Genomic DNA, 49546 nt, shown 5'->3' with positions numbered 1-49546 from the left:
GCGCGCCGGGCGCTCGCCGACCGGCTCCGGGCGCCCCGGCCCGGCGAGCCTGTCCCCGGCGAGCCCGTCCCCGGCGGGACCGTCGCCCTCCAGGCGGCCCACGATCGCCGCAGGGCCGCCCGCGGCCCTCCGGCCGCCCCCCGGGAAACCCGGACCGTCCGAGGGGCGCGCGTGGCCGATCAGCGCCTCCTGGATGCGCCGCATCAGCAGCCCGCGCGCCTCGTCGGGGTCGTCGACGCCGACCAGGTCCACGTAGGTGATCGTCGACAGCAGCCCGTCGATGGGGCAGTCCTCGATCCGGACGGTGACGAGCTTGCGGGCCGGGTCGTCCGGGTCGGCCCGCAGCGCCGCCATCCACTCCAGCCGGCCGTACCGCGAGCGCAGGTAGTTGCGCGACAGGACCGCCACCACGGCCTTGGCCTCCGACAGCCCCCGGTCCATGAAGTCGATGAAGTTCGTGCCGGGCACGAAGTCCCACGCCTGCATCATCGTCCGGTGCCCGGCCGCCTCCAGCTGCCAGGCGATCCAGGACGCCCACCGCTCGTCCGCGGGGGAGTAGCTGATGAAGAAGTCGGTGGGACGCTCCTGCCGTGGACGGCCGCCGGGGGGAGTCATGCCGCCAGTATCGCGCCTGGGAAGGCGATCTCGAGCGCATCGGCCCGGTGAGCCGCCGGCGCACCGGCCGGGTTATGGGATCATGGCGCGCGTGTCGCCCCCGATCGAGACCGTCCGCCGCGCGGCCCGCTCGCTGGGCGTTCTCGACTGGATCCGCATCGGCGTCCTCGCGCTCGGCCTCGTCTTCGTCGCGACCGGTGCGCTGCCCGCCGAGACCGCGCGCTCCAGCGTCGGGCGCATCGCGCCGCTGCTGCTGTTCCTGTTCGCGATCATCGTGCTCGCGGAGCTGACCAAGGAGGCCGGCGTCTTCGACGCCATCGCCCAGCGGGTGGCGCGCGCCGGGCGCGGCCGCTACGCCGCCCTGTTCCTGCTGTGCGTGGCGTTCGCGTCGGTCAACACCATCTTCCTCAACCTCGACACGACGGCGGTACTGCTCACGCCCGTCATGCTGGCGCTCGCGGCGCGCGCGCGGATCGCGGCTCTGCCGCTCGCCATGACGACCGTGTGGCTCGCCAACACCGCCAGCCTGCTGCTGCCGGTCTCCAACCTGACGAACCTGCTCGCCTCCGACCGCGTGGCCCTGGAGACCCCCGCGTTCGCCGCGCGGATGTGGCTGCCGCAGGCGGCGGTCCTGGCCGTCACCATGGCGCTGCTGTGGGTGTTCTACTGGCGGCGCCGCATGCGCGGAGAGGACGCCTACGACCCGCCGGAACCCGTCCCCGTGCGCGACCGGGTGCTGTTCTCCGCGACCGGCGTCGCGTGCCTGCTGTTCATCGGCGCGATCCTGGCGGGCGTCCACACCGGGATCCAGCTCGGCATAGCGACCACGGTGGCCGCCGCGGTGGCCGTCGCGGCGTTCGCCGTGCGGGACCGCTCGGCGCTGCGCCCGGCGCTGATCCCGTGGCAGCTGATGGTGTTCGTCACCGGGCTGTTCCTGGTCGTCCCCACGCTGGAGCGCTACGGCCTCGACGACGCGATGCGCGCGCTCGTCGGCACCGACGACGGCGCCTCGGGAGCGTTCCGCGCCGCCTTCTCGGGGGCGGGGCTGTCGAACGTCCTGAACAACCTGCCCGCCTACGTCGCGGGCGAGTCCGCCGTGCCCGCGGCCAACAAGGACCAGCTGCTCTCGCTGCTCGCCGGCACGAACGTGGGGCCCGTCATCACCCCGTGGGGGTCGCTCGCCACGCTCCTGTGGTTCGAGTGGTGCCGCCGCTGGGACGTCCGGGTCCCGATGCGCAAGTTCGTCCTGACCGGGGCGGCCCTCGCGGTCCTGGGCTGCGCCGCCGCGGTCGGGACGCTGCTGCTCACCCGCTGACGCGCCCCAGTGAGGTTCAGGGGGAGGGCAGGCTCAGGGGGAGGGGCTGCTCAAGGGGAGGGGACGCTCCAGGCGGCCGTCTCCAGCAGGCGGTCGAGCAGCTCCGGACGCGCCGCGACGAAGCTCAGCTCCGACGGCGGCCGGTCGATGCCCAGCTCGTACGGCGCCCCGTCCAGGCGGCGCAGCTCCGCGCCCGCCTCCGCCGCCAGCAGCGCCCCCGCCGGAAGGTCCACGATCTCCGGCAGGTAGCCGACGAACCCGTCGATGTCGCCGCGCGCCAGCATCGCCCACCCCACCAGCGGCGCCCACAGCTGCAGCATCCGCGCGCACCCGGCTTCCACTCGCGAGCGCAGCCCGAACGCCTCGGCGTCGCCCGGGCCCACCTGGTGGCCCTGCGTCCACGCCAGCACCGGATTGCGCTCCCGCCCCGGACGCGGGCGCTCCGGCAGCGTGAGCGGCGCCCCGTCGGGGCCCTGCGCGCCCCCGCCGTTCAGCGCGGACCAGGTGCGCCCCGTCACCGGGTCATGGACGACGCCCAACACCGGCTCCGCGCGCGCACACAGCGCCAGGCCGACCGCGTACACCGGCATCCCGATGGCGACGTTGTTGGTGCCGTCCAGCGGATCGACGAGCCACACCATCTCCTCGCCTGGGGCGCCGTCCAGGATCCCGGACTCCTCCGCGATGATGCGGTGCCCCGGATACGACGCGCGCAGCCGCTCCAGGATCAGCGACTCGGCGGCCGTGTCCAGCTCCGTCACCACGTCCCCGGCCGTGCCCTTCGGGCGGGCCTCCACCGGCCCGTCCACCCGCGACCGCAGCAGCGTCCCCGCCGCCTCCGCCGCCTCGACCGCCACCCGGCGGGCCTCCGAGAGATCGACCGGGAGGGCCGGTGACGGGGTGCCGGTTCTCATCGGGGCCTCTCCAGTCGTTGACGGGCCCGCCTACCGGCGGGCCGAGCGGTGCCGGCGCCCGTACGGGCCGGAGGACGGCGGTTCGTCGGGCAGGGGCGCGACCCCGGCGGGACCGGGATGCGCGGTCGCGATCCGGTGCGCCGAGCGCCGCAGCGCCCGCACCGTGTCGCCGGGATCGGACCGGGAGCGCCGCACCCGGTGCGTCGGGACGTCCAGCGGACCGAGCGACAGGTCCCCGCCGCCGGGCGTCTGCCGCCCCAGCGCCACCGTCGCCGCGTCCAGGCCGTCCTCGATCAGCGTGCTGTGGAACACCCCCGCGGGCAGCGTGTACGACTCCCCGGTGCGGTGCGTCGTCGAAGGGCCCGGACGGTAGCGGACGGCGCGGCCCGTCGCCCGCAGCTCGTCCACGTCGCCGCTGCTCACCACCTCGAACACCTGACCGGCGCTCTCCGCCGCCGCGGCGCCGCCCGGAGCCGCGCCCGGCTCTTCGAGGACGTCCATCCGGACGTTCCGCACCGTCCCGTACAGGACGAAGCTGAGCAGGTCCCAGCTGTGGCAGTGCACCGGCGACGTCGTCGACGGGGCGGGCCGCACCTCCGGCGTCCAGATGTGCAGGCACACGCCGAGATCGCCGCTGCGCTCCACCGGCAGGCACAGGAAGCCCAGGGGGTGGCGCACCGCCGCGACCGGCGAGCGGCCCGCGACGACGTCCTCCAGGACCCGCTCCGCCCACGCCGGCAGCGTCCGCGCGGCCCGGCCGGCGCGGATCTCCCCGCGGATCTCCTCGTACCTCATCCCGGCCCGCCACGTCCTGCCCGCGGCCCGGTCATTCGTACGGGTCCTTCGCGCGCAGCGCCTTCCGGATGATCTCGATGACGTCCCGGTCGGTGTAGGAGTGCGCCAGCTCGATCCCGATCACCTCGAAGAGCTTGCGGACCTCCTCGACGGTCGGCTCGTCGTCCAGCGGCGCCAGCCGCGCCTGCTCCACCGGCACCCGGCGCGCCTGGTCCAGGCTCGTCTGCAGCTCGGCGCTCACCCAGCTGTAGTAGAACTTGTCGTTGTCGACCACCAGCGCCTCGCCGCGCGGGTCGTCGCGGGTCACCACCAGCCGCGACGACGCCAGGTCGTAGCGCAGCGTCGTCATCGTCCGCGCCAGGCCGATGTCGATGTCGAGCATCCCGAAGCGCTGCTTGTGCCAGCACGCCGCCAGGAGCGTCGCGTACGCCTCCTTGCGGGTGCGCTCCAGCGTCCACTTCTCGCCCGTCGCGTCCGGCGAGTCCGACACCGAGCGCCGGTGCCGCGCGTACGCCTCGCAGACCTCCACGTTCGTGGGGTCGAGGATCTCCAGCCGGAACAGCAGCGTGCGCCGGTCCCTGCGGGCGGCCGCCACGCACTCGGGCAGCGTCTTGGCGCGGATGTAGGTCCCGGTGCCGCCCTTGAAGAACCACCGGTCGGTGTCGCGGCGCGCCTCCTCCAGCACCTGCGCGACCTGCCCGCCGCCGATCACCCGCACGACCGCCGTCTCGTCCAGCGCCCGCTTGGTGCCCGCCAGCACGCTCTCGAACTCCTCGATGTGCGCCAGCCGGCCGCTCAGCTCGTCGAGCGTGGACGCGGACGCGCGCAGCGTGTCGCGGACCTCGGCCTCCACCGGGATGCGGCGGCCCCGGTCGCGCAGCACCGAGGTGGCCAGCAGCGCGATCACCGCCAGGATGGCGCTGTTGGTGATCTCCGCCTCGTGCGGCAGGTTCACCCCGAGCCCGAGCACCGCGACGGTGATCGCCAGCAGCAGCGCGATGAAGGCGTCGGCGTTCTTCCCGAGCCAGTTGGCGAAGCGGGTCATGGTGTGCGACATCCCCGTCCTAGTCGGCGCCGTCATCGTAACCACAGCACGGGGACGGCGGGAAAGCCCTGCGGGCGGGGCGTCGCGGGCACCGCCGGGCCACACCCCCGTCACCGGGACCCCCGCCTGCGCCGCCACCTGGGCGAAGACCGGTCGAACCGGCTCCGCCCCGCGGAGCCGGTTCGGGTCCCCTGGCCTGCCTATAGGCTCGTCGCATGCACCTGCGGGGCTGGTGGTCGGCGGCGTGGCCGACGCGGCGTTCACGCGCGCTGGACGTCACCCTGGCCGTGTCCTTCGCGGTTCTGGACGGCCTCTTCCTCTGGTTCTCCCCTCAACATTTCTGGCTGCCGCACACCGTCACGTCGGCGTGCAGCGTCGTCCTCGGCCTCTGCATCGTCGTGCGGCGCAGGCACCCCGTCGCGCTGGCCGTCTTCGCGATGGTGTTCAGCGCCGTCACCGGGGGCGGCGCGTTCGTCGTCCTGGTGATCCTCTACTCGCTGGCGGCCTACGCGGCGTCCCGCCGGATCGTCCTCGGGGTCGCGGCCCTGAACTACGCCGTCGGCCTCGCCTTCCCCCCGCCCACGTCGAGCAACGACAGCTTCCTCGCGCAGGCGATCTTCGGCATCACGTTCACCGGTGTCCCCGTCCTGCTGGGGCTCTACATGGGCGCGCGCAAGCAGCTCCTGGCCTCGCTCCAGGAACGCACGGCACGCCTGGAACGCGAGCAGCACCTCCTGGCGGAGCGCGCGCGGGGCGAGGAGCGCACCCGCATCGCCCGCGAGATGCACGACGTGGTCGCCAACCGGATCAGCGTCATGGTCGTCCACGCCGGCGCCCTCAAGGCCGTCGCCGCCCGCGACCCCGGGCGGGCCGCCGAGACCGCCGCCGTCATCGGCGACATGGGCCGGCAGGCCCTGGAGGAGCTGCGGCACGTGATCGGCGTCCTGCGGCAGGGCGAGGAGGCCCTCCCGCAGGAGGCGGTCACCCTGGAGCACGTGCGGGAGCTGATCGGCCAGTCCGGCGCGGCGGGTCTGCGGGTCGCCCTGTCCGTCCGCGGCGCGGAACGTCCCATGCCCAGCGCGGTGGGACGGACGCTCTACCGGCTCGTCCAGGAGGCCCTGACCAACGTGCACAAGCACGCCGGCGCCGCCGACACCCGCGTCGAGCTCGGCCTGCTCCCCGAGGCGATCGAGGTGGAGATCGCCAACGACCCGCCCACCGCGCCGCCCGCGCACGACCTGCCGAGCGGCGGGCACGGCCTGGTCGGCCTGCGGGAGCGGGTCACCGCCCTCGGCGGCAGCTTCGAGGCCGGGCCGCGCGGCGGCGGCTACGCCGTCAAGGCCCGCCTCCCGCTGCCCGCCTCCTGATCGTTTCACGGGGCTGACCTGCGGAAATATCGTGGGGTCCGCGATTGTCGTACCTGCTGCATAGAGTGGGCGGCAAGCGAAGGAAAGACCAGGGGGAGAGGCGATCATGCGGCCGATCACGGACCTGCGGCGCCGCGTGGCGCCGTTCGAGGTCGTCACCGAGATGACGCCGTCGGGCGACCAGCCGCAGGCCATCGCCGGGCTGACCGAGCGCGTCGAGCGCGGCGACAAGGACTCGGTGCTGCTCGGCGCCACCGGCACCGGCAAGACCGCCACCATCGCGTGGCTGGTCGAGAAGCTCCAGCGGCCCGTCCTGGTCATGCAGCCGAACAAGACGCTGGCCGCGCAGTTCGCCAACGAGCTGCGCGAGATGATGCCCGGCAACGCCGTCGAGTACTTCGTCTCGTACTACGACTACTACCAGCCCGAGGCGTACATCCCGCAGACCGACACCTACATCGAGAAGGACTCCTCGATCAACGACGAGGTCGACCGGCTGCGGCACTCGGCGACCAACTCGCTGCTCACCCGCCGCGACACCATCGTCGTCGCGTCGGTGTCGTGCATCTACGGCCTCGGCACCCCGCAGGAGTACGTCGACCGGATGGTCCGGCTCCGCGTCGGCCAGGAGATCGACCGCGACGACCTGCTCCGCCAGCTCGTCGGCATGCAGTACAGCCGCAACGACCTCGCGTTCACCCGCGGCACGTTCCGGGTCCGCGGCGACACCATCGAGATCATCCCGCAGTACGAGGAGCTCGCCGTCCGGATCGAGATGTTCGGCGACGAGATCGAGAAGCTCGCCACCCTGCACCCGCTCACCGGCGAGGTCATCACCGAGGACGAGGAGCTGTACGTCTTCCCCGCCTCGCACTACGTCGCCGGCCCGGAGCGCATGGAGCGCGCCATCCGCGACATCGAGGCCGAGCTCGAGGTGACCCTCGCCGACATGGAGCGGCAGGGCAAGATGCTGGAGGCGCAGCGGCTGCGCATGCGCACCACCTACGACATCGAGATGATGCGCCAGGTCGGCACCTGCTCCGGCATCGAGAACTACTCCCGGCACATCGACGGCCGCGGCCCCGGCACCGCCCCCAACACCCTCCTCGACTACTTCCCCGAGGACTTCCTCCTCGTCATCGACGAGTCGCACCAGACCGTCCCGCAGATCGGCGCGATGTACGAGGGCGACGCCTCCCGCAAGCGGATGCTGGTCGAGCACGGGTTCCGGCTCCCGTCCGCGATGGACAACCGGCCGCTGAAGTGGGAGGAGTTCCTCGACCGCATCGGCCAGACCGTCTACCTGTCGGCGACGCCCGGCCCCTACGAGATGAACCGGGTCAAGGGCGACGTCGTCGAGCAGGTCATCCGCCCCACCGGCCTGATCGACCCGGAGATCGTCGTGAAGCCGACCAAGGGGCAGATCGACGACCTCGTCCACGAGATCCGGCTCCGCACCGAGCGCGACGAGCGGGTCCTCGTCACCACCCTGACCAAGAAGATGGCCGAGGACCTCACCGACTACCTCCTCGAACTCGGCGTCCAGGTCCGCTACCTGCACAGCGAGGTCGACACGCTGCGCCGCATCGAGCTGCTGCGCGAGCTGCGCGCCGGCGAGTTCGACGTGCTGGTCGGCATCAACCTGCTGCGCGAGGGCCTCGACCTGCCCGAGGTGTCGCTGGTGTCGATCCTGGACGCCGACAAGGAGGGCTTCCTGCGCTCGGAGACCTCCCTCATCCAGACGATCGGCCGCGCCGCCCGCAACGTCTCCGGCCAGGTCCACATGTACGCCGACACCGTCACCCCGTCGATGGAGCGCGCGATCGACGAGACGAACCGGCGCCGCGCCAAGCAGCAGGCCTACAACGAGGAGCACGGCATCGAGCCGACGGCGCTGCGCAAGCGGATCGCCGACATCCTCGACTCCCTCGCCCGCGAGGACGCCGACACCGAGACGCTCATCGGCGGCGCCGGCCGCCAGCAGAGCCGCGGCAAGGCGCCCGTCCCCGGCCTCGCGTCCCGCACCAAGGAGGTGGGCCGGCACGCCGCCGACCTGGTCGGCGACCGGCCCCGCGAGGAGCTGGAGGGCCTCATCGAGCAGATGACCGAGCAGATGCACCAGGCGGCCGCCGACCTGCAGTTCGAGCTCGCCGCCCGGCTCCGCGACGAGATCAAGGAGCTCAAGCGCGAGCTCCGCGAGATGAAGGAGGCCGGCGTCCGATAGCCGGCGTCCGGTGCCGGGTGGCCCGCGGCCGAGGCCCAGTGGCTCGCGGCCGGCGTCCGGTGGGCCGCGGCCAGTCTCAGGTGGCCCGCGCGGGCCGCGTCGCGGGAAAACGGCTGGCGATCATCGGCGGCCGCGCGGACGATCGGGGCATGCGCAGAACCGGACCCGAGGGACGCCGCATCGCCTGGGAGACCGCGGGAAGCGGCCCGCCCCTCGTGCTCCTGCACGGATCCTTCGGCCACCGCGGCGTCTGGCGCTCCGGCGGCCACGTCGACGCGCTGGCGGGGGAGTACCGGCTCGTCCTCATCGACGCGATCGGCTACGGCGAGAGCGACGCGCCGCTCGACCCGGACGCCTACCGCGTCGAGCGGCAGGCGGACGACGTCGCCGCCGTGCTGGACGCCGAGGGCATCGGCCGGACGGCCTTCTGGGGCGCCTCGATGGGCGGCATCGTCGGACTCCACCTGCTGGCCCGCCGCCCGGAACGGCTCACCTGCCTGATCGCCGGAGGCGCCCACGCCGGCGAGGTCGGGTTCGCCCGGGCGGAGGTCGAGCAGGAGGCCGCGCTGTGCCGCGAGAAGGGCGCCGCGCCGTTCGTCGAGGCGGCGGAGAGGCAGGGCTTCCTGCCCGGCTGGATGCGCGACGCGATGCTCGCGGTCGACCCGGAGGTGCTGGCCGCGCAGACCCTCGGGGCCTCCGGCCGGCCCGGCGTCGACGGCGCCGTGGCGGCGGCGGGCGTGCCGGTGCTGCTGCTCACCGGGGACCGCGATCGCCGGTTGCCGGGGATCCGCCGCACCGCCGAGGCCGTTCCGGACGCCTCGCTGGTGGAGCTTCCCGGCTGCTCCCATATGGACGCTTTCCTGCGCCTCGACCTCACCCTGCCTGTGGTCCGGCCGTTCCTGCGGCGGTACGCGGAGGCGTGAGGCGCTACCGCGCGGGCGCGGCGCGGGCCATCTCGAACTGAAGCTCGTCCTTGCCGGGGCGGCCGGGCTTCGCGGGGCCCGTCCTGGCGAAGCCGTGCCGGGCGTAGAGGCGCTCCGCGCGATGGTTCCCCTCGAAGACCCAGAGCCTCAGCTCGGCGAAGCCCCGTTCGGCGGTCCAGTCCAGGGCGGCGCGGACCAGGAGGTCGCCGACGCCCTGGCCGCGCGCGGACGGCGCCACCCACATGCCGACGAGCTCGGCCGCCGCGCCCTCGTCGGGAACGACGGCGGCCAGGCCGGCCGGGCCGTCGCCGTTCTCGGCGAGGAAGGTGTTGCGGGCGGCGAGCCGGTCCTGCCACACGCTCGGCGCGAACGCCTCCTCGCGGGCGAGCGACGACCAGAAGGCGTCAGGTGACTCGGCCAGGGACGCCAGCCGGACCGACCGGTACAGGGCCCAGTCGCCGACCTCCAGCAGCCGCACCGTCGCCATGCGGGACACGGTCGCATCTGCCCCGAGCCGCCGGCAACCCGTTTCCGGCGGCGACGCGTGTCCGATGGCGACCCGTGTCCGAAGGCGACGCGTTTCGGGGGGACGCGTTTCGGGGCGACGCGTGTCCGGTGAAAAAGGGGAGGCCGTGCGCCCGCGCGGCGTCCTAGGCTCGCGGGATGGAGTACGACGTCCGACCCGCCCGGCCCGGGGACCTGGCCGGGCTGCCGTCCATCGAGGACTCCGGCGACCGCCTGTTCCGGCCGCTCGGGATCGTGTTCCCGCCCGGGCCGACCATCGCCGAGCAGATGATCGCGAATGGCGCCGAGTTCCTCGTGGCCGGGGACCCGCCGGTCGGGTTCGCGACCGTCGAGGAGGTGGACGGCGCGACGCATCTGGAGCAGATCTCCGTCCACGCGGACCTCGCCGGCCGGGGGATCGGCACCCGCCTGCTGCGCGCGGTGGTGGACGGCGCGGCCCGGCGGGGCTCCCCGGGAGTGAGCCTCCTGACGTTCCGGGACGTCCCGTGGAACGGCCCCTGGTACGCCCGGCACGGCTTCGCCGAACTCCCCGAGGAGCGCTGGGGACCGGGCATCCGCGCCTACTGGGACGCGGAGATCGCGGCCGGCCTGCACGACCTCGTGCCGCGCGTCGTGATGTGGCTCCCGCTGCCCGCGCCCGGCACCGGATGAGGCGCGGCCGCACGTATGGTGGTTCTCCGGGAACGCGCGACGCCCCGCCCGCGTCCCATTACAAGATCTACAACGTAAAGGCGGACGGTCGGGGGCGCCCGGCGTCCCGGTTGCGCGAGGAGGACGATTGACCCCCGGGTCCTGGCCGCGTCGGCTGCGGGAGCGCCTGGGCGAGCGCGGGCTCGCCGGCCTCGTCCTGGTGGGGCTGCTGGCCCTCGCGGTGGTTCCGCTGGTGGCGATGCCGGCCGCGCGGTGCAAGGCGTTCGGGAGCGGGTGCCACCGGCCGAAGCCGCCGGTCCGCGCCGATCCGGTCGTCGCGAAGGAGCACCAGGTCACGCCGGTCGAGGCGGCCACGCGCGGCGCGTACGTCGCGCTCGGCGACTCGTACTCGGCGGGCGTCGGGGCCGAGGCGACGGTCGCCGACAACAACCCGCTCAACCGGTGCCGCCGCACGTCCAAGGCGTACTACCACGAGGTCTCGACGGCGTTCCGGTTCGCCAAGGGGTCCTCGTTCTGGGCGTGCTCGGGCGCCACGACGGCCGACGTCCTCAAGGGGCGGTACGGCGAGCCCCCGCAGCTCGGCCGCGTCGACGCCGGCACCAGCCTGGTGACGATCAGCATCGGCGGCAACGACGTCGGGTTCTCCAAGGTGCTGGGCGGCTGCGTGGTGCACCTGCCGTGGAGCCACAGCTGCACCGGCCAGGGCGCGGACATCGCCGCCCGGATGGCGAAGCTCCGCGGGAACCTGCCCGCCCTGCTGGAGAAGATCACCGACCGGGCGCCGTCCGCGCGGGTGATCGTGATGGGGTACCCGAAGGCGTTCTCCGAGATCACGGGGGTCGGCGGGGACAACATCACGGTCTCGGACCAGCGCTGGCTGAACGCCCGCGCCTACGACCTCGGGCAGATCGTCCGGCAGTCGGTCGCCGAGGCGGACGCGCGGGTCGTGGCGCGGCACGGCCGGGGGAGCGTGGAGTTCGTCGACGCCTACAGCGCGTTCGCCGGCCACGAGGCGGGCAGCGCGGTGCCCTACATGAACGGCCTGGCGCTGAACCTGTCGGCGCTGGAGGCCGAGCCGCGCAGCTTCCACCCGACGGCCGCCGGGCAGCACGCGCTCGCGCAGCTGTTCCTCGCGCAGATCCAGAAGGGCCCGGGCCGCCCGCTGTCCTGAAACGGCCACGATGCGACGTACGTCCCGGTTCTGACGTGCGGTGACGCCCCTCCGGCATGCCCGCGGGAGGGGCGTGCCGTGCGCCGGAGCGCCGGTCCGACTTTCAGAAAGACACTGCTGTCTGTTTAGCTGTGCGGTGTCCGGTCGCCCGACTCCTGGAAGAGAGCCACGATGCCCGAGCTCCTGCGCAGGACCCTCGCCGCCGCCCTCGCCGCCGCGGGCCTGTCCGTGCCCGCGCTCCCCGCGCACGCCGACTCGCCGGTGCCGCTCGGCGGCGGCTCCGGGATCGTCCAGCAGGTCAAGCAGGTCTCCGGCGGCGGCTACAGCTTCGAGCTGTGCACGCTGACCGCCATCGGCCACGACGCCGACGGGAACCTGGTGGGCCTGACCAACGCGCATTGCTTCATCGACGCCGACGGCAACAAGCTCGTGGGCGACACGGTCTACGCCAACACCACCCCCGCTGGGACGCCCGGCTCGCCCGCCCCGGCCACCTTCGACTTCGACGCGACCATGGCGATCGGCCCGATCGGCAAGGTCACCTACGTCAGCGAGCCGAACAACTACGCCTCCGGGGGGCCGCGGGGCCTGGACTACGCGGTCATCAAGCTCGACCCGGCCAAGGTCGCCCCGGCCGCCGCCGTCGGCGCCCCCAACGGCTCGACGACGATCGACTCCGTCGGCCAGGTCCCCGCGTCCGGCACCCGGATGTGCAAGCAGGGGCACACCACCGGCCTCACCTGCGGCGCCACGCTCGGCGCCGACGCCCCCTGGTACTGGACGCTGATCTGGACGTGGGCCGGCGACTCCGGGGCCCCCGTCGTCAACGGGACGGCCCTGACCGGCTCGGCGTGGGGCGCCCAGCACTTCACGCCCATCACGAGCATCCTCGACGACATGAACGCGCACGGCGGCGTGGGGGCGGGCTTCCGCGTCGGCTGACGGCCTCCGGTTCCAGGCGCCTCCCTGCGGCCGCGGGGAGGCGCCGCCGTTTCGGCTCACGTCCCTTCGCGGGGGAGGGCGCGCTCGACGGCGAGGGCCACGAGGTCCTTCAGGTCGTGCTCGGCGAGGACGCCCGGCAGCGTCAGGCTCTCGACGATCAGCCAGTTCAGCGCGAAGTAGAGCAGGCGCACGGTGTCGGCGTCGCCGGGCAGGCCCGCCTCCACGTGATAGGCGATGTTGGCGTCCAGGTCCCGGCGCACCCGCTCGGTGAGGACGGTGCGCAGCTCGGGCCGCCGCGTCGCCTCCAGGCGCAGCTCGAGCAGGGCCAGGTAGCCGGTGCGGAACTCGGAGATCCGGCCGACCGCGTCCTGGAGCAGCCCGGTGACCTTGGCGGCGTCACGCGGGCCCTGCAGGCCGCCCGCCATGGTCGCGGCGTCCGGCTGGAGCCGCTCGTAGATGCGTCCGCCGGCCTGGGTGAACAGGTCGTCCCGCTTGGCGAAGTAGTTCGACGCGGTCCCGACGGGCACGCCGGCCTCCGCGTCCACGGCGCGGAACGTCAGCCCGCGCGCCCCGTCCCGGGCCAGGACCTCGATCGCGGCGTCCACCAGCGCCGCGCGCCGCTCCTCGTTCCTCCGCATTGACACCACTCCATCCGTAGTACTAAGTTCAAACCACTTCAAACAGAGTACTACGAACGGAGTTCGATTTATGCGCAAGCTCGTCTACTACGTCGGCGTCAGCATCGACGGCTACATCGCCGGTCCCGGCGGGGAGGTCGACTTCTACCCCCTCGGCGACGACACGACGGACTGGATCAAGGACAACCTCCCCGAGACGCTGCCGACGCACGTCCGCCCCCACCTCGGCGTGGACGCGGACGCCCCCCGACGGCGGTTCGACACCCTCGTCATGGGGCTCCGCACCTACCAGCCGGCGCTCGACATCGGCGTCACCAGCCCGTACGCGCACATGCGCCAGTACGTGGCGTCCACCACCCTGCCCGCGATCGAGGACCCCGCCGTGGAACTCGTCCGCGAGCCCCTCGGCCTCGTCCGCGCCCTCAAGGCCGAGGACGGCGACAGGGACGTCTGGCTCTGCGGCGGCGGCAGGCTCGCCGCCGCGCTCCTCCCGGAGATCGACGAGATGATCGTCAAGAGCTACCCGGTCGTCGCGGGCGACGGCATCCCGGCGTTCTCCGGCCGGTTCGACCCGACCCTGTTCACCCCCGACCGCCGCGAGACCCTCCCCAGCGGCACGCAGATCACTTGGTTCTCCCGCAAGGGGTAACCGCTTCGAAGCTGGTGCCCCGTCGTTCAGTTGAAGCAGGTCGGTAAGGGGCTCGAAGATTCTCGGCTTCTGGGTGATGACCGGGATGCCGCCGGCCTTCGTATCACCTACTCGATCCGGAATCTGCTGCTAATGCTGCCATCGGAGGGCATCGTGGATCGAGCACCGTGATCATGAGGACAGACTTAGCCCTGCTCGCCGGGTGAATGGTAGGAACTCATCCCCCTTCGGGTTGGGTTGGTCGATAATCGAAAGGTGATGCGGTGGTTAGACGCCCTGCGAGTGATCGCAGGCAGCTTCCTGATCCTGGGGCTGGCGCTGGGTGTCACGGCGTGGACATCCGCGGCGGTGCTCACCGAGGGGGAGGCCTTCAACCGGAACGTCGGGATCGCCAACATCCTGGGGGCGTGCTTCGGGGCCCTCGGGCTCGCGGGGCTGGTGTTCGGCTGGCTGACCAGGACGGTCGTCCTCCCTTACGCCGTGATCGAGGAGGAGCGGGCCAAGCTTGCCGCCAAGGTGAAGAAACAAGAGATCCTCAACCGGAAGCTCATCCTGGGGCCGCAACGGGCGATCCCGGCCCGGCCCCCGCTGTCGAACGGGTCGGCGGTGGAGACCAGGTCGTGGCGTGATCTCATCAGTTTCCGGCGTTCGCAGAAAAAGCCGCATGACCTCTCGAGTATCGGCGAATTCTATGAGGAGTTGAATGCGCAGCGGCTCTTGATTACGGGGGCGCCGGGCGCCGGCAAGACAGTGCTTCTCATTGAACTTGCCCTGCAGTTGCTCGAGCGAAATATGGGTGAGGGTGCCCCGGTTCCCGTTCGGATGAGCATGGCGGGATGGCAGGCCGAAAGTGTTTCAGCTAAAGATTGGATCGCCGACAGGGTGGTTCGAGACTACTCGATAGCGCCTCGGATCGCGCGCAAGCTCATAGAACGGGAGGCAATCCTCCCGCTGCTGGACGGGCTGGACGAAATGGAACGCGATCCTGAGCACTCGGCCTCGGCAAAACGTGCAGTTGAGCGACTGAACGACTACCACTCCGAGATGCGGCGCTCGGTCATAACCTGTCGTGACGAGGATTTCAGCGACCTGCGCAAGGTCAGTCTCGAATTTCCGGGAACGGTTTCGATTCAGGTGCTGCCGCTGGACGTCGAACGTATCGAGGAGTACGTCCACGCAACCGTTCCCGAAGGTGAGTTGCTCGCTGCTTGGCAGGAAAAGATCGTTTATATGCGGCGCCATCCTAACGGTGCACTTGCACGAGTCCTCAGTGCCCCCCTGTGGCTGTTCCTGGCCACGCGAGGCCGCCAAGGGCTCGACATCCTTGACGAATCTGCTCCAGTCGCGAAAACCAAAGGTCGGTTGCTCGACAGATTCCTTGCAGAAGCAGTGGAGCGAAGCGGAAGATATTCCGAGTTCGATGTCCGGCGGTGGCTGCAGGAATTGGCTCGGCTCCTCCATCGCCAGGCTCTCGCGGAAGGCTCGGGCACCGACATCGTCTCGTACCGGATCTGGCGAGCGATCGGGCGGGTCTCGACAGCGCTGGGCCTGTGCGCAGGGATCGTCGTCACCATGGGAAATCGACTTGGAGACTCCAGTCCACTTGCGCTGGTGCTAGGGGTTCTCGATGGCCTCGTAGAGTCGAGCGTGCTAGTCGTTCTTTGTCTCCCGTCGACTGTGGGACCGCGGATCAACTCATTTTTTGCTGCGCACGCCGGAACCAAGCCGCCGTTTTTCGAGTCCCTCAGGAATATGTTCCGGTCGTATTCGGTGACTTGGGCGCCTTATCGCGGCGCTCTGCTGATCACCATGCTCCTCATGGCGGCGATGACCGTGGTGGGGGCGTTGGCCCAGGGGTCTGACTGGAGTTGGGCCATTCGGCGCGCTTTTGAGAGGGTTATCACCATCCCACTTCTCGTGGTCATCGCACGGTACATCATGCGGGACCTGCGGGAGAGCTTCGAGGCGAAGCTCGAGCACTATTCTCATTCGAGGGCAAGGATTGCTCTTCGGACCTGGAGTCCGGTACTCTTGCTGATTCCTGCAACCTTTTTCTTGGCAATCTCGGGTTCGGAAGGAGAGGCAGCCAGTATTGAACATGTCAGCCCCTTCTTCCATGACCCCGAAAATTGGCTCTTCATAGTGACCATGTTCTTCGTGTTGAGTGCTGTCTTCTTGTGCAATGTGTATGCGCTCGCCTACGAGGCGGCTCGGCGCCGGCTCCCCTTTCGCTTTGTGCGCTTCCTCGACTGGGGGGCCGAGGTCGGTCTCCTCCGCTTGTCTGGGACGGCCTACCAGTTCCGTCACATCGAGCTTCAGCGGCTGCTGTTCCCCGGCGATCGCCAGGAAACAGGGCGCGCGCCTGCCGGTGGGTCCTAGCGCCTGTCCGATAGATCTCGGTGCTCTCTTGCGGATGATCTGGCGGCTGGGTTGGTGGTGCGACGGCATGGGGTGACCGATCCGGCCTGGCGGCACCTGCCCGAGCGGTACGGCAACCGGAAGGCCGTGCACGAGCGGTACCGGCGGTGTGCCGCCGACGGCACCTTCGATGCGATCTTGACCCACGCGCAAGTGCACGATGACTCGGTCGGCCGCATCGGCTGGACCGTGAGCGTCGATTCCACCATCGTGCATGCTCACCGGCACGCCGCCTAGCCTGCAAGGGGGAAATGGACGGGACGACCCAGGCGCCTGCGGCTGCCGGGCAGCCACGCGAGGGGGGCCACTGGAGAGGTCTCTGCGGACGAGGAGATCAGGGTGTACACGGTCGAGCAGGCAGGGGAAGCTCTGCAAATCGGTCGCGACAAGGTGTTCATGTTGCTTCGGAGCGGTGGTCTGCGCAGTATGAAGATCGGGCTTCTGCGCCGGGATCACTCGATAACCCGCCGACTTCATCGCCTCGGCCGCAGAATGATGCGCACCGAACGTGATATTTGCGCCATGAGGCCATGCCGAGTCGGCGACCGCGTCTCCGATCACTCATCAGGATCTGTGACTTCGGGACGGCCTACTACCGTTGCCTCAGCCAGCCCTTCCTCCGTGAGCGGGCGGCGGGTACTCCGATCCTCATGGCTCCCGGGCAACTGCTGAGGCAGGCCAGCGACCATCGGGCATCACTTCCTGCCGCCTCAGAAGCCGGTTTCGGGAGCCGGCGTCTTCGGCCTTCCATCGACACGCCGTGACTCAGGCAGACCGTTTGTGCAGGTGAAGGCCCCTGCTCGACTCACAGCGACGGAGATCGACTTCGCTGAATTGCCTCTCCCGCAAGGGGTAGGACGGGATCGGGGGGTGGTGCCGATGACCGTCACAGTGGCCCTCGCAGGGGACACGATGCTCGGACGCGGAGTGGGGGAGGAGGTCGCCGTGTCCGGCCCGCACGGCCTGTTCGCCAGGGACGTGCGGGAGGTCTTCCACGAGGCCGATCTCGCCCTGCTGAACCTCGAATGCTGCGTGTCCACCCGAGGGCGGCCGTGGGACGCGCCGGGCAAGCCGTTCCACTTCCGCGCGCCCCCGGACGCCGTCGAGGCGCTCCTCGACCTCGGCGTCGACTGCGTGACCCTCGCCAACAACCACGCCCTCGACTTCGGCCCGGACGCCCTGGCCGACACCCTCGCGCACCTCGAAGCCGCGGGCGTGCGCAGCGTCGGCGCGGGGCCGGGCGTCCACGAGGCGCGCGCGCCGGTGATCCTGGAGGCGGGCGGCCTCCGCATCGCCGTCGCCGGCTTCACCGACCACCCCGCCGACTTCGCCGCCGGACCCGGCCGCCCCGGCGTCGCGCTCGCCGATCTCGAGCACGGCGTCCCCGCCTGGCTCCGCGACGAGATCGGCGCGCTCGCCCGGACGAACGACGCCGTGCTGGTCATGCCGCACTGGGGCCCCAACATGACCGGCGAACCGCTCCGCTACGTCCGCCGGGCCGCGAAGGACCTGGTGGACGCGGGCGCGTCGCTCGTCGCGGGAAGCTCCGCGCACGTCTTCCACGGCGTCGCCTGGCCGGTCCTGTTCGACATGGGCGACTTCATCGACGACTACGTGGTGTCCGACCTGCTGCGCAACGATCTGGGCCTGCTGTTTCTCGTCACCTTCGGGCCGGACGGGCCGTCCCGCGCCGAGGCCGTCCCGCTGCGCCTGGACTTCGCCCGCACCCGCCTCGCCGGCCCCGCCGACCGCGCCTGGATCTTCGAGCGGTTCACCGCCGCCTGCGCCGAGTTCGGCACCGCCGTCACCGTGGAGGACGACCGGCTCGTCGTCGCCGCGCCGTCCTAGAGCGGGTCGCCCAGCGGCCCGTACTCGTCCGCCAGCGCCTCGGCCCAGTGCGCGGCCCAGTCCGGCCGGGTGCCGTCGGCGTCGGTGAACCCGTACTCCTCGTACAGCCCCCAGGTGGCCAGCGCGCGGCCCGACTTGTCCATGATGTCCGGGTCGGCGGCCAGCGCCGCGACGGCCCGCCCCAGATAGGCGGGACTCTCGGAGTAGGCGAAGTGCGGGTCCTTCGCCGCGGCGTCCCGCCAGGTGCCCTCCGTGACGCCGAAATGGTCCAGGACGGCCTCCGACCGCAGGAAACCGGGCGTGACCGCCACCGCCGCGACCCCGTGCGGCCGCAGCTCGGCGGCCTGCGCGAACGCCAGCCGGATCACCGCGGACTTCGCCAGGTCGTAGAAGAACGAGCCCCGGTACCGGGCGGTGTTCCCGTCCGTCACCTCCACCACCAGGCCCCGCCCGCGCGCCACCATCAGCGGAAGCGCGAACCGGCTCGTGATCACGTGGGTCTCCACGGCCTGCCGCAGCAGCCGCAGGCCCGTGCCGAGGTCCTGCTCCCACAGCGGACGCTCCCAGTCGGTCAGCGGGTCGCCGCCCCACACCGAGTCGACCAGCACATCGAGCCGCCCGTCCCGCTCCGCCGCGATCCGCTCGACCAGCGCGCGGACCTGATCCGGGTCGGCGTGGTCGGTGCGGACGGGCACGCCCGTCCCGCCCGCCTCGGTGACCAGGTCCGCGGTCTCCTCGATGGTCTCCCGCCGCCCGAGACCGGACCCGCCGGACGCGCTGCTGCGGCCGGAGACGTACACCGTCGCGCCGGCGGCGCCGAGCTGGACGGCGATGCCCCGACCGCCGCCCCGCGTGCCCCCGGCGACCAGCGCGACCTTGCCGGTCAGCGGACGATCGTCCATGACCCCTCCTTCATGCCAGATGCGGTGCGAGAGCGCCGTCCAGTTCGCGTTCGAGCCGCTCGGCCAGCGTTCCCCGCCGGTCCAGGGCCCAGCAGAGCCCGGCCCCCGCGATGACGGTCTGGAGCGACGCGGCGAGCGCCTCGGCGTCCGTCTCCTCCCGCAGCACGCCGTCCGCCACCGCCTCGCCGAGCAGCATCGCGATGACCCGCCCGTTCGCCTCGTGGACGGCGAGCGCGTGCGCGTGGAACTCCGGATCCGTCAGGTCCATGCAGAGGAACGCCAGATGGTTGGCGTACTGCTCCGGAGTGGACATCGCCGACCACGACCGCCGCACGAACGCCCGCAAGGTCGCCAGCGCCGGCTCGCGCCCCGCCTGGCCGTCCCGCTGGTCGCCCTGCCCGGCCCGTACGCGCTCGTGCAGCGTCTCCGCGTCCCGCGCCGCCTGCTCGGCCAGCGCCAGCAGCAGCCCGCGCTTGGACCCGAACCGCTGGACGAGCGTGCCCGGCACAAGGCCCACCTCGTCGGCCACCGCCGCGAGCGTCAGCTTCGCCGGACCGACGCGGCCGATCACCTCGACCGCCGCCCGCAGGATCACCGCGTCGTCCACACCCCGCGGCCGCCCCGCCATCGCACCTCCATTAATAAATGACTGTGCATTTATTAAAGCACGTGGGCTGTGCCTTGCGCGAGTCGGGCCTGGCGCGGGTGTGGCTGCGGAGGAGGCTGCTGTGTGGTCTGACCTGGTGTTTCTCTGGAGGCCGTGACCGTGGGGAGCGGGAGTGGGGCTGTAAGGGTGAGGCAGTGGGGGTGGGACGGCCGAGGGAGAGGAACGATGAGCGTGGCGGGAGGTGCGCTGTTGCGGGTGAGGCGGGGCCGTGGTGGTGAAGGGCTGGCTCGGGAGCGCGCAGAAGGAGTTCGTAGGGGAGAGCTTGTAGCGCTCACGCACGAGGCACACGATCGACCGCTGCGACAGGGCGCCGTAGAGGCCGACGCAGAACAGGGCGGCGGCGAGCGGCAGGAACGCCTGGAGGAGAGTCGGTGGTTGTAGGGGCTGGGTGGGCGTGCGGCGAGTATTCGGCGTGGTGGGTGGAGTGATGTTCGGGCGTAGGGCGAGCGGCAGCAGCAGTCCGTTCAGGGGCCTTGGCGTTTGGTGGGACGGAAGTGCGTGCCCGGCGCGGTGTGGGGCGAGCGAGGAGTGCTCGGGGGCGTGAGGGTGTGGTGGGGATGTGTTCAGAGGGTCCCTGGGCTGAACAGCGGCGCATGGGGTGAACGGCGGCGCTATGGGGGTGTGCAGCGAGGTGGGTGTTCGGGAGATCGGCGTGAGGGGTGTTCGGGTGGTGGGGTGGCGCTTGCGTACGGGGCCGCCCCTCCAAAGTCAAGGGCGCCTTCGGCGTCGCTTCGCGATGGACTTCGTCCACCCTTGACTTTGGAGCCTCTGCGGCCCCTAGGCAGGTGTTGGGGGCAGGCTCCGCCTGCCCCGCCCCCGGGCCGCGCCACCCCACCACCCCCCTCCGTAAGGGACGAAGGGAACCCAAGGGCGACACCGCAACACCTGATCGGAAACGAGCCGCCCCCGATTTGGTGTGTTGCCGGGGCGCTGGCATTGCGGGCCGTGGGGTGCTGGCGTGCTGCATTCGACAGGCGGCCTTGGCTATTGCATTGGCGTATCGCGCTGTCGTGTCGGCATGGCCCTGTCATGGGGGCAGGTTGGCTTGCCCGTCGTGGGGTGGCTGCGGGTGGACCGCCGCAGGGCGTGGGCCGGGGTGGATAGGTGTGATGCGGGGGGCGGGGCGGCTATGCGGTCCGGGGCGGTGTTGGGCGGTGCTGCTGGGCGGTGCGTAATTGGCCGGGTGACTGGTGGCGGTCTCCGCAAAGGGCTGTCTGGTGGAGCGCCCGCAACTGGTTTGAGGCGGTCGCCTGCCGTGTGGCCATGCCGGGGCCGCCCGTCATCGGTGGGGATGCGGGCGGACCGGCACAGGGCACGGCCGTGTGCAGTGTTGCGGTGGTGGGTGATTATGCGGCCCAGTCGAGCGCGGTGCTGTCGGGTGGGCCGATGCTGCCTGGTGGTCCGGCCCCGGTTGCGGATCCTCTGGCGTCGGCTGGTGGCAGTAGCCGGTAGACGTATCGCCCGTCCTGATCTTTGGTGATCTGGATCTGGTCGGGGTTGGTGTGTTTGAAGCGGTTGTGCCATCCGCAGGTGAGTGCGAGTTGGTCGATGTCGGTGGGCGACCGCCCAAGCGCCCATCCGTGGACATGGTCGACCTCGCACAGCGTCCCTGGCACTTCGCAGCCCCGCACTGCGCAGGAGGAGTAGAGCGTCTCCAGCACCTGCCGCTGCGCTGCGGAGGCGAACCGTTCCCGGTGGCCCAGGTAGAGCGGGGTGTTTCCGCGTCCGAGGAGGAGGGGTGAGACCCCAGCCGAGAGGGCGATGCGGCGGGCTTGGACGGCGGGGATCGGGGTCCCGTCGGTGAGACGGGCCGGGGCGTTGCCTCCGGTCAGCGTCTCCAGGTCGCAGATCACGGTGACCTTGGACGCCTTGTGCCCGCCTGAGAGCACGCTCGACAAGGCGGCTGCGGTGCGTTCGGAGAGGTCACGACGGTCGTCCGGCCCGGCCGGCTTGGCCAGCGGAGCCAGGCTGCCGTCCCAGATGGCGGCGTCCTCGGGGTTCAGCCAGCCCTTGACGTACCGGCCGCCGTCCAGCGAACGCGTGGTCGTGATCCACGACTTGTCGTAGCCGCGCTTGGTGTCCTCGTCGGGGGCGTCTTCGGTGTCGTCGCGCTCGGCGATGAGGTCGCGGATGCGACGCCCGAACGCGGCGACCTTCCCGGCCGAGAAGCCTTCGTCGACGAAGCCGAGGAGGATTGTCTCGGCTTCGGCGCAGTCGGTGTCGTCCAGGCGGGCGACCGAGTCGGCGACGGTGGCGGCGTATCCGTGGGACAGGTCCCCGGTGGCGAGGCGTTCGGTCACCTGCGGGAGGCGGTGGCGCTGCCGCGCCAGCACCAGACGCTCTTTCGCCCGGTTATCGCGCATGCCCAGTCGAGATCGCAGCCACGCTTGGGTGGAGGGATATCCCCGCCGGGCCTGTTCCCCGGCGGCGTCGACTCGGCCGATGAATCCGGCGAGGGCACTTTCCTGCAGATCGGATGCGGCCACCAGGGTTTCGGTGAGTTCTAGGCACGCGGCCGCTGATTCGGGGGCTTCACGCGATGCGAGTTCAGTGGCGATGGTTGAGAGCGCGTTCACCAGTTCCATGGTGGACGCGGCCTCAAGTTCGACCGTCACTGATTGCATACGTAAATAGTACCCTGTGTGACCGACATTCGAGGCCGTTCAAGGCCGTTCGGGCCACATTCTTCCCGGTATTTTTTTGGAACGGGGAAAGGCCGCTGAGTGCCTCGCGTCCATTGTCGATCTTCGGACCTCACGAAGGGGGTCTCACCCCTTGGTACCTTACGGAGGGGGGTGGTGGGGTGGCGCGGCCCGGGGGCGGGGCAGGCGGAGCCTGCCCCCAACACCTGCCTAGGGGCCGCAGAGGCTCCAAAGTCAAGGGTGGACGAAGTCCATCGCGAAGCGACGCCGAAGGCGCCCTTGACTTTGGAGGGGCGGCCCCGTACGCAAGCGCCACCCCACCACCCGAACACCCCTATCGCCGATTCTCCCGGACTTGAAATTCTCGGATTCCTTATCTCAGAGCTAACGCTGAACCCTGCGCCCTCGAACTTTGTGATCATTCGACTTTCTGGCATGCCCTCGCACAGCGTTTGGCTGTCCGGTGCCGTATGGCGGACGCTGCTCGTTAGCAATCGCCCCGGATGGTCGGCGTGAAACCGCTGCGTTCGACCCGTTCACGGCGGTCACGGAGCGCGGCGTCGACGTTGAGAACTCCGCTGATTCTCGTGTCACCGTTTGGCGGCGTGTCCGGCGGCCGCCGGCTGCGGTCGCCGTCGACGCGGAGTCGGCTGAGGCGTGCTGCCAGGCCCGGGCGGTCCACACCTACCTGCACCAGTGTCTGCATGCGGAGATCGGGCCTCGCGTCGGAACTTCTGTGGGTCCTGATCGGCGCTGACACAAGTGAGCACTGCCGCTAGGGCCGGGCTGCGGTGGCCAAATGGCCAGGTGGCCAGGCGGCCGGGTGGTTGGTTGTCGGCAGGGCGTAGTGGCGTGCTGCTGGTGGTCGTCGTGGCGGAGCGTGGGGGTCAAGGCCCCCACGCGCCTTGCCAGGGCAGAAGGTGCTTGCCGCCGCAGAGGCCGGAGCAACTGCCGGACCGGCCGCGCAGGGCGGGGCGGTCAGTCGGCGGAGGTGATGGCGTTGAGGCGGTCGACCGCGTCGGCGAACTCCTCGACCATGTCGTAGACGACCTGGCGGGCGGGTTTGACGGTGTTCATCAGGCCGACGCACTGGCCGACGAAGTAGTTCGCGAGCGCGCGGGCGCCGGGGTTGCCGGACTCGGCAACCTTCGTGATCTGCCGCATGGCGCCCTCGGCGACGATCATCTGCAGCGGCATCCCGAGCGCCCCGGGGCTCTCGGGGCCCTCCCACTCGTCGGTCCAGGCGGACCGGAGTTGGCGGGCGGGCTTGCCGGTGCGGGACCGCGACCGGATGGTGTCGCGGGACGTGGCGGCGAGCATCTTCTCCTTGACGGCGGGCGCCGTCTCGGCCTCCTCGGTGGTGAGCCAGACGGAGCCGCACCAGACGCCGGACGCGCCGAGGGCGAGCGCGGCGGCCATCTGGCGGCCGGTGGCGATGCCGCCGGCGGCGAGGACGGGCACCGGGGCGACGGTGTCGACGACCTCGGGGACGAGCACCATCGTGGAGATCTCGCCGGTGTGCCCGCCGGCCTCGCCGCCCTGCGCGATGACGAGGTCGACGCCGGCGGCGACCTGGCGGCGGGCGTGCTCGGCGGTCCCGACGAGCGCGGCGACGGGGATCCCGGCGGCCTTGGCCTTCTCCACCATGATCGGGGGCGGGGTGCCGAGGGCGCTGGCGATGAGGCGGATGGGGTGGGCGAGGGACACGTCGATCAGCTCGGTGGCGCCCTCCTTGGTGACCGAGGTGCCGCCGCGCGCGTTGGAGCGCTTGGCCTTCTCGAAGTCGGGCAGCGGGACGTCGTACTTGGCGAACAGGCCGATGAGGAAGTCCCAGTGCTCCTGCGGGACCGCGGCGAGCATGGTGTCGAGGCCGCCCTCGCCGCGTCCGGCGCGCTCGGCGGATTCGTCGATCTTGGCGGGGACGAGCACGTCGACGCCGTAGGGGCGGCCGCCGACGTGGTCGTCGATCCAGCGCAGCTCCTCTTCCAGCCGGTCGGGGGTGTAGGCGACGGCGCCGAGGACGCCGAAGCCGCCGGCGTTGGTGACGGCGGCGACGACGTCGCGGCAGTGGCTGAAGGCGAACAGCGGGAACTCGATCCCGAACGTGGCGCAGACCTCGGTGTTCATGCCCCCGACGCTAATGGACCGAACGCCATTCGGTCCAGGGTCCGGCTGGTCAGCGGGCGGGGCGGAACAGCACGTACGACTCGCCCTCGTCCGGGTGCTCGAACTCCGCGCGCAGCGGCAGCCCCTCGTGCAGGTCGCCGCCGGAGACACCGTCCAGCCGGGCGTACATCCACGGGCCCTCGGCCAGCTCGACGAGCGCGAGGTAGGCGGGGGGCGGGGCGGTGCCGTCCTCGGCGGGCCGGCCGTGGGTGACGGTCCAGGTCACAAGGGTCGCCGCGCCGCTCGCGTCGGCCCAGGCCGGCTCCTCCTCGCCGCACTCGGGGCAGCCGGAGGCGTCCGGCGCGTACCAGCGGTCGCACGCCTCGCAGCGCCTGATGACGAGCCTTCCGGCGGCGGTGCCGTCGAAGAACGGGTCGGTGCGCCCGTCGCGCCGCAGAACGCCGATCTCCATCGGTCAGGCTCCCTTCGGGTGCGGGCTGACGATCAGGGTGGAGTGGTGGTCGAGGATGCCGCCGTTGCCGCTGACGAGGACGACGTCGTTGGACGGCGCCTGCCGCTCCCCGCCGTCGCCGCGCGCCTGGATGACCGCCTCCGACAGCGGGGTGAACCCCCACATGTAGTACGCCGACAGCTGCCCGCCGCCGGTGTTGGTGGGCAGCGACCCGCCGGGGCCGAGCGCGCCGGACGCGGCGAACGCGCCGCCCTCGCCCTTGGCGCAGAACCCGTAGTCCTCCAGGGACACGAGGACGGTGTAGGTGTAGCAGTCGTACAGCTCGCACACGTCCACGTCGGACGGGGTGATGCCGGCCATCTTCATCGCGGTGGCGCCGGAGGAGGCGGCGCCGGTGGTCAGCCCGAAGTCGCTGCCGCGCTCCTTGCGGTGCCCGGGGTGGCCCTGGCCCCATCCCCACAGGTGGACGGGCGGGCGGGCGAGGTCGCGGGCGCGGTCGGCGCTCGTGACGATCACCGCGATCGCGCCGTTGGAGACCAGGCAGCAGTCCAGCAGGTGCAGGGGTTCCGACACCCACCGCGACGCCTGGTGGTCGGCGAGGGTGATCGGTTCGCGCATCTGGGCGAGGGGGTTGCGCGTCGCCCATTCGCGCGTCGAGACGGCGATGGCGCCGAGCTGCTCGCTCGTCGTCCCGTACCGGGACATGTGCCGCTGCGCCGCCAGCGCGTAGAAGGAGTTGACGCTGCGCAGCCCGAGGGCCGCCGTCATGCCGCCGTACCCGTACCATTCGCGGGCGCTGCGGTCGTAGGCGGAGCCCGCCGACTGCTTCGGCTTCAGCGGCGCGTCGGCGAACACGCACGCGACCGTGGTCGCGGCGCCGCTCATGACGGACATCGCCGCGTGCGCCACCATCGCCCCGGCGGTCGCGCCGAAGGCGTTCATCTGGGTCAGCAGCCGCAGGTCCCGCAGGCCGAGCGTGTCGGCGAGCTCGATCCCGGGCGAGCCGCCCATGCCGTGGCTGACCAGCAGCCCGTCCAGGTCGGCCAGGCCGAGGCCGGCGTCGGCGGCGGCGAGCCGCACCGCGTCGGCGGCCAGCCGGCGCGGGCTGCGCCCATACACCCTGCCGAGCTCCGTCATTCCCAGCCCGGCGATCGCAGCGCTCATTCGTCGCATCCCTCCCCGCATCGTCACCGCCACGGTACCGAACAGCATTCGGTACGCGGGCGGGCGGGTCGGCGGCGGACGGTCAGTCCCCGGCGGACCGCGCGCGGAACGCGCCCCGGTAGGCCAGCGGCGAGGCGCCGACCCGGCGGGCGAAGTGCGCGCGCAAGGTCACCGGCGACCCGAACCCCGCCTCGGCGGCCACCCGCTCGACCGGCAGGTCGGTGTCCTCCAGCAGCTGCTGGGCGCGCCGCACCCGCGCGTGCGACAGCCACCGCTGCGGGGTCGTCCCGGCCTGCTCCCGGAACCGCCGGGTCAGCGTCCGGACGCTGCAGGACGCCTGCCGCGCGATCTCGTCCAGCGCCAGCGGGCGGTGCAGGTTCGCCTCCAGCCAGGCGAGCGTCGGCTGCAGCGCCGCCCCGCCGTCAGGCGGCTCGTCGTGCCGGATGAACTGCGCCTGCCCGCCGTCGCGCTGCGGCGGCATGACGATCCGCCGGGCCGTCCGCGCCGCCGCCGCCGAGCCGTGGTCGCGGCGGACGATGTGCAGGCACAGGTCCACGCCCGCCGCGACGCCCGCCGACGTGAGCACCTGCCCGTTGTCGACGTACAGGACGGACGGGTCCACCTCTACATCCGGATACCGCCGCGCCAGAGCGCGCGCGTAGTACCAGTGCGTCGTCGCGCGGTGGCCGTCCAAGAGGCCCGCCGCGGCCAGGACGAACGCGCCGACGCAGATGGACGCGACCCGGGCGCCCCGCGCCGCCGCCGACCGCAGCGCGTCCAGGACCTCGCCGGGCGGGTCGTCCGCGACGCCCTCGTGGCCGGGGACGACGATCGTGTCCGCGGTGGCCAGCGCGTCCAGGCCGTACGGGGCGTCCACGCGCATCCGGCCGAGCGCGGGGGAGGTGCGCGCGCCGCCCGGCGGCGTGCAGACCCGGACGTCGTAGAGCGGGTCGCCGCCCGCCGTGGTCGTCGTCCCGAACACCTGGCCCGGCGTCGCCAGGTCGAACGCCACGACGCCGTCCAGCGCGAGCACGGCGACGACATGCGGTTCAGCGGCCATGGCCAGAACGTAGCGCACATCGGCGGTCCGGACACTGGCCGGGGCGCCGGGCGGCATCGGACGATCGGTGCCGTACCCGAGCACCGTGTCCAAGGAGCCTTCGTGTCCGACCGTTTCACCGAGTTCTCGCTGCCCGACACCGACCTGACCCGCGCGGCGTACGACCTGGTCTTCGCCGCCGGGCCGGCGGCCCTCGCGCACCACTGCGCCCGCACCTACCTGTTCGCCCGCGCCATCGGGGAGGCGAGGGACCTGCGGCCCGGCGCCGACTACGACGACGAGACGCTGTTCCTGGCGTGCGTCCTGCACGACGTCGGCCTGACCGAGCAGGGCGACGGCGGCCGGCGCTTCGAGGTGGACGGCGCCGACCTCGCCGCCGGGTTCCTCGCCGGGCACGGGTACGACGGCGAGCGGACCCGCGTCGTGTGGGAGGCCATCGCCCTGCACACCAGCCGGGGCATCGCCGATCGCATGCGCGCGGAGATCGCCCTCACCCACGCCGGGACCAGCGCCGACGTCGCCGGCGTGGGCGCGGACCGGATCCCCGGCGGCGTCGCCGAGCGGGCGCACGCCGCGTTCCCCCGGCTGGAGCCGGGCTGCGGGCTCGCCGAGATCATCGTCGGGCAGATCGCCGCGAACCCGGCCAAGGCCCCGATCGGCTCGCTCCCGTACGAGCTGGCCCGCCAGTTCGGCATCGCCATCCCGCAACCGCGCTGGACGGACCTCACCGCGGCGGCCTGGTCCGGCGTCGCCTGACCCTCACCGGGTCCACCGCCCCCGAAACCCGGAGTCGGCGATCGCGGCCCGGCGCGCGGCCGCGCGCCCGGCCGCGCGCCGGGCCGGGATCGAAACGGACCCGGCTACGCTGGCGGGCGATGGCCGCCGTTCCCCCCGAGAACATGCTCGCCCGCGTCCTCGCGTACGACCATGACGCGGACCCGACCAGCGCGCGCGTCCTCGACGCCGCGCTGGAGCAGTTCGCCGAGTTCGGGCTGCGCCGCGCCTCCATGGAGGACGTCGCGCGCCGCGCCGGGGTCGCCCGGATCACCGTCTACCGCCGGTTCGCGTCCAAGAACGCGCTGGTCGAGGCGGTGCTGCTGCGGGAGGTGCGGCGTTTCCTCGAGGTGTTCACCGCCGCCATGGAGGGCCTGCAGGACGTCTCCGACCGGGTCGCGGAGGGGTTCGTGGTGACGCTGCGGCACGCCCGCGGGCACGGGCTGTTCCAGCGGCTGATGGCGACGGAGCCGGACGCGCTGCTGCCGTTCCTGACCGTCGACAGCGGCCCGTTCCTCGCGGCGGCGCGGACGTTCCTGGCCGGGGTGCTGCGCGCCGCGGACGGCGTCGCGCCGGACGTCGCGGAGGACGCCGACGTCACCGCCGAGACGCTGATCCGGGTGATGCTGTCGTTCGTGCTGGCCCCGGACGGCTGCGTCCCGCTGGACGACGACGACCGCGCGCGCCGCTACGCCCGCCGCCACCTCGCCCCGATGATCACCCGCCGGCCGCCCGCCGCGCCCTGACGGTGCCCCGACGGCGTCCGGACGGTGCCCCGACGGCGTCCCGGCGGCGTCCCGGCGGCGTCCTGAAACGGGGATCGCCCGCGTCCCCGGGGCGACGGGGACGCGGGCGATGTCGAACGAGACGAGACTAGTCCCTGTCCGGGCTCCCGCTGAGGAGATCGGCGCCGCTCACGACGCCAGCACCGCCTGCAGGAAGTCGCGGGTGCGCTGCTCGGCGGGCTCGCCGAAGATCCGGTCCGGCGGGCCCTCCTCGACGATCTGGCCCTGGTCGAACATCAGCACCCGGTCGGAGATGTCCTTGGCGAAGGCCATCTCGTGCGTGACGCACAGCATCGTCAGGTCGCTCTCGCGGGCGATGTCGCGCAGCAGGTCCTGCACGCCGACGACCAGCTCCGGGTCCAGCGCGGAGGTCACCTCGTCCAGCAGCAGCACCTTCGGCTGCATGGCCAGCGCCCGCGCGATCGCGACCCGCTGCTGCTGCCCGCCGGACAGCTGCGAGGGGTGCGCGTTCTCCTTGTCGGACAGCCCGACCATGTCCAGCAGGCCGCGGGCCCGCTCGACCGCCTCGTCCTTGGACGCCCCGAGCACCCGCACCGGCCCCTCGGTGAGGTTGCGCAGCACGTTCATGTTCGGGAACAGGTTGAACTGCTGGAACACCATGCCGACCTGCTTGCGCATCTCGTGCAGGTGCTTCTGGTTGGCCGGGACGCGGCGCCCGCCCTTGTCCATGTGCCAGAGCGTGTCGTCGCCGATCCAGATCAGCCCGTCGTCGAGCTTCTCCAGCGTCATCAGCAGCCGCAGGATCGTCGTCTTGCCCGATCCGCTCGGCCCGATCAGCGTCACCCGCTCGCCGGGCTCGACGGCGAAGTCCAGCTCGCGCAGCACGGTGTTGGAGCCGAACCGCTTGACGACCTTCTCGAAGCGGATGCCGGGCGCGTCGCCCCGCGGCAGCGCGGCCGCCGCGCCGCCGCCGTCCTCCTTGCGGACGCCCTGCTTCCCGACGGAGACGCCCGGGGACTCCTCTTCGGGCGTGGGGGCTTCCGGTGTGGTGTCAGTTGGTGGCATAACGCCTCTCCAGGCGGCGGACGAGTATCGAGGAAATGACGCTGACGATGACGAACAGCAGGCCCACCAGCGTGACCGGCTCCAGGAACCGCAGGCTCCGCGAGCCCACCTGGTACGCCGACATCAGCAGCTCCGTCACGTTGATCGCCAGCAGCAGCGGCGAGTCCTTGAACATCGCGATCAGGTAGTTGCCCAGCGTCGGGATCACCCGTCGGATCGCCTGCGGCAGGATCACGTCCAGCCACACCCGCGACCGCGGCAGGTTCAGCGCGGTGCACGCCTCCCACTGCCCGCGCGGGATGTCGGAGATCCCCGCCCGGTACACCTCGGCGGTGTAGGTCGAGTAGTGGATCCCCAGCGTGATGATCCCGGCGGTGAGCGACCCGATCGTCAGGCCCCACGACGGCAGCACGTAGTACACGAAGTACAGCTGCGGGATCAGCGGCGTCGACCGGATGAACTCGGTGACCCACCGCACGGTCTGGGCGACGACGACGTTCGGGGTGCGGCGCAGCATCGCCCACACCAGGCCGAGGAGCACCGCGATGACGTAGCCGGCGAGCGTCGCGATGACGGTGTAGCGCAGCCCGTCCAGCAGGTCGGGGATGATGTCGCCGGTGTAGTTCCAGTCCCAGTTCATCAGCCGGCCACCCCCGCTCCGGGGGCGCCCGCCGCGACCGTCCCGAGGTCGGGCTCACGGGAGGAGCGGCGGCCGAGCATCCGGTCCACCCGCCGTTCCGCGTAGCGCACGAACAGCTGCAGCACCTGCGCGATGACGAAGTACAGCACCAGCGCGACGGTGAACGACCAGACGGTCTGCCCCGTGCTGCCCTGCACGTTCTTGGAGACGTGCGTGATGTCGACGAGGCCGACGAGCGAGACGATGGCGGTGCCCTTCATCAGCTCGATGAGCAGGTTGCCGAACGGCGGCAGCATCAGCGCGAACGCCTGCGGCAGCAGGACGCGCCGCATCCGCTGCGCGGGCGTGAAGTTCAGCGCGACGGTCGCCTCGTACTGCGCCTTGGGGACGGCCTTGATCGAGCCGCGCACCACCTCGGCGCCGTACGCGCCGACGTTCATGCCGAGCGCGAGGACCGCCGCGAACAGGGTGGTGAACCGGAGGCCGATGAGGGGCAGCGCGTAGAAGAACCAGTAGAGCAGCACCAGCGTCGCGGTGCCGCGGAAGAACTCCACGTACACCCGGTTCAGCGCGCGGACCCACCCGCTGCGGGCGGTGCCCGCGAGCCCGAAGAGCAGCGCGAGGACCAGCGCGAGCACACCGCCGAAGACGGTGAGCCGGAAGGTCAGCCACGCGCCCTCCAGCCACTGGTGATAGCTGTCGAGGACCTGCGACACAGGTCAGCCCTGGCAGAACTTGGCGGCGGTGTCGTCCGGGCTCGGCATCTCCGCCTGGGTGAACCCGAACGGCTGCAGGATCGGCAGCAGCTGGTTGCTCTTCTCCAGCGCCGCGAGCTGGGTGTTCCAGGCGTTCAGCAGGTCGGAGTCGGCCTTGCGGAACACGAACGCGCCGGCGCCGAGCTGCTCCTTGCCGTCGATGACGGGCGTGAACGCGTCCGTCACCTCGTACTTGCCGTCCTGGTGCTTGGACAGCAGGTCTGCCAGCGAGATGCGGGTCAGCCAGATGCAGTCGATGCGCCCGGACTTCAGGCCCTCGTAGGCGCTGGCCTGGTCCTGGAACGTCTTGATGTCGCTCTTCTTGACGCCGCTCTTCTCGGCGTAGCCCTGCTCGACCGCGCCGGTCAGCACGCCGACCCGGACGCCGGCCTTCGCCGGGTCGTTCTGGTTCTTCAGGTTCTTCGGGTTGCCCTTCGGCACCATGAAGGCGCTCTTGGCGACGTACTCGGGGTTGGCGAACGCGGCGGACGCGCACCGCTCGGGGGTGATGAACATGCCGGCGGCGATCGCGTCGAACCGCTTGGCGTTGAGGCCGCCGATCAGGCCGCCGAAGTCGACCTGGACGCCCTCGACCTTGTCGATGCCGAGCTTCTTGAAGATGGCGCGGGCCAGCTCCGGCGCCTCGCCGGTCAGCTTGCCGTCCTTGTCGGTGTAGCCGTAGGGGGCCTCGTTGGCGAACCCGACGGTGATCTTTCCGGCCTTCTTGGCCTTGTCGAGGGTGCCGCCGCCGGAGACCTCCTTGTCCGGATCCGTCGTGGAGCAGCCCGCCGCGGCCAGGGGGACGGCGGCGGACAGCAGAACGGCGGTGCGGAGGAAGTCGCGTCTCGAGGAAGTCATCGTTGAACTCCTGCAGGGGAGGGGGTGGACCCGCGCCCGCGGGGGGCCGTGGAGAGCCCCCCGCGGGCGCGGGACCTGTCGTCGGGGATATCCAGTTGGGAGCGGGGGTGCGCGGGTCAGTCGCGGACGGGGGTGAAGTCGCGCGCCCCGATGAACGGCGGGCGCGGTGCCGGAGCGGAGAACGGCTCGACGCACGTGTTCTCGACGCTGTTGAAGACGATGAACACGTTGGAGCGCGGGAACGGGGTGATGTTCCCGTTCGAGCCGTGCATGCAGTTGCAGTCGAACATGGTGGCCGAGCCCGCGGGCCCGGTGAACAGCTCGATCCCGTGCTTGTCGGCCAGGATCGACAGGCTGTTCGGGTCGGGGGTGCCGATCTCCTGCCCGCGCAGCGACTCCTTGTAGTGGTCGGACGGGGTCTCCCCGACACAGGCCACGAAGGTCTTGTGCGAACCGGGCATGATCATTAGCCCGCCATTGTGCACGAAATTCTCCGTGAGCGCGATGGAAATGCTCACCGCGCGCATCCTCGGCATGCCGTCCTCGGCGTGCCAGGTCTCGAAGTCGGAGTGCCAGTAGAAGTCCTTGCCGGTGAACCCCGGCTTGTAGTTCACCCGGCTCTGGTGCACGTACACGTCGGAGCCGAGGATCTGCCGGGCCCGGCCGACCACGCGCGGGTCGCGGACGAGCTGCGCGAACACCTCGCTGATCTTGTGGACCTCGAAGATGGAGCGGACCTCGTCGGAGCCGCGCTCGGTGACCGTGCGCTCGTCGGCCAGGATGGCGGGGTCGGAGGCGAGCCGGCGCAGCTCGGCGCGGTAGTCCTCGACCTCCTCCGGCGCGAGCAGCTGCTCGACGGACAGGAAGCCGTCGCGGTCGAAGGAGTCGAGGGTGGCGGCGTCGACGGGGCCGTCGCCGGGCCCGCCGTAGACGACCGGGTCCTGCCGGTACAGCAGCGCCGCCTCGGCGGCCTTACGGGTGGGGTAGGCGTCGTCGATCGACGGGTGCGACTCGATGATGCTCATGCGTCCTCCTCGGTGAGCAGCGGATAGACCCCGTTCTCGTCGTGGACCTCCCGACCGGTGCAGGGGGGATTGAAGACGCACACGGTCCGGACGTCCGTGTGGGCGCGAAGGGTGTGGTGCTCGTGCCCGTCGAGCAGGTACATCACGCCCGGCTTGATCTCGTGCTTCTCGCCCGTCTCGTCGTTGGTGAGCTCGCCCTCACCCTCGACGCAGTAGACGGCCTCGATGTGGTTCGCGTACCACATCCTGGTCTCGGTGCCCGCGTACAGGATCGTCTCGTGCAGCGAGAACCCCACGCCCTCCTTGGCCAGCACGAAGCGGCGGCTGCACCAGGTCGGCGCCTGCACGTCGCGCTCGGTGCCGATGATCTCGTCAAGGGAGCGAACGATCATGGATTCCTCTTTTCCGGTGTGTTACGGGGCGGCGGTGCGGCCCGGCGGCCGGGTCAGACCGACACCTTGGTGCGGACGGCGTTGACCGACTCGGCGATGATCTCCAGGCCGTGGGCCAGCTCGGTCTCGGTCGTGGTGAGCGGCGGCAGCAGCTTGACGACCTCGCCCTCGGGGCCGGAGGTCTCCATGAGCAGCCCGCGGGAGAACGCCTCGGCGCACACCTGCGGCGCGGTCTCCGGGTCCTTCATCACCAGGCCCCACGCGAGGCCGCGGCCGCGGACGGTGTCGATCGCGCCGGCGTGCGCGAGCGCGATCTCCTCCAGCGCCGTCTGGACCTGCTGGCCCTTGGCGAGCGTCTGCTTCTCCATGCCCTCGCCGGTCCAGTAGTCCTCCAGCGCGGCGATGGCGGTGACGAACGCCGGGTTGAAGCCGCGGAAGGTGCCGTTGTGCTCGCCGGGCTCCCACACGTCCAGCTCGCGCTTCATGAGGGTGACCGCGAACGGCAGCCCGTAGCCGCTGAGCGACTTGGACAGGCAGACGATGTCCGGGGTGATCCCGGCCTCCTCGAAGCTGAAGAACGGGCCGGTGCGGCCGCAGCCCATCTGCACGTCGTCGACGATCAGCAGGATGTCCTGGCGGTGGCACAGGTCCTGCAGGCCGCGCAGCCACTCGGCGGTGGCGACGTTGATGCCGCCCTCGCCCTGCACCGTCTCGACGATCACGGCGGCGGGCTTGTCCAGGCCGCTGCCGCTGTCGTCGAGCATCGTCTCGAACAGCAGGAAGTCGGGCGTGCGGCCGTCGAGGTAGTTGTCGTACGGCATCGCGACGCCGTGCCCGAGCGGCACGCCGGCGCCGGTGCGCTTCATCGAGTTGCCGGTGACCGCGAGCGCGCCGAGCGTCATGCCGTGGAAGGCGTTGGTGAAGCTGACGACGGTCTCGCGTCCGGTGAACTTGCGGGCCAGTTTCAGCGCCGCCTCGACCGAGTTGTTGCCCGCCGGGCCGGGGAACTGGACCTTGTAGTCGAGGCCCCGCGGCTCGAGGACGTACTCGTTGAATCGTTCCAGGAAGTCGCGCTTCGCCGTGGTGTACATGTCGAGGCTGTGCACAATGGCGTCGCTCGCGAGATAGTCCATCAGGCGGCGTTTCAGCTGAGGGTTGTTGTGTCCGTAGTTGAGGGTTCCCGCGCCGGCGAAGAAATCGAGGTAGCTGCGACCGTTCTCGTCGGTGATGTGGGAGCCCTGTGCGGTGCTGAACACCGTGGGCCAGCCCCGGCAGTAGCCGCGGACTTCCGATTCCATACGGGCGAAGACGTCCATGATCTGCCTCCGGCAGGTCGGGGGTGGGAGCGGTTCGGGCGAGACGCCGGTGCCGGGCGGCACCGGCCGGATGCGGTACGGGTCGGGAACGGACTCGGAGCGGGTCCGGCCGGCGGCGGTTCCGCCGGCCGCGGGTCAGGTCGCGGGGCCGAACGGGCCGATCCGGAAGAGCACCTCGGGCTCGTGTCCGCCGCCGGGGAAGTGCTCGGCGCCGAACAGCGGCTCGCGGGTCAGGTCGCAGCCGCGGGCCCGGGCGAACGAGGCGAACATCGCCTCCGACGCTGTGTTGTCCGGAGTCACGGTGGCCTCCATGAAGCGGTGGCCGCGTGCCGACAGCCGGTCGCCGAGGCGGTCCAGCATGCGGCGTGCCAATCCCTGCCCCCGATGGGCGTCGTCAACCGCCACTTGCCACACGAAGAAGGTGTCGGGGCGGGACGGCCGGACGTAGCCGGTGACGAAACCGCAGACTCCGCCGCCGTCGCGGGCCACCACGGAGGTGTCGGCGAAGTCGCGGCACCAGAGGGCGTAGCTGTAGGGCGAATTGACGTCCAGGACCTTGGAGTCCCGGGCGATCCGCCACAGTGCGGGGCCGTCGGTGAGGCTCGGCTCCTGGAGTTGCACGTCCTCGCTCGTCTCGTCCGTTTCGGGGCGTCGGGTCGGTGATTCCAGGGGTTGCGGTGCCATGTCCAGGCAACTTACCGAATCTCGCCGAGTGATCGTTCCGTAATGTTATCGTCAGGATGTTTAGCCTGGCGGGCAGCGGGTATGGCAGTTCGCTTGCCAAATTCGGAGTAATTTCGGCCGACCGTTCTCGGAGCGGTGGCGCGCCATTCCCTGCGATACGCAGGAGGTACTGGCGACTTCGCGGACGGGCGCGCGGAGCGCCTTCCTGAACGCAACCTTAATGTTCCGCGCCCGCCTGCCGCGCGTTTTTGTGTATCGGTTGTGTGAGGTAAGTCACTCAGATTCAATGACAACGGGAGGGGTGCGGTCGGCGTCACTGCGCATCGCGGGAGGTCGAGCCGCCGCGCGGGGCCGTGGGGCGGATGTGGGCCAAGACGTTGAGGCGGGCCCTGTGAGCCCCGGGTCCGTCACCTTCAAGCGGGTGACCGCCTTGCCGCCGGGTAAGGCAGGGTTGGCGGACCGGTAAGGATTAGAGCGGTCCGGAGGCATTTCGGACACGGCCGGGACCCGGCGCGAGCGCGGGATCCCGACCGTGTTCCGGTCGTGCCGTGGACGCGATCGACGTGCGTCCGAAACGGCGGCTCAGCCGGCCTGCGCGAAACGGTCGGTCGCTTCGACGAGCCGGTGCAGGATCCCCGGCTCGCTGTAGGCGTGCCCCGCGTCGTCCACGATGTGGAACTCCGCCTCCGGCCACGCGCGGTGCAGGTCCCACGCCGTCGCCGCGGGCGTGCACACGTCGTAGCGGCCCTGCACGATCACGGCAGGGATGTGCCGGATCCGGTCCACACCCCTGATCAGCTGCTCGTCCTCGAAGAACCCCTCGTTCATGAAGTAGTGGTTCTCGATCCGCGCGAACGCGACCGCGTAGTCCGGCTCCCCGAACCCCTCCGCCATCTCCGGGTCCGGGCGCAGCGTCAGCGTCGAGCCCTCCCACGTCGCCCACGCCTTCGCCGCCGCGACCCGCACGTCCCGGTCGGGGGAGTTGAGCCGCTCGTGGAAGGCGGAGATGAGGTCCTCCCGCTCGTCCTCCGGGATCGGCTCGACGTACTTCTCCCACAGGTCGGGGAAGATGAGCGACGCGCCCTCCTGGTAGAACCAGTACAGCTCGAACGGCCGCAGCGTGAAGATGCCGCGCAGCACCAGCTCGGTCACCCGCTCCGGATGCGTCTGCGCGTACGCCAGCGCCAGCGCGCTGCCCCAGCTCCCGCCGAACACCAGCCACCGCTCGATGCCGAGGTGCTCGCGCAGCCGCTCCATGTCGGCGACGAGATGCCAGGTCGTGTTCGCCTCCAGGGAGACGTCCGGGTCCTTGGCGTGCGGCAGGCTCCGGCCGCAGTTGCGCTGGTCGAACAGCACGATCCGGTACCGCTCCGGGTCGAACTGCCGGCGGTGCGCGGGACTGCACCCGCCGCCCGGCCCGCCGTGCAGCATCACCGCCGGCTTCCCGTCCGGGTTCCCGCAGACCTCCCAGTGGATCCGGTTGCCGTCGCCGACGTCGAGCAGCCCGGAGTCGTAGGGCTCGATCGGCGGATACAGGGTGCGAAGCTCCATGCCGCGGATCATCCCACCCGGCGGCCGGGTCCGCGCTTTCCCGCGCGGCGCGGTGTGACCCGTGGCACCGTTGTGGGGGCGGCAGGGGGCCCGCACCGGGTGTGACCAGGCGTGCGGCCCCCGTCCGCACCGAGAGCCGAGCACGAAACTAAACCCCAAACTGGGCAAACGTTCCGCTGGTCGGCACTAGAGTGCCTTCAGTGAGCGGAGCGACGAGCCCAAGGGCGAGGAGTGACGCGAGCGCCATGTCCATGACAGCCCCCGCGGAACACGGCCCCCGGACGGAGCCGTCGGCGAGGAGACGTGAGCGAAGTGACGAGCCGCGAGGCGAGGAACGCAGCGACCCGAGGGGGCGTCCCGGCGCCCCGCTCGAACGTCTCCGGACCACGAGGCGAGGAGACCAGTGAGTGAGCTGAACGGATCGGGTGGTTCGCGCGGAGTCCCGGACGCGGGTTCTCCCTGGCCCGCGATGGGGCGTGACCCGGGCCGCGGGTCCGACGTGCCCGTGCCTGCCGCCCAGCAGCCGATCCAGATGGCCAAGCCCCAGCAGCCCGGCCAGGGCGCGGACGCCGGACGCCCCGAGGGCGAGCAGCCCGAGGCCCAGCCCTGGGACATCGTCGAGCGGCTGCGCCAGATGGCCGACCTCATCGGCGACGCGCTCGCCGCCGGCGAGCGCAAGGTCAGCGAGGCGCAGAGCGAGACCGCCTCGCAGGTGGCGGCGATCCAGGCGGAGAAGGAGTCGGCGCAGCGCGACGCCGCGGCCGCCTGGGGCGAGGTGCAGCGCGCGCGGGGCCAGGCCGAGCAGGCCGACCGCCGCGCCGTCGACGCCGAGCGCCGCGTCACCGAGGCGCAGAACGAGGCCGCCTCGCAGGTGGCGGCGATCCAGGCGGAGAAGGAGTCGGCGCAGCGCGACGCGGCCGCCGCCTGGGGCGAGGTGCAGCGCGCGCGGGGCCAGGCCGAGCAGGCCGACCGCCGCGCCGTCGAGGCCGAGCGCAAGGTGGCCGAGGCCGAGCGGCGCGCCGGCGAGGTGCAGAACGAGGCCGTCACCCAGATCGCCGCCCTGCAACAGGAGAAGGAGGCCGCGCAGCGCGACGCCGCGGCCGCCTGGAACCAGGCGCAGCAGGGCCGCGCCCAGGCCGACCAGGCGCGCGGGCAGGCCGAGCAGGCCCGGGTGCAGGCCGACCAGGCGCGCGCGCAGGCCGAGCAGGCCCGTGCCCAGATGGAGCAGGCGCAGGCCCAGGCCGAGCAGGCCGAGCGCCGCGTCGCCGAGGCCGAGGCCACCGTCCGGCAGGCGATCCAGCAGCGCGACGCGATGAGCGAGGCCCGCGACGACGCGCTGCGCGCCGTCGAGGACGCCGTCGGCGGCCGCCGCTCCGCCGAGGCCGAGCGCGACCGGGTCGCCGAGCAGGCCTCAGAGCTGTCGCGCGCCCTGGAGGCCGCGCACAGCGAGCTGTCGGCGCTGCGCTCCAAGGTGACCGACGCGGAGATGACCGCGCAGAACCTGCAGCACGCCGTCGTCGCCGCCGGCAAGGAGGCCGACGAGACGCGCCGCCGCGCGCAGGAGTCCGAGCGCCGCGCCCAGGAGAACGAGCGCCGCGCGCAGGAGGCGGAGCGGCGCGCGCAGGACGCCGAGCGCCGCGCGCAGGAGGCGATCACCCGCGCCGAGGCCGCCGAGGCCGAGCGCCAGCAGGCCCTGGACACCGCCGCGCAGTCGCTGGAGGCCGCCAAGAAGGCCGAACGCGAGCGCGACGCCAGCGCCAAGGCCCGCGAGGCCGCCGACCGCACCCGGGAGGCCGCGGTGCAGTCGCAGGCGCGCGCCGAGTCGGAGCTGACCCTCGCCCGGGGCCGCGCCGACCAGGCCGGCCGGGAACGCGACAAGGCGGTCGCCGGGATGCGGCAGATGGCCGCCGAGCGCGACGCGGTCGCCGAGAAGCTCGCCGAGCGCGACCAGTGGGTCGACCAGCTCGCCCAGGCCGTCACCGAGCAGCGCGCGCAGATCGCCGAGCTGTCCCAGGAGCGCGACGCCGCCCGGCAGGCCGCCGACCAGGCCCGATCCCTGATCGACGAGCTGACCCGCCAGCTGCGCACGATCATGCCCACCGCGGCGACCCCGCGGCTGTGAGAATCCCCCCGGCCCGCGGGCCGGGGGGCGCGGGCCGCCCGCCCCACACCCTCTGACCAGGGGGAGCGGGGCACGCCCGGGATGGCGCACCCGTGCCCGGCTGTTATCCTGGTGGCCCGTGGACAGTGCGGTACCGAGCACGTCGGATCGCCGCCTCGCAACGACCACGGGAGCGCCTTCTTGCCTTCGGCAGCCACTGGTAGATCACGTCCTACCAAGCACCTCTTCGTCACCGGCGGTGTCGCCTCCAGCCTCGGCAAGGGACTGACGGCCTCCAGCCTGGGGCGGCTTCTCACCCTTCGCGGGCTGCGGGTCACCATGCAGAAGCTGGACCCCTACCTCAACGTCGACCCCGGCACCATGAACCCGTTCCAGCACGGCGAGGTGTTCGTCACCGACGACGGCGCCGAGACCGACCTGGACATCGGCCACTACGAGCGGTTCCTGGACACCGAGCTGCACGGGTCCGCGAACGTCACCACCGGCCAGGTCTACTCCAACGTGATCGCCAAGGAGCGGCGCGGGGAGTACCTCGGCGACACCGTGCAGGTGATCCCGCACATCACCAACGAGATCAAGGACCGCATCCGCGGGATGGCGGACGACACCGAGGTCGACATCGTCATCACCGAGGTCGGCGGGACCGTCGGCGACATCGAGTCGCTGCCGTTCCTGGAGTCGGTGCGGCAGATCCGGCACGAGATCGGCCGCGACAACTGCTTCTTCCTGCACGTGTCGCTGCTGCCCTACATCGGCCCGTCCGGCGAGCTGAAGACCAAGCCGACGCAGCACTCGGTCGCCGCGCTGCGCTCCATCGGCATCCAGCCCGACGCGATCGTGTGCCGGTCGGACCGGCCGATCACCGACGGGCTCAAGCACAAGATCAGCCTGATGTGCGACGTGGACCGCGAGGCCGTGGTGTCCGCGGTCGACGCCGCGTCCATCTACGACATCCCGAAGGTGCTGCACGCCGAGGGCCTCGACGCCTACGTGGTGCGCCGGCTCGGGCTGCCGTTCCGGGACGTCGACTGGGGCGCCTGGGACCGGCTGCTGCGGCGCGTCCACAAGCCCGCCCGCGAGGTCACGATCGCGCTGGTCGGCAAGTACATCGACCTGCCCGACGCCTACCTGTCGGTGACGGAGGCGCTGCGGCACGGCGGGTTCGGCAACGACGCCAAGGTGCACATCCGCTGGGTGAAGAGCGACGACTGCGCGACCCCCGAGGGCGCCAAGCGGGAGCTGGACGGCGTCGACGGCGTGCTGATCCCCGGCGGGTTCGGCGTCCGAGGCATCGAGGGCAAGCTCGGCGCGATCCGGCACGCCCGCGAGAACCGCGTCCCGCTGCTCGGCATCTGCCTCGGCCTGCAGTGCATGGTGATCGAGGCGGCGCGGACGCTCGCCGGGCTCGCCGACGCCGGCAGCGCCGAGTTCGACGCCACCACCGCGCACCCGGTGGTCGCGACCATGGCCGACCAGGTCGACGTGGTCGCCGGCGAGCGCGACATGGGCGGCACGATGCGGCTCGGCCTCTACCCGGCCGACCTCGCCGACGGGTCGGTGGTGCGGGAGCTGTACGGGGAGGCGAAGGTCTCCGAGCGGCACCGGCACCGCTACGAGGTCAACAACGCCTACCGCGACCGGCTGGAGGAGGCGGGGCTGCGGTTCTCCGGGCTGTCGCCCGACGGCCGGCTCGTCGAGTACGTCGAGCTGCCCCGCGAGGCCCATCCGTTCTTCGTCGGCACCCAGGCGCACCCGGAGTTCCGGTCCCGGCCGACCCGCCCGCACCCGCTGTTCACCGGCCTGGTCTCCGCGGCGATCGACTACGCCGACGCGCGCGCCGCGGACGCGTCGTGACCGCCGGCCCGGGGACCGGCCCCGAGCTCGGCCCGGACGACGTCCGCGACCGGCCGGAGCGCTGGAAGGTCGTCGAGGAGTCCACCGCGTTCGCGGGGCGGGTGTTCAACGTCCGCCGCGACCGCGTCGAGATGCCGAGCGGCCCCGGCGGCGGCACCGAGATCGTCGGCCGCGACGTCATCGAGCACCTCGGCTCCGTCGGCGTCCTCGCCCTCGACGACCGCGACCGGGTGCTGCTGCTGCGCCAGTACCGGCACCCCGTCGAGCGGCTGCTCTGGGAGGCGCCCGCCGGGCTCCGCGACGTCGCGGGGGAGCCGCTGCGCAAGCTCGCGGAGCGGGAGCTGCTGGAGGAGGCCGGGTACCGGGCCGCGCGCTGGGACACCCTCGTCGACGTGTTCCCCTCGTCGGGCATGTCGGACGAGCGGAGCCGGATCTTCCTCGCCCGCGACCTCACGCAGGTGCCCGCCGAGCAGATCGACTTCGAGCGGGTGCACGAGGAGGCCGACATGCCGGTGGTGTGGGTGCCGCTGGACGAGGCCGTCCGCAAGGTCCTCGCGGGCGACGTGCACAACATGATCGCGTGCGTCGGGATCCTCGCCGCGCACGCCTCGCGCGCCTCCGGCTACCGCGACCTGCGCCCCGCCGACGCCCCGGAGGACTGACACCGGCCCCGGCGACCGCGACGCGGAACGCCCCGCCTCCCGATGCGGGACGGCGGGGCGTTCCGCGTCCTTCGCGTTCGGTGGGGGCGGCGCGGCCGGGTCGGGACGGCGCCGGTGCGAAACGCGACACGGCCGCGCCGCAGACCCCTGCGCGGCGCGGCGGGAGGGGGCATGATGGGCACGTCGCGACCCGCCTCGAGCGACCCGACCGAGCCGACCCCGACCGAGCCGACCGACCGTCAGAAGAGGTGCCGCACTGTCCCCGAGCACGACCCGCCGGTCCGCCGAGCGGCCCCCCGCACCGGACGCCGGCCCCGAACCGGGCACCGGCTCCGCGCTCGAGTCGGCGGTGCGCACCTACCTGGGGCACCTGGCCGTCGAGCGCGGCCTCGCCGCCAACACCCTGTCGTCCTACCGCCGCGACCTGCGCCGCTACGTCCGGGTGCAGGAGGGCCGTGGCCGCGCCTCCGTCGCCGACATCACCGAGGACGACGTCCGCGCGTTCCTGATGGGCCTGCGGGAGGGCGACGAGGAGCATCCGCCGCTGTCGGCCGGGTCGGCGGCGCGCGCGCTCGTCGCCGTCAGGGGGCTGCACCGGTTCGCGCTGCGCGAGGGCCTCGCGTCCGACGACCCCGCGCACGACGTCAAACCGCCGACGCCGCCGCGGCGGCTCCCCAAGGCCATCACGCTGGAGGAGGTCGAGCGGCTGCTCGCCGCGGCCGCCGGACCGTCCGACGGCGACGCCGGCACCGCCCGCGGCCTGCGCGACCGCGCGCTGCTGGAGCTGCTGTACGGGTCCGGCGCCCGGATCTCCGAGGCGGTCGGCCTGGACGTCGACGACCTCGACCTCGCCGACGGGTTCGCCCGCGTCGCCGGCAAGGGGGGCAAGGCCCGGATCGTCCCGATCGGCGACTACGCGGTGCGGGCCGTCGACGCCTACCTCGTCCGCGCGCGCCCCGAGCTCGCCGGCGCCGGACGCGGCGGCCCCGCGCTGTTCCTGAACGCCCGCGGCGGGCGGCTGTCGCGGCAGGGCGCGTGGATGGTGCTGCGCGCCGCCGCCGACCGGGCGCGGCTGTCGCAGGTGTCGCCGCACACGCTGCGGCACTCGTTCGCCACCCACCTGCTGGACGGCGGCGCCGACGTGCGCGTCGTCCAGGAATTGCTCGGACACGCCTCCGTGACGACCACGCAGGTCTACACTCTGGTGACGGTCCAGCTGCTGCGCGAGGTGTACGCCACATCGCATCCGCGTGCCCGGAGCTGAGCGTCCAGCCGCGCGCACCGCGCAGGCCGGGACGCACGGCCGTGCCCGCCGCGACAAATGTCGACACTCGGCGCGCGTCGGCTTGAGACGCAGGGGACGGGGCCCTAGAGTCCCCGTTCTGGACGGCATTCCCGGCCGCCGGGGAGGGATCTGGTGACCAGCACGAACGGCGGGCATGGAGTCCTCTCCTCCGCCACCATAGAGACCGATCCGAGTCGGGCCCTCGGCCCGACTCAGCGACCCGTGCCCGTCTTTCCGGAGCCGGAGCCGCTGGCGGAGCACGGACCCGCCCGCATCGTCGCCATCTGCAACCAGAAGGGCGGCGTCGGCAAGACCACCACGACGATCAACCTGGGCGCCGCGCTCGCCGAGTACGGCCGCCGGGTGCTGCTCGTCGACTTCGACCCGCAGGGCGCCCTGTCGGTCGGCCTCGGCAAGGGCGACCCGCGCCAGCTCGACATGACGATCCACAACCTGCTGCTCGAACGCGACACCGAGTGGGAGGACGTCGTCCTGGAGACCGGCGTCGACGGCATGGACCTGCTGCCGAGCAACATCGACCTGTCCGGCGCCGAGGTCCAGCTCGTCCACGAGGTGGGCCGCGAGTACATCCTGCAGGGCGCGCTGAAGTCCGCGGTCCCGCACTACGACTACATCCTGATCGACTGCCAGCCGTCGCTCGGCCTGCTGACCGTGAACGCGCTGGCCGCCAGCGAGGGCGTGCTGATCCCGCTGGAGTGCGAGTACTTCGCGATGCGCGGCGTCGCGCTGCTGATGGAGACCATCGACAAGGTGCAGGGCCGGATCAACCCGGGCCTGGTGATCGACGGCGTGCTCGGCACCATGTACGACTCGCGGACCCTGCACACCCGCGAGGTCCTCGGCCGCATCGTCGAGGCCTTCGGCGACAAGGTCTTCCACACGGTCATCAACCGCACGGTACGGTTTCCTGACGCGACCGTCGCCGGGGAGCCGATCACGTACTTCGACCCGAACTCGATGGGCGCGAACGCATACCGGGGTCTGGCGCGGGAGGTGCTCGGAAGGTGGGCTCACGTCGGGTAAGGCTGCCCGGTGTCGATGAGATCTTCCGGCCCACCGCGCCGCCGCCCGGCCCCGCTCCCGGCCCGCCAGGCGGCCCGCCCGCACCCGGGCGCGCCCGGCCGGAGCACGCCGTCCCCGAGTACGCCGTCCCGGACCACACCGCTCCGGAACGCGCCGGGGCGGAGCGCGCGGTGCCGGGCACCGGCCCGTCCCGGCTCGCGGTGCCGGACGCCGGGCGCCGCCCCACCGGACGCCAGCGCCACGACTCCAAGATCACCGTGTACATCTCGTCCGACGAGCTGCTCGCGCTGGAGCAGCTGCGGCTGCGGCTGCGCGCCGACCACGCCCTGCCCGTCGACCGGGGCCGGCTGGTCCGCGAGGCCGTCGCGGCGATGATCGGCGACTTCGACGCGCACGGCGAGCACAGCACGCTCGTCCGGCGCCTGCGCGACATGTCCTGACCGCCATCCCCGCAACGGTAGGGATCAGCATGGCCCAGCCCCCCGGCGAGCCGCCCGAGCCGTTCCGGCCCCCGCCGCCCATCTACGCCCCGCCGCCCTCGGGCGAGGGCCCGCCGCCCCCGCCGTACGCGCCGACGCCGCCGGCCGGCATGCCCCCACCGGCCGGGATGCCCCCCGCCGGACCGCCTCCGCCCGGAGCGGCGCCGACCGCCTACCCGCTGCCCGGCGCCGGCGCGCAGTACCCGCCGCCCGCCCGGCCCTCGCGCCGGACGCCGCTGATCATCGGGGGCGTCGCCGCGCTCGTCCTCGTCCTCGTGGTCGCCGGTGTGGCCGTCTTCCTGGCGACCAGCGGCGGCGACGGCTACGCCGGCGGCCCGACCGACCTCCGGCAGCCGATGATGCTCCAGCAGGTCGCGGCGGTCACCCAGGCGCCCTGCGCGGCCGGGACGCTGCCGGAGGCGTCCGGGACGTCCTGCTACCGGCTCGCGGGCGGCGGCATGACCGTCCGCCGCGTCGAGCGCATGAAGGTCGAGCCGCCGTCCGGCGGGTCCACGTCCTGGACCATCCAGATCGGCCTCACCAAGGCGGACGCGCGGGCCTTCGCCGGCCTCACCGGGACGGCGGCGCAGCAGCAGCCCGGGACGCCCGGGCAGCAGATCGCGATGGTCGTCGGCGGGCGGGTGCTGTCGGCGCCGGCGGTCACCGACGGCCCCATCACGGGCGGCTCGGTGCAGATCACCGGCTCCTTCACCCGCGTCCAGGCCGAGGACCTCGTCGCCCGGATCGCCGGGCGCCGCCCCTCCTGACGGGCGCCCCGCCCGCGCCCCGCCGCCGGGCGCCCGCACCCCGCCGGGCATGGGACGATGTGGCCGGTGAGCATGTTGCCGGGGAGCACGGGACGAGCGGCGTCCTCCGCTACCGTGAGCGACGTGGACGAGACGGCGCCGGAGCAGAGCGAGGGCGAAGGCCAGCGCGAGGGCGAGGAGCACGGCGAGGGGCAGGGCTTCCGCGTCCACCTCGACAACTTCGACGGCCCGTTCGACCTGCTCCTCGGGCTGATCTCCAAGCACAAGCTCGACATCACCGAGGTGTCCCTGCACAAGGTCACCGACGACTTCATCGCCCACATCCGCTCCTACGGCAAGGACTGGGACCTCGACCAGGCCAGCCACTTCCTGCTCGTCGCCGCGACCCTGCTGGACCTGAAGGCGGCGCGGCTGCTGCCGTCCGGCGAGGTCGACGACGAGGAGGACCTGGCCCTGCTGGAGGCCCGCGACCTGCTGTTCGCCCGGCTGCTGCAGTACCGCGCGTACAAGGAGGCCGCGCAGGTGCTCGCCGCCCGGATGGCCGACGCGGGCAGGCGGTTCCCGCGCGTGGTGCCGATGGAGCCGAAGTTCGCCAACCTGCTGCCGGAGGTGCTGCTCGGCCTCGGCCCGGAGGAGTTCGCCCGGCTCGCGGCCAAGGCGCTCGCCCCGAAGGCGCCGCCCTCGGTGTCGGTCGAGCACATGTACCAGCCGAAGGCGAGCGTCAAGGAGCAGGCCGCGATCGTCGTGGAGAAGCTGCGGCGGCTCCGCAAGACCACGTTCCGCGTCCTGGCGTCCGATGCCGACGGCACCTACGAGGTCGTCGCGCGGTTCCTGGCGCTGCTGGAGCTGTACCGGGAGCGGGCCGTCACGTTCGAGCAGCTCGAACCGCTCGGTGAGCTGCACGTCACGTGGACCGGCACCGACGAGGGCGACGTGGCGGTCGGCGACGACTACGAGGGCTCCCGCGAGGCCCGGGACGCGGCCGACAAGGACGGGAAGGACGAGGACGACGATGACTGAGGGACCCGGCCCGGACACGCCGGAGGAGCGCCCCCCGCAGGACGCGCCCGACGAGCCCCAGGCCGAGGCGCCGCAGGCGGAGGCCCCGCCCGAGGCTCCGGACGCGGACGCGCCGGATGAGGCTCCGGATGAGGCTCCGGAGGAGGCGTCCGGCGCCGGCGGCGAGGGGCAGCCGGGCCTGCGCGCCTCGATCGAGGCGATCCTGCTGGTGGTGGACGAGCCGGTCGCCGAGATCACCCTGGCGCAGCTGCTGGAGCGGCCGCGCGGCGAGGTCGCCGCGACGCTGCGGGAGCTGGCCGCGGAATACACCGAGCAGGGCCGCGGGTTCGACCTCAGGGAGGTCGCCGGCGGCTGGCGGTTCTACACCCGGGACGTCTGCGCCCCGGTGGTGGAGCGGTTCGTCACCGACGGCCAGCAGGCCCGGCTGACGCAGGCCGCGCTGGAGACCCTCGCGGTCGTCGCCTACCGGCAGCCGGTGAGCCGGGCGCGGGTGTCGGCGGTCCGCGGCGTCAACAGCGACGGCGTGATGCGGACGCTCACGCTGCGCGGCCTGATCGAGAACGCCGGCCAGGAACCGGAGACCGGCGCGCACCTGTACCGCACCACCGGGTACTTCCTGGAGCGGCTGGGGCTGCGCGACCTCGGCGAACTGCCGGAGCTGGCCCCCTTCCTCCCCGACGACCTGCCAGAAGACATAGTTGAGGAAACGTGACTGACAACGAGGGCGTGCGGCTGCAGAAGGTGCTGGCCGAGGCCGGGATCGGCAGCCGCCGCCACTGCGAGGAGCTGATCGGCGAGGGCCGCGTGACCGTCGACGGCAAGCGGGTGTTCCGGTTCGGCGAGCGGGTCGACCCGCAGCGGGCCGTGATCCACGTGGACGGCAAGCGGGTCGAGACGCGCGCCGAGATGCGGTACTACATGGTCAACAAGCCGCGCGGCGTCGTCAGCACGATGTCGGACGAGCGGGGCCGCAAGTCCCTGGAGGACTACGTGGACGTGCCGGAGCGGCTGTTCCACGTCGGCCGGCTCGACACCGACACCGAGGGCCTGATCCTGCTCACCAACGACGGCGAGCTCGCCCACCGGCTCACCCACCCGAGCTACGGGGTGTTCAAGACCTACCTCGCCGAGATCCACGGGCCGATCCCGCGCGATCTCGGCAAGCGGCTGCGCGCCGGGGTGACGCTGGACGACGGCCCGGCCAAGGCCGACAAGTTCCGGGTGTTCGACCAGGTCGGCAAGCGGGTGCTGGTGGAGATCACCCTGCACGAGGGGCGCAAGCACATCGTGCGGCGGCTGCTGAAGGAGGTCGGGTTCCCGGTGCAGCAGCTGGCCCGCATAGAGTTCGGCCCGATCAAGCTGGGCCAGCTGAAGCCGGGCGGGATGCGCGCGCTGACCGTCCAGGAGGTCGGCGAGCTCTACCAGGTGGTCGGGCTGTAGGCCCGGCGCCGCGATTCAGGCGAGACGGAGAGGGACGACGTGGCGGTACGCGCGGTCCGCGGGGCGACGCAGGTGGACGCCGACGACCGGGAGGAGATCCTGGCGGCGACGGCCGAGCTGGTGAGCGAGGTCATGAGCCGCAACGGGCTGACGACCGACGACGTGATCAGCGTGCTGTTCACGGCGACGCCGGACCTGACGGCGGAGTTCCCGGCGCTCGCGGCGCGCAAGCTCGGGTTCCAGGAGGTGCCGCTGATGTGCGCGAGCGAGATCGCCGTGCCGCACGCGCTGCCGCGGGTGATCCGGCTGATGGCGCACGTCGCGACGGACCGTCCGCGCGCGGAGGTCCAGCACGTGTACCTGCGCGGCGCCAAGGCGCTCCGCCTGGACATCGCGCAATAGCGCCCGAGCGCAGCGAGGCATGTGCGGGGCGCGGTGGCGCCCGGCGGGCGGGGGCGGTCGCAATGATCAGCGGAACGATGATCAGGCGGGATGGGGCGCAGTAGGGTGACGGGCGTGGACGAGGACGTGGTGGGCCGCATCGTCGTTGTCGGGACGGGCCTGATCGGCACGTCGATCGCGCTGGCGATGCGCGAGCGCGGCGCCGAGGTGCTGCTGACCGACCGGGACGCCGCCGCCCTCGCGCTGGCGGTCGAGCTGGGCGCGGGGACGGCGCTGCCGGGCGGGGCGTCCGCGGAGCCTGCGGACCTCGCGGTGCTGGCGGTGCCGCCCGCGGCGGTCGCGGTGACGCTGCTGGACGCGCAGAAGCGCGGTCTGGCCACGGCGTACACGGACGTCGCGAGCGTGAAGGCGCTGCCGCTGGCGCAGGCGGCGGAGCTGGGCTGCGACCTGTCGACGTTCGTGGCGGGGCATCCCCTCGCCGGCAGCGAGCGGTCGGGGCCGGGCGCGGCCCGCCCGGACCTGTTCCTCGGCCGGCCGTGGGCGCTGTGCGCGACGCCGGAGGCGGCTCCGGAGGCGGTGGCGGCGGTGACGGCGCTGGTGAAGGCGTGCGGCGCGATGCCGGTGGAGGTGGACGCCGCCGAGCACGACCGGGCGGTGGCGCTGGTGTCGCACGGCCCGCACGTGGTGTCGGCGGCGGTCGCGGCGCGGCTGACGGGCGCCGACGACGTGGCGCTGGGCCTGTCGGGGCAGGGCGTCCGGGACGTGACGCGGATCGCGGCGAGCGACCCGCGGCTGTGGATCGGGATCCTGTCGGCGAACGCCGAGCCGGTCGCGGACGTGCTGGAGGCGGTCGCGACGGACCTGGCGGTGGCGGCGTCGCTGCTGCGCGACGGCAGCGAGGGCGCGTCGGCGCACGTCGCGGACCTGCTGCTGCGCGGGAACGCGGGCCGGTCCCGGATCCCGGGCAAGCACGGCGGCGGCCAGTCGGCGTACGCGACGGTGCAGGTGGTCATCCCGGACCGGCCGGGTGAGCTGGCGATGATCTTCCAGGCGGCGGGGGTCGCCGGGGTGAACATCGAGGACGTGACGATCGAGCACTCGCCGGGCCGCCCGCTGGGCGTCCTGGAGCTGGCGGTGGTGCCGGAGGCGGCGGAGAGGCTCGCCACCGAGCTGCGCTCCCGCGGCTGGTCGGTGCCCGGCCGCTAGCTGTACTCGGCCGTGAGGTTGGTGACACGCCGGGTTGGTGGTTGATCAAAGCGAAGACCTCCGAGTGCGGTGGAGATAGCCGTCTTCACCCGTCTCGGAGGTCTTCATGAGCCACGCTAATGCACGGTTGACCGTCCACGGCCGTCGTCTGCTGGTCGAGCGTGTCCGTGTGCAGGGACGCCCGGTCGCGCACGTCGCACGGGAGATGGGAGTCTCGCGGCAGTGCGCACATCGCTGGGTGCAGCGCTATGACGCCCACGGCCCGGCCGGGCTCCACGACCGCAGCTCGCGGCCGCACCGCACCCCCGGGCGCACCGCACCACACGACGAGCAACGCGTGCTGGACCACCGACAACACCACCGCCGCGGGCCGGCCTTCATCGCCGCCGCGACCGGAGTGCCCGAA

General features: G+C 72.2%; 47 protein-coding genes and 1 pseudogene. 26 read left to right on the top strand and 22 right to left on the bottom strand.

Annotated elements, in window-relative coordinates:
- Positions 1–615 (bottom strand): toll/interleukin-1 receptor domain-containing protein (locus tag amrb99_RS39545; RefSeq protein WP_190866182.1); only part of this gene is annotated, 615 nt, incomplete at its 3' end.
- Between the two features lie 91 nt (positions 616–706).
- Between amrb99_RS39545 and amrb99_RS39540 the strand changes: the two genes are divergently transcribed.
- Complete coding sequence (locus amrb99_RS39540) at positions 707–1930, top strand: SLC13 family permease (protein ID WP_347257047.1); 1224 nt, start codon at positions 707–709, stop codon at positions 1928–1930.
- Positions 1931–1980: 50 nt separating this feature from the next.
- Here amrb99_RS39540 and amrb99_RS39535 read toward each other — a convergent pair whose 3' ends face one another.
- Genes amrb99_RS39535 through amrb99_RS39525 form a run of 3 tightly spaced genes read right to left on the bottom strand, consistent with a single transcriptional unit; the run spans position 1981 to position 4696 of the window.
- Entirely contained in the window at positions 1981–2844 is an 864-nt protein-coding gene (locus tag amrb99_RS39535; RefSeq protein WP_190866178.1) for an inositol monophosphatase, read from the bottom strand.
- Between the two features lie 30 nt (positions 2845–2874).
- Positions 2875–3639, bottom strand: coding sequence for a hypothetical protein (locus tag amrb99_RS39530; RefSeq protein WP_190866176.1), 765 nt, complete (start codon positions 3637–3639; stop codon positions 2875–2877).
- A gap of 31 nt (positions 3640–3670) precedes the next feature.
- The gene (locus tag amrb99_RS39525; protein ID WP_241756354.1) at positions 3671–4696 is read right to left on the bottom strand and encodes a hypothetical protein; all 1026 of its coding nucleotides are present in this window, start codon (positions 4694–4696) and stop codon (positions 3671–3673) included.
- 203 nt (positions 4697–4899) lie between these two features.
- Between amrb99_RS39525 and amrb99_RS39520 the strand changes: the two genes are divergently transcribed.
- The 3 genes from amrb99_RS39520 to amrb99_RS39510 all read left to right on the top strand — a co-directional run bounded on the left by amrb99_RS39520 (position 4900) and on the right by amrb99_RS39510 (position 9198).
- Positions 4900–6051 carry a histidine kinase gene (locus tag amrb99_RS39520; RefSeq protein ID WP_190866174.1) on the top strand — a complete coding sequence of 384 codons (1152 nt, stop codon included), beginning with the start codon at positions 4900–4902 and terminating at the stop codon, positions 6049–6051.
- A gap of 106 nt (positions 6052–6157) precedes the next feature.
- Positions 6158–8275 (top strand): excinuclease ABC subunit UvrB, encoded by a 2118-nt coding sequence (uvrB, locus tag amrb99_RS39515; RefSeq protein ID WP_190866172.1) that lies wholly within the window; start codon positions 6158–6160, stop codon positions 8273–8275.
- A gap of 149 nt (positions 8276–8424) precedes the next feature.
- Positions 8425–9198, top strand: coding sequence for an alpha/beta fold hydrolase (locus amrb99_RS39510; RefSeq protein WP_190866169.1), 774 nt, complete (start codon positions 8425–8427; stop codon positions 9196–9198).
- 4 nt (positions 9199–9202) lie between these two features.
- Here the strand turns inward: amrb99_RS39510 and amrb99_RS39505 are convergent, their stop codons facing one another.
- On the bottom strand, positions 9203–9685 hold the full coding sequence (locus amrb99_RS39505; protein ID WP_190866166.1) for a GNAT family N-acetyltransferase: 483 nt from the start codon (positions 9683–9685) through the stop codon (positions 9203–9205).
- A 176-nt stretch (positions 9686–9861) separates the two neighbouring features.
- Between amrb99_RS39505 and amrb99_RS39500 the strand changes: the two genes are divergently transcribed.
- The 3 genes from amrb99_RS39500 (at position 9862) to amrb99_RS39490 (ending at position 12487) form a co-directional block, all read left to right on the top strand.
- Positions 9862–10374, top strand: a complete 513-nt coding sequence (locus tag amrb99_RS39500; protein ID WP_190866164.1) for a GNAT family N-acetyltransferase — start codon at positions 9862–9864, stop codon at positions 10372–10374.
- Positions 10375–10501: 127 nt separating this feature from the next.
- Positions 10502–11545 (top strand): SGNH/GDSL hydrolase family protein, encoded by a 1044-nt coding sequence (locus amrb99_RS39495; RefSeq protein ID WP_190866162.1) that lies wholly within the window; start codon positions 10502–10504, stop codon positions 11543–11545.
- 171 nt (positions 11546–11716) lie between these two features.
- Positions 11717–12487 (top strand): trypsin-like peptidase domain-containing protein, encoded by a 771-nt coding sequence (locus amrb99_RS39490; RefSeq protein WP_190866160.1) that lies wholly within the window; start codon positions 11717–11719, stop codon positions 12485–12487.
- Between the two features lie 56 nt (positions 12488–12543).
- Here amrb99_RS39490 and amrb99_RS39485 read toward each other — a convergent pair whose 3' ends face one another.
- Positions 12544–13125, bottom strand: a complete 582-nt coding sequence (locus tag amrb99_RS39485; RefSeq protein ID WP_190866158.1) for a TetR/AcrR family transcriptional regulator — start codon at positions 13123–13125, stop codon at positions 12544–12546.
- A gap of 70 nt (positions 13126–13195) precedes the next feature.
- Between amrb99_RS39485 and amrb99_RS39480 the strand changes: the two genes are divergently transcribed.
- The 4 genes and pseudogenes from amrb99_RS39480 (at position 13196) to amrb99_RS39465 (ending at position 18040) form a co-directional block, all read left to right on the top strand.
- On the top strand, positions 13196–13774 hold the full coding sequence (locus amrb99_RS39480) for a dihydrofolate reductase family protein (RefSeq protein ID WP_190866155.1): 579 nt from the start codon (positions 13196–13198) through the stop codon (positions 13772–13774).
- Between the two features lie 282 nt (positions 13775–14056).
- Positions 14057–16153, top strand: coding sequence for an NACHT domain-containing protein (locus tag amrb99_RS39475; protein WP_190866153.1), 2097 nt, complete (start codon positions 14057–14059; stop codon positions 16151–16153).
- Positions 16154–16237: 84 nt separating this feature from the next.
- Positions 16238–16426 (top strand): annotated as a pseudogene (locus amrb99_RS39470) (IS5/IS1182 family transposase); the annotation flags it as partial.
- Positions 16427–17071: 645 nt separating this feature from the next.
- On the top strand, positions 17072–18040 hold the full coding sequence (locus tag amrb99_RS39465; protein ID WP_190866149.1) for a CapA family protein: 969 nt from the start codon (positions 17072–17074) through the stop codon (positions 18038–18040).
- On the opposite strand, the gene amrb99_RS39460 is transcribed toward amrb99_RS39465, so the two are convergent.
- The 7 genes from amrb99_RS39460 to amrb99_RS39425 form a co-directional block, all read right to left on the bottom strand.
- Positions 18037–18942, bottom strand: coding sequence for an SDR family oxidoreductase (locus amrb99_RS39460; protein WP_190866147.1), 906 nt, complete (start codon positions 18940–18942; stop codon positions 18037–18039). The two genes, amrb99_RS39465 and amrb99_RS39460, sit on opposite strands and share 4 nt — an antisense overlap.
- Before the next feature lie 10 nt (positions 18943–18952).
- Complete coding sequence (locus tag amrb99_RS39455; protein WP_190866145.1) at positions 18953–19570, bottom strand: helix-turn-helix domain-containing protein; 618 nt, start codon at positions 19568–19570, stop codon at positions 18953–18955.
- A 1385-nt stretch (positions 19571–20955) separates the two neighbouring features.
- Positions 20956–22233, bottom strand: a complete 1278-nt coding sequence (locus tag amrb99_RS39450; RefSeq protein ID WP_190866143.1) for an HNH endonuclease signature motif containing protein — start codon at positions 22231–22233, stop codon at positions 20956–20958.
- Positions 22234–23229: 996 nt separating this feature from the next.
- Entirely contained in the window at positions 23230–24378 is a 1149-nt protein-coding gene (locus amrb99_RS39440) for a nitronate monooxygenase family protein (RefSeq protein WP_190866138.1), read from the bottom strand.
- Between the two features lie 49 nt (positions 24379–24427).
- Positions 24428–24829 carry an OB-fold domain-containing protein gene (locus amrb99_RS39435; protein WP_190866136.1) on the bottom strand — a complete coding sequence of 134 codons (402 nt, stop codon included), beginning with the start codon at positions 24827–24829 and terminating at the stop codon, positions 24428–24430.
- Between the two features lie 3 nt (positions 24830–24832).
- Positions 24833–25993 carry a thiolase family protein gene (locus tag amrb99_RS39430; RefSeq protein ID WP_190866134.1) on the bottom strand — a complete coding sequence of 387 codons (1161 nt, stop codon included), beginning with the start codon at positions 25991–25993 and terminating at the stop codon, positions 24833–24835.
- A gap of 82 nt (positions 25994–26075) precedes the next feature.
- Complete coding sequence (locus amrb99_RS39425) at positions 26076–27053, bottom strand: helix-turn-helix domain-containing protein (RefSeq protein ID WP_190866132.1); 978 nt, start codon at positions 27051–27053, stop codon at positions 26076–26078.
- 102 nt (positions 27054–27155) lie between these two features.
- Between amrb99_RS39425 and amrb99_RS39420 the strand changes: the two genes are divergently transcribed.
- Positions 27156–27809, top strand: coding sequence for an HD domain-containing protein (locus tag amrb99_RS39420; protein WP_190866130.1), 654 nt, complete (start codon positions 27156–27158; stop codon positions 27807–27809).
- A gap of 119 nt (positions 27810–27928) precedes the next feature.
- Complete coding sequence (locus amrb99_RS39415) at positions 27929–28573, top strand: TetR/AcrR family transcriptional regulator (RefSeq protein ID WP_241756352.1); 645 nt, start codon at positions 27929–27931, stop codon at positions 28571–28573.
- Between the two features lie 168 nt (positions 28574–28741).
- On the opposite strand, the gene ehuA is transcribed toward amrb99_RS39415, so the two are convergent.
- The 9 genes from ehuA to pip form a co-directional block, all read right to left on the bottom strand.
- Complete coding sequence (gene ehuA / locus amrb99_RS39410) at positions 28742–29524, bottom strand: ectoine/hydroxyectoine ABC transporter ATP-binding protein EhuA (protein ID WP_241756360.1); 783 nt, start codon at positions 29522–29524, stop codon at positions 28742–28744.
- A 100-nt stretch (positions 29525–29624) separates the two neighbouring features.
- Positions 29625–30278 (bottom strand): ectoine/hydroxyectoine ABC transporter permease subunit EhuD, encoded by a 654-nt coding sequence (gene ehuD / locus amrb99_RS39405; RefSeq protein WP_190866126.1) that lies wholly within the window; start codon positions 30276–30278, stop codon positions 29625–29627.
- Positions 30278–30994: an ectoine/hydroxyectoine ABC transporter permease subunit EhuC gene (gene ehuC / locus amrb99_RS39400; RefSeq protein ID WP_190866124.1), complete on the bottom strand. Its 717-nt coding sequence runs from the start codon at positions 30992–30994 to the stop codon at positions 30278–30280. Before ehuC ends, ehuD begins: the two co-directional genes overlap by 1 nt.
- A 3-nt stretch (positions 30995–30997) precedes the next feature.
- Entirely contained in the window at positions 30998–31891 is an 894-nt protein-coding gene (gene ehuB / locus amrb99_RS39395; protein WP_190866122.1) for an ectoine/hydroxyectoine ABC transporter substrate-binding protein EhuB, read from the bottom strand.
- Positions 31892–32007: 116 nt separating this feature from the next.
- The gene (gene thpD, locus amrb99_RS39390) at positions 32008–32916 is read right to left on the bottom strand and encodes an ectoine hydroxylase (protein ID WP_190866120.1); all 909 of its coding nucleotides are present in this window, start codon (positions 32914–32916) and stop codon (positions 32008–32010) included.
- Positions 32913–33308, bottom strand: a complete 396-nt coding sequence (locus amrb99_RS39385) for an ectoine synthase (protein WP_190866117.1) — start codon at positions 33306–33308, stop codon at positions 32913–32915. Before amrb99_RS39385 ends, thpD begins: the two co-directional genes overlap by 4 nt.
- Before the next feature lie 53 nt (positions 33309–33361).
- Positions 33362–34624: a diaminobutyrate--2-oxoglutarate transaminase gene (gene ectB, locus amrb99_RS39380; protein ID WP_190866115.1), complete on the bottom strand. Its 1263-nt coding sequence runs from the start codon at positions 34622–34624 to the stop codon at positions 33362–33364.
- Between the two features lie 135 nt (positions 34625–34759).
- The gene (gene ectA, locus amrb99_RS39375; protein WP_190866113.1) at positions 34760–35308 is read right to left on the bottom strand and encodes a diaminobutyrate acetyltransferase; all 549 of its coding nucleotides are present in this window, start codon (positions 35306–35308) and stop codon (positions 34760–34762) included.
- Between the two features lie 582 nt (positions 35309–35890).
- Entirely contained in the window at positions 35891–36859 is a 969-nt protein-coding gene (pip, locus tag amrb99_RS39370) for a prolyl aminopeptidase (protein ID WP_190866112.1), read from the bottom strand.
- A gap of 499 nt (positions 36860–37358) precedes the next feature.
- Here pip and amrb99_RS39365 point away from each other — a divergent pair, with 499 nt between their 5' ends.
- The 13 genes from amrb99_RS39365 to amrb99_RS39305 all read left to right on the top strand — a co-directional run.
- Positions 37359–38981, top strand: coding sequence for a hypothetical protein (locus amrb99_RS39365; protein WP_190866110.1), 1623 nt, complete (start codon positions 37359–37361; stop codon positions 38979–38981).
- 180 nt (positions 38982–39161) lie between these two features.
- On the top strand, positions 39162–40835 hold the full coding sequence (locus tag amrb99_RS39360; RefSeq protein ID WP_190866108.1) for a CTP synthase: 1674 nt from the start codon (positions 39162–39164) through the stop codon (positions 40833–40835).
- Positions 40832–41497, top strand: a complete 666-nt coding sequence (locus amrb99_RS39355) for an NUDIX domain-containing protein (protein ID WP_190866106.1) — start codon at positions 40832–40834, stop codon at positions 41495–41497. Before amrb99_RS39360 ends, amrb99_RS39355 begins: the two co-directional genes overlap by 4 nt.
- A 349-nt stretch (positions 41498–41846) precedes the next feature.
- Entirely contained in the window at positions 41847–42761 is a 915-nt protein-coding gene (gene xerD, locus amrb99_RS39350) for a site-specific tyrosine recombinase XerD (protein ID WP_190866104.1), read from the top strand.
- Between the two features lie 198 nt (positions 42762–42959).
- Entirely contained in the window at positions 42960–43826 is an 867-nt protein-coding gene (locus tag amrb99_RS39345; protein ID WP_347257048.1) for a ParA family protein, read from the top strand.
- Positions 43808–44266 carry a hypothetical protein gene (locus amrb99_RS39340; RefSeq protein ID WP_190866100.1) on the top strand — a complete coding sequence of 153 codons (459 nt, stop codon included), beginning with the start codon at positions 43808–43810 and terminating at the stop codon, positions 44264–44266. Before amrb99_RS39345 ends, amrb99_RS39340 begins: the two co-directional genes overlap by 19 nt.
- Before the next feature lie 29 nt (positions 44267–44295).
- Positions 44296–45072, top strand: a complete 777-nt coding sequence (locus amrb99_RS39335; RefSeq protein ID WP_190866098.1) for a hypothetical protein — start codon at positions 44296–44298, stop codon at positions 45070–45072.
- A 123-nt stretch (positions 45073–45195) separates the two neighbouring features.
- Positions 45196–46092: a segregation/condensation protein A gene (locus amrb99_RS39330; RefSeq protein WP_347257046.1), complete on the top strand. Its 897-nt coding sequence runs from the start codon at positions 45196–45198 to the stop codon at positions 46090–46092.
- Positions 46085–46804 (top strand): SMC-Scp complex subunit ScpB, encoded by a 720-nt coding sequence (scpB, locus tag amrb99_RS39325; protein ID WP_190866096.1) that lies wholly within the window; start codon positions 46085–46087, stop codon positions 46802–46804. The genes amrb99_RS39330 and scpB overlap by 8 nt, the downstream gene beginning before the upstream one ends.
- Positions 46801–47532: a pseudouridine synthase gene (locus amrb99_RS39320; RefSeq protein ID WP_190866094.1), complete on the top strand. Its 732-nt coding sequence runs from the start codon at positions 46801–46803 to the stop codon at positions 47530–47532. Before scpB ends, amrb99_RS39320 begins: the two co-directional genes overlap by 4 nt.
- A gap of 39 nt (positions 47533–47571) precedes the next feature.
- Entirely contained in the window at positions 47572–47934 is a 363-nt protein-coding gene (gene aroH / locus amrb99_RS39315; protein WP_190866092.1) for a chorismate mutase, read from the top strand.
- A 114-nt stretch (positions 47935–48048) separates the two neighbouring features.
- The gene (locus amrb99_RS39310) at positions 48049–49140 is read left to right on the top strand and encodes a prephenate dehydrogenase (RefSeq protein ID WP_347257045.1); all 1092 of its coding nucleotides are present in this window, start codon (positions 48049–48051) and stop codon (positions 49138–49140) included.
- A 106-nt stretch (positions 49141–49246) separates the two neighbouring features.
- On the top strand, positions 49247–49546 hold a 300-nt coding region (locus amrb99_RS39305; protein ID WP_206700282.1), incomplete at its 3' end, for a leucine zipper domain-containing protein.

Source organism: Actinomadura sp. RB99, from assembly GCF_014706005.1.
Lineage (GTDB): Bacteria > Actinomycetota > Actinomycetes > Streptosporangiales > Streptosporangiaceae > Spirillospora.
The sequence above is the reverse complement of the archived record's forward strand: the minus strand, read 5'-3'. Positions and strand labels throughout refer to the sequence as shown.

Excerpts from the sequence above, each read along its gene's own strand:
- amrb99_RS39505 (WP_190866166.1), bottom strand. The coding sequence starts at position 9,685 with ATGGCGACGGTGCGGCTGCTGGAGGTCGGCGACTGGGCCCTGTACCGG.
- amrb99_RS39530 (WP_190866176.1), bottom strand. The coding sequence starts at position 3,639 with ATGAGGTACGAGGAGATCCGCGGGGAGATCCGCGCCGGCCGGGCCGCG.
- thpD (WP_190866120.1), bottom strand. The coding sequence starts at position 32,916 with ATGAGCATCATCGAGTCGCACCCGTCGATCGACGACGCCTACCCCACC.
- amrb99_RS39335 (WP_190866098.1), top strand. The coding sequence starts at position 44,296 with ATGGCCCAGCCCCCCGGCGAGCCGCCCGAGCCGTTCCGGCCCCCGCCG.
- amrb99_RS39535 (WP_190866178.1), bottom strand. The coding sequence starts at position 2,844 with ATGAGAACCGGCACCCCGTCACCGGCCCTCCCGGTCGATCTCTCGGAG.
- amrb99_RS39440 (WP_190866138.1), bottom strand. The coding sequence starts at position 24,378 with ATGAACACCGAGGTCTGCGCCACGTTCGGGATCGAGTTCCCGCTGTTC.
- amrb99_RS39525 (WP_241756354.1), bottom strand. The coding sequence starts at position 4,696 with ATGTCGCACACCATGACCCGCTTCGCCAACTGGCTCGGGAAGAACGCC.
- ectB (WP_190866115.1), bottom strand. The coding sequence starts at position 34,624 with ATGGACGTCTTCGCCCGTATGGAATCGGAAGTCCGCGGCTACTGCCGG.
- amrb99_RS39510 (WP_190866169.1), top strand. The coding sequence starts at position 8,425 with ATGCGCAGAACCGGACCCGAGGGACGCCGCATCGCCTGGGAGACCGCG.
- amrb99_RS39490 (WP_190866160.1), top strand. The coding sequence starts at position 11,717 with ATGCCCGAGCTCCTGCGCAGGACCCTCGCCGCCGCCCTCGCCGCCGCG.
- amrb99_RS39385 (WP_190866117.1), bottom strand. The coding sequence starts at position 33,308 with ATGATCGTTCGCTCCCTTGACGAGATCATCGGCACCGAGCGCGACGTG.
- pip (WP_190866112.1), bottom strand. The coding sequence starts at position 36,859 with ATGGAGCTTCGCACCCTGTATCCGCCGATCGAGCCCTACGACTCCGGG.
- amrb99_RS39520 (WP_190866174.1), top strand. The coding sequence starts at position 4,900 with ATGCACCTGCGGGGCTGGTGGTCGGCGGCGTGGCCGACGCGGCGTTCA.
- amrb99_RS39450 (WP_190866143.1), bottom strand. The coding sequence starts at position 22,233 with ATGCAATCAGTGACGGTCGAACTTGAGGCCGCGTCCACCATGGAACTG.
- uvrB (WP_190866172.1), top strand. The coding sequence starts at position 6,158 with ATGCGGCCGATCACGGACCTGCGGCGCCGCGTGGCGCCGTTCGAGGTC.
- amrb99_RS39485 (WP_190866158.1), bottom strand. The coding sequence starts at position 13,125 with ATGCGGAGGAACGAGGAGCGGCGCGCGGCGCTGGTGGACGCCGCGATC.
- amrb99_RS39455 (WP_190866145.1), bottom strand. The coding sequence starts at position 19,570 with ATGGCGGGGCGGCCGCGGGGTGTGGACGACGCGGTGATCCTGCGGGCG.
- amrb99_RS39425 (WP_190866132.1), bottom strand. The coding sequence starts at position 27,053 with ATGGCCGCTGAACCGCATGTCGTCGCCGTGCTCGCGCTGGACGGCGTC.
- amrb99_RS39480 (WP_190866155.1), top strand. The coding sequence starts at position 13,196 with ATGCGCAAGCTCGTCTACTACGTCGGCGTCAGCATCGACGGCTACATC.
- scpB (WP_190866096.1), top strand. The coding sequence starts at position 46,085 with ATGACTGAGGGACCCGGCCCGGACACGCCGGAGGAGCGCCCCCCGCAG.
- amrb99_RS39435 (WP_190866136.1), bottom strand. The coding sequence starts at position 24,829 with ATGGAGATCGGCGTTCTGCGGCGCGACGGGCGCACCGACCCGTTCTTC.
- ectA (WP_190866113.1), bottom strand. The coding sequence starts at position 35,308 with ATGGCACCGCAACCCCTGGAATCACCGACCCGACGCCCCGAAACGGAC.
- amrb99_RS39460 (WP_190866147.1), bottom strand. The coding sequence starts at position 18,942 with ATGGACGATCGTCCGCTGACCGGCAAGGTCGCGCTGGTCGCCGGGGGC.
- amrb99_RS39415 (WP_241756352.1), top strand. The coding sequence starts at position 27,929 with ATGGCCGCCGTTCCCCCCGAGAACATGCTCGCCCGCGTCCTCGCGTAC.
- ehuD (WP_190866126.1), bottom strand. The coding sequence starts at position 30,278 with ATGAACTGGGACTGGAACTACACCGGCGACATCATCCCCGACCTGCTG.
- ehuB (WP_190866122.1), bottom strand. The coding sequence starts at position 31,891 with ATGACTTCCTCGAGACGCGACTTCCTCCGCACCGCCGTTCTGCTGTCC.
- amrb99_RS39500 (WP_190866164.1), top strand. The coding sequence starts at position 9,862 with ATGGAGTACGACGTCCGACCCGCCCGGCCCGGGGACCTGGCCGGGCTG.
- amrb99_RS39430 (WP_190866134.1), bottom strand. The coding sequence starts at position 25,993 with ATGAGCGCTGCGATCGCCGGGCTGGGAATGACGGAGCTCGGCAGGGTG.
- amrb99_RS39465 (WP_190866149.1), top strand. The coding sequence starts at position 17,072 with ATGACCGTCACAGTGGCCCTCGCAGGGGACACGATGCTCGGACGCGGA.